The sequence below is a fragment of the Edaphobacter aggregans DSM 19364 genome (assembly GCF_000745965.1).
GTDB lineage: Bacteria > Acidobacteriota > Terriglobia > Terriglobales > Acidobacteriaceae > Edaphobacter > Edaphobacter aggregans.
Genome location: NZ_JQKI01000033.1, coordinates 1 through 57,671, shown reverse-complemented (window position 1 = coordinate 57,671; position 57,671 = coordinate 1). Strand labels below are relative to the sequence as shown.

Here is a 57,671-nt window from a genome sequence, read left to right as displayed (position 1 = left end):
AGTTTCGTTCGTCCGCTGGGCTCCTATTCCGTTGCGCCTCATCGTTGGGTACGGGTTCATGGCACATGGTTTTGCCAAGTTGAATAAGGGACCAGACGCTTTCGCAAGTATCCTCCACGCGATCGGCGTGCCCGGGCCCCATCTGATGGCTTGGTTGACCATCCTCGTCGAGATCTTCGGAGGTCTCGCTGTTATCCTGGGCGCATTCGTGGCGCTTGCCAGTCTGCCAATGGCCGCGGTCTTATTCGTAGCGATGATCACCGTGCATCTGCCCTATGGATTCAGCTCGATCAAGATTATGAGTGTGACCAACGGCCGCGCGCAGTTTGGACCGCCGGGCTATGAATGTGACCTTCTGTACATTGCCTGCCTCGCTGCCTTGGTCTTAGGTGGCTCTGGTCCATTCTCGCTGGATGGGTATATCAAAGACAGGAAAAACAGTGGGCAGAAGTAACGGCGGTGCGTTCAGAAGGCTAGCCAAAGAAACGAGAAAATCCATGCAAGAAACGAGAAAATCCATCCATAGAAGGCACGGGCTCACGCTCAAGCGGGCCCTCATTGTGTTGTTCCTGATCACCGGCGCAACTCTTTCCGCTGCATCACAAACGTATTCGAGCTCCGCAGATTACACGACCACATGGACGGGCGAAGACACCGATGGAGCTTCCCCGGGCTCAGGCCCTGTTTCAGGTGGCGTCCCACGGTATGGCCGGAACACTGGCAATGGCTATCCCGCTTTTGAGAATCGCTGGAGCCATGTTGCGTTTGAAGCGGGCGGAGGCTTCACCGCACCAATTGGCAACGATCACCCCTTCGTGACCTACGGCTACAATCTCACCGTTGGCGGTGGCTGGAACTTCACCAAGAAGTTTGCGACTCTGATTGAGTACCAATTCAACCGCAATAAGATTCCTGGGGCAACCCTGGCCGTCGTGGGCGCCGTCGGCGGCAATGTGAATACATGGTCGTTCACAGTTGATCCCATCTATCACTATGGGCATCTGGGAAAATGGGGCGGGTACGTGACCGGCGGCGGTGGTTTCTATCGGAAGGTGACGAACTTTACAGATCCACAAGCATTCCAATACTCCGGCTACTACTACTACGGTTATGGTGGTTATCAATACCAAAATGTGACCGTCGGCCACTTCTCCAGCAACCAGGGCGGACTGAATATCGGCACGGGTATGACTTGGCAGGTGTTTGGTCCTGATAGTCGGGCGAAGTTATACGGCGAAGCACGATACGTTTGGGTTGATTCACCCAGGGCAAGTACCACTCGGCAAGGAACGGGCACCCAGGAGCTCATTCCTGTGACCTTTGGCATCCGGTTCTAACCGGTTCGAGCTAGTTCCGGTTCAGAACCTCCGGCACAACCTCTTTTCTGATGGGTGGGGTTAAGTGAAATATGCTATCTGCCTCGGCTTGCTTGTATGTTTGCTCGTGGCCGGTTGCGGAGCACATGATACAAACGGAAACGCGACCACGCCGCAACAGCCTCCGCCAACTCAACCACCACCGGCTGCGGGACAAAGCGGGAACGTCACAATTGCTCCTCGGTACGCGGCGGTTGCGCCGGGTCAAACGCAACACTTTCAGGGAGCAGTGCAAAGCGGCGGACAACTTGAATGGCTGGTGAATGGAGTTCCGGGTGGAAATGCAAGCATCGGTACGATAGATACGAGCGGCACCTACTCGGCTCCATCGAAACTGGCCCTCGGCATGAATGTCACGGTGACCGCCGCGGCCGCTGACTCTCCACAGTCCGACTACGCAACCGCCGTTGCTTCCATCATCAGTCCTGCAGTCGTCACCGCGACCTCGAATCCTCAGGTGGCGGCGTACTCCATTTATCTTCCGGCACCAGGGAAGGTAAACATTAACTTCGGCGTTGACGCTGATTATGGCTTGACTACATGGGTGCAAGATACACCTTCCCCAAACGGTGGAGAGGTGATCATCTATGTGGCCGGCATGCGCGCGCAGACGCCTTACCACATGCGAGCTCAAGTTGAATTGGATGACGGCGCCTCATTTGCCGATCGTGATCACGTTTTTACTACCGGTACTCCACCCACAACTGCACCTGTCTCCACGTCAGCATCGAATGCGCAAATTCCGCAAGCAGGCATTGAAATGTTTGACACGCTCATCCCACAGGAGGGTGCGCAGGCTTTCGCAACCGACTTACAAGGAAATGTGATTTGGACCTATCGCTACACGGACGGCACAAAGATGGACTCGATCCAGTCGATCAAACTGCTTCCCAATGGTCATCTTTTAATCTTGATCTCCTATGCGTCGTCCATCGCTTTGAAAGGCTCACAGATTCCGCCGAATACTGTGGATGCAGTGCGCGAGGTGGATCTCGCAGGAAACACGATACGTGAGGTGACTCAGAGTGAGCTAGCTGCAGCGCTGTCAGCCAAAGGATACAACTTCAATCTCAGCAGCTTGCACCATGACGTCCTGGCTCTGCAGAATGGACATTGGGTCCTACTCGCATCGGTGAGTCAATCCTTCAATGACCTGTCCGGATACCCGGGTACAACAGACGTGCTGGGGGATCTCGTCATCGATTTAGATAACAATAATCAGCCGGTGTGGGTTTGGAACTCCTTCGATCATCTTGACGTCAATCGGCATCCGTATCTCTTTCCGGACTGGACTCACAGCAACGCGTTGCTCTACTCAACCGACGACCATAGCTTGCTTCTCTCCATGCGCCACCAAAACTGGATCATCAAGATCGACTACGCAGACGGTCAGGGATCAGGCAAGGTATTGTGGCGGCTGGGCGAGGGCGGAGACTTCAAGATAATTGGAGGGACTGATCCCAAGGATTGGTTTTATGCGCAGCATGGTCCCGATTTCTTCAGCCCAAACAACTCCGGATTCTTTCGTCTCGGCGTGATGGACAACGGGGACGATCGAAAATTTCCTGGCGGGATTGTCTGCGGAGCCACCGGCTCGCCACCTTGTTACTCCGCCGCGTCGGTCTACCAGATAGACGAAACGGCAATGACGGCGACTCTGGTCTTGAGCTATACATTGCCAAATAACTTGTACAGTTATTTTGGGGGAAATGTTCAAAGTCTTGCAAATGGAGACCTGAAGGCAGATTTCTCCGCGGTCACCGGCGGCTCGCAGATCCAAGAATTAAATTTGAATGGCCCCACTCCAGAGTTGGTTTGGCAGGCGCAGTCCCAGGGCACGGTGCAATTCCGTAGCGAGCGACTGGCCAGCCTCTATCCAGGAGTGCAGTGGTGACGCACTCAACCTTTGTTCGGCCAATCGATTGCCAATCAGGCACGGAAAAGGCTTGCCTCGCTGCGCTCGTGATCGGTGGTGCGAGACCGATGGCGATCGATGGCTATCTGAGGAGGAAGGGCTACGGCTTAAGACTTGTCAACACAACCATCAAGCATCTCGGTGCTGATCGCCCAACTCGTGAAGCCGCACAATCGCGGCCAACGAGGGACTTAGATTTCGCGGACGTGGGTTCGATTCCCGCCGCGCCCACTAACCAGCACAGGGGCTTACCGAGCCAGGGATGGTTCGGCAGGAAACTCGGAACCCTGTCCTTTCACCCTGTGCTGGTTAGTGGGCGCGAACTGGATTCGACGGGGAAAGAGCAGTGAACCGTTCGTGCCGGATTCGCACCGCCTCTTCAGAAGCCGTGCCGCATGAGCCGTCGAAGGCTGTTCATCGCGAAACCTTTCGGGCCAGGCGTGTCACGAAGCGGACGAGATCGCCCCGGTAGTACAGCTTCTCGTAATCGACCGGCTGATTGCCTGTCGAGTACGAGGTTCGTTCAATGCGGAAGATCGGGCTACCTTGCTTCACGCGTAGCGCCGCCGCGACCTCGGCCTCGGCTGCCACGGCATCCAACTTATACTCGGCCTCGATCAGCGGAACATCATATTTGCGTTCCAGGAGCGAAAAGATAGGCTCGACCTTCAAGTTGTTGGTGATGATCTTCTTGCCAATCTCAAGGGGAAGGTAAGTCTCATCGAAAGAGAGGGGGACGCCATCCGCCAGACGCACGCGACGAATTCTGACGACGCGCTCGCCCTTTGTCAGCGCAAGCTGACCCGCCACAGATGTATCGGCTGTCACGATCTCTTTACTGATCACGCGGGCGGTCGGCTTGCGGCCAACTGCGTGCATATCTTCCACAAATCCGCTCAGCTCTGTAAGCTCCTGCGTGATTCTGGGTGCAGCGACGAACGTGCCTTTGCCGCGGCGAATCTCGACGAGGCCCCGGCTCACGAGATTCTGAATAGCGCGGCGAACGGTAATGCGGCTGACCTCGAATCGTGCAATGAGGCTGTCTTCGGTCGGCAGCTGGTCGCCCACCTTGAGGACTCTATCATTGATCTCGGAGGCGAGGACCGTTTCGACGCGTGAATAGAGAAGAGAATCCTGTGTGACCGCCATGAAGATATCATAACGTCGTATTGTCAAAAACTGAGACATCGTTCCCATGGACGATTTGGAATTTGTGAAATTATCAGTCGTTGGGAACAGATGAGATGATAAGAACTGGTCTCCAGCGGGATGCGTTAGGCTCCTAAGTTATCGACGGGCTCGAGGCGCAAGCCGCTTCTGGAGGCCAAACGCCTTTGCGCCCGCGAAAAATCTTGGGCTTTGAAACTCCGGCGAGTAAACTCCAAGCCAGTGTTGCATCGACCGGTTGAGCCCGCCAGACTTTTCAAGCAGTTCGGTTTCACCTTTCCGAGAAGCCGGTTATAAGGCCAAGTGGATAACTTCTGGATAGCCCGTCGTCCGGAGCAACCCGGGAGAGCTACGGTGTAAGACCGCAAATGACTGCACGTCGAAGCGGCACGAAAATCCCTCCACTAGTTCATCGACGTGTCTTTGGTGCGTTTCCTCCGTTGGTAGGCGGCAACTTTGAGCTTGTTGCCGCAGATGTTCATGCTGCACCAGCGGCGTGAGCCCTTTTTGCTTGTGTCGAAGAAGTGAACGACACACGATTCGCACTTGCGAATACGCGACGACTCTGTCTCTGCCAGAAGATCTGCCGTGGCATCCACAATCGGCGCCCAAAGGTCGGTGGGCTTACGAAGCTCGAATGTCGTCTCCCGAATGACCTTCCCGTCTCGCTTGTGGAGCAAAGCAGGAAAAGGATACCGAAGGCACAGCGAGTTGACTTCGGTAATGAAAGCGTCTGACGGCGTCGATCCACTCTCTATCCGAAGAACGGCCTCCCGCAATTTCTCCCTGAACGCGATGAGCTGTTCCAGGAAGGCAGCAGCTTCGGTTGAATTGCGCCAGCTTCGAACTGTGGCTTTAGCCTTCGCCGAAGTCACCGTACCCGAAGCGATCAACCATCTTTCGAGAGCGCGAACATCCGGAAGGAGTTCCGTGGGACCATCTGCGAGGACAGGTTTTGTATTCAAAAGGTCCAGAATTGGCTTGTTCGCCACGAATAGGAATCCATCAATCCATTCGTTAACCTCTTGAGAAACTTGCATGAATCCTCTCCGCAAAAATATCTGAAATAATTATAACACTGTTAATGCAACTTTTATAGGTGTCATGTAATCTTAGTTCTTGTAAGCGGGACCTCGCGTCACCGGGAAAGGAAATCACCATGACAACGTTTCAACACGCGACCGTTCGCGGTCTCAGGATCTTCTATCGCGAGGCAGGCTCAAAGGCTTCTCCAACCATCGTTCTGCTGCATGGCTTCCCGAGTTCGTCGCATATGTTCCGCGATCTGATCCCGCAGCTGGCGGACAAATTTCACGTAATTGCTCCGGATTACGTTGGCTTTGGCTACAGCGATGCCCCGGACGCAGGAAAGTTCGACTACACCTTCGACAATCTGGCCGCCCATATCGAGGAACTGCTCTTCGGTGTCCTCGGCCTGAAGAAGTTCAGCATCTATGTGCAGGATTACGGCGCACCCGTGGGCTATCGCATTGCCTCCAAACATCAGGATGCAATCGAAGGGATCATGGTGCAGAACGGGAACGCCTATGCCGAGGGCATCGGCGCCGCCTTCGATCCAATGAAGCCGTTCTGGGCAAACCGCAATTCGGAGACAGAGAAGCCGGTGCGAGAGCTGCTAAAGAAAGAAACCACCATCTTCCAGTACACGCACGGGGTCAAAGACGTTTCCCGGATCAGCCCAGACTCGTACACCCTCGACCAGCTCTTCCTTGATCGGCCCGGCAACGACGCCATCCAACTCAACCTGCTTCACAACTACCAATCGAATCTCGCGCTCTACGACGGCTGGCATGAATTCTTTCGAAAAAAGCAGCCGAAGACGCTGATCGTGTGGGGAAAGAACGACCCCTTCTTCACCGTCGAGGGCGCGCAAGCCTATCTGCGAGATATCCCAAAAGCGGAGCTACACCTGCTCGAGACGGGCCACTTTGCGCTTGAGGATTCATGCGAGTTCATTGCGCAGCAAATCTCACGATTCTTTGCTTGACGGCAGAGACCATTCTCTTCGTATCTTCACTTTGAACTATCCGAAAGGACGAGCATGATGAAGTTTTCAGAGAACGCTACAGTAGTGGTGGTCCACGGAGCGTGGGCTGATGGTTCGAGCTGGCAGGCAATCATACGCCCGCTCGAGGATCGCGGCTTGAACGTGATTGCCGCGCCAATTCCCCTTACATCCCTGAGCGACGACGCAGCCGCTCTGAAGCGCACGATCGCACGAACTCAAGGCCCGGTGATCGTTGCCGGGCACGCGTATGCGGGCGCAGTCATCGCCACCGCTCATGACGAGCGCGTGAAGGCTTTGGTTTATGTCGCAGCGTTGGCGCCGGACGAAGGAGAGACGGTTGCCCAGGTCTTTTACAAAGATGAGACTCATCCACAGGCGCCGCAACTCGCGCCGGATCCAGACGGCTTTATCTGGATGCCAGACGAAGGGTTCGCAAACGCCTTCGCCCAGAACGCCACCGACGAGCAGATTGCGCTATCAAAAGCTGTGCAGCGTCCGATCTCAGTTAAGAGCATTCAGGAACCAGCACCAGCAACGACCTGGAAGTCAAAGCCAACATGGTACCTGCTTGCAGAAGAGGACCGAATGATCAATCCAAAAACGCAGCGCTTCATGGCAGACCGTATGAATGCGACAGTGAGGTCTTTCGCAGTCGATCACACTCCGTTGCTCACGGCGCCGGACAAGGTTGTAGACATCATCCTTGAAGCGGCCAAGGCGACGCTCTCTTAAGACGGGATGTGAAGTCTTGAAACTATCAAGCGCAATCGGGAGGAGCCATGTCGAACAAGAAGACCACGCCAGAACGTCTGGCAACATTCTCCGATGTGGTGTTTGCCGTCTGTACGCCTAACAATCATGGAGGAACATTGTGAAGAATTCTGTTGAGATCGTGACTGGAGCCAGCCAGGGTATCGGACGTTCCACCGCTATCTGTTTGGCCCGCGACTCCTCTGCGGTTGTACTCGCCGCTCGGAATGCAGAGGCGCTCGACGAAGTCGCCGCTGCGGTCAAGGCGGCGGGAACCGAACCGCTTCCTCTTGCGGTCGACCTGAGCCAGGTCGAAGCATCTGAGATTGTGGTCAAAGCACACTTGAGCGTTTCGGGCGAATCGACGGTCAGAAAATTTACTTCCTGAGCCTGGACGCGGAGGGATCAAGCATTTGGGAAGTTCCGGTCAATCAGAGCGGATCGGCGGCGGGAACGGCAGTGAGGGTCTATAGCGCCGGTTTGGGCACTATCCACTACTTAACAAGTTCGGGACCGAATCTGGCCTTTAGCGTCGTGAATACACAGGACAATCTCTATTCTGTCCACCTCTCAGCAAATGGGCAATCAGGAACTCCACTTGCTCTTACGCATGATACTCGGCTACGCAAAACACGCCCTGTCTTCTCTTCCGACAGCTCGATGATTGCCTTTCAGGCACACTTATGGCGATGGAATGCCCGCACCAGAGGACTAGAGGATGTCTTCCATACGAACGAGAGAATGAGTGCAATCCAATTGTCTCCGGATGGACAACTCGCTGCATATCACCGAACTGACAACGGGCAAGTGAATGTATGGACGCTCTCTTTATCCGATGGTCAAACCAGGCAGCTAACCTTTCAAGAGCACATTAAAGGTTTCCCCGCCTGGTCACATGATGGCAAATTCCTCGCCATTGAAGTTGCCGATGGAGTAAACACTCAGATTGCCGTCATACCCCGGACTGGAGGACCACTCGTTCCCCTGACACACGACACAGGACAGAATTGGTACTGGTTTATCGTGGACGGCCAGACACAGCTCGATCCGTTGAATGGGTTCGTCGTCCCAAACTACGCCTATCTCAACAGTGATGTAGTGGTGCCTGGTTCTGTCCCGCAGCTCTGGGAGGCTACCGATGTGCCTCATGGTGAGTTGCATCATCATTTCTACAAATCAAGCATTGCAAGCGGCCTGCCGGGAGAGCAACGCGATTACTACGTCTACACGCCGCCTGGTTACGACCCTAAAGGCAGCCGCACATATCCGGTCCTCTACCTCCTACATGGTTATGCCCAAACCGCTGCCGACTGGACAGTACCAGGTGGAGCGAACTTCATTCTGGATAACCTCATTGCGCAGGGCAAAGCAAAATCAATGATCCTGGTGATGCCACTTGGTTATGGGAGTGTGGACATTGTTTCGCAAACGTTGCTGGCCGAAGTGCTTCCTGAGGTGGAATCTGAGTATCGGGTTTCGAAGAATCGCAATGACCGTGCGATTGCCGGGCTCTCGCTCGGGGCTATGGAAAGTTTGAATATCTCCTTCCATAACCCGCAACTCTTTGCGTGGGTTGGGAGCTTCAGCGCAGGTGATATGCTCCACTCGACCCATCCCCTACCGATGAATCTGAAGCAAACACAATTCCGGTTGCTCTGGATCTCCTGTGGCTCCGATGACGCTTTATTTGAGACGAACCGCCAACTTATTGCCCTGCTTGCGGAGAAGAAATTCCCAGTGACCGCTGTGCAGATCACAGGAGCACACACCTGGATGGTGTGGCACGACAACCTGATTCATTTTGCGCCACTGCTGTTCCAAGGCAAGTAGTTCCCGAGAGAAGTCACGGAGCGGGAGAGGAGACTTCCTCCCTTGTCTTATCGAGAATGCAGTACGTTTCACAATCAGCTATCCAAGACACCAAGACGCTGATAAATCATAATTGCCTGTCGGGCGGGTAGGAGAAGCCCCGGCGCACGGCGCCGGCACGCTTAGGGATGGGAAGACGGGCGAAAAAAGGCGTCCGGCCATGCCGGACGCCTATCCAGAGACACAGTGTTTATGCCGCTTTCGCGGGCTTCGCTGCTTTTGTGGAAGCGGCTTTCTTCTGCTTCGCCGCTGCTTTCGTTTGCTTGGCGGAAACCTCCGCTTCGACAGTGGTACGCACCTTTGCCACATCCACGCGATGCCGCTTGGCGGTCGCAGTGAGCACATCGGTTTCATCCTGCGAGGCCGAGTCCACGCTGCCAAGCAAGACCATCTCGACGATCAGCTTCGACAGGCCGGATTCATCCAACTGCCGCACGAGCCGCTGGAGTCCCTTCTGTACCTGCGGATAGGTCACTTCGCTGCTGGAGCCGTCCACCATCTTGTGTCGCCGCGCCAGTGCCTCCCGGCGTAACGGCTCCGTCTTTTCGAGCATGGCATTGGCGATAAGAACAAGGTCGGCACGATCAAGCGGTGCACCTACCTTCCTGAGCACTTCGGCGAGGATGCGATGCCGCACGGTGCTTTCGAGTTTGCGTTTCTCAAGCTCCTTGCGGCGCTGCTCCCGCTCTCTCGCCAGTTGCGCCTCATTCGTTGCCTTAATGTTTCGGCCTGGGAAGTGAACTGTACAACTCGGCTCTGTGCAGACTTTGGCGGTGTGGCCGCGCTCCAATCCCTCCACCACGATAGCCTCTGCCATGTGTTTGCATGGTTTCTCATTGGGAGACAGGGGTTGCTTGCCCTTCGACTTGGCGAAATGCAATGCGATGTAGCGGCTTCGTGGCAATACAGAACCTTCAACACGCCCACCATGAGCGGTGCTGATCTGTACCAGCTTGGGTTTTGCCTCAAGTTGCCCCGCCACATAGCGGCCCACCTTATTATTCAGGCAGGCCGCGTCCGTGCATTGGTCGCGGTGGCTCATCTCTCCGAAGAGTAGCGTGTTGAAGCCTGTCCTCTTGGGGCACTCTACGCAGCTTCCCGCCTCCGGCACAAGCGTTGCATCGGCCTTATCGAAGGGCACGGAATCGAGCGAGAGCAAGATGTTCTGCTCAATCCATGCGGTGAAGTCGCGTAGCGGGAGGATGACGCGAGACTGTATTGCGCCATTCCAGACCATGCGAAAAGCAGCGTCAAATGCTTTCTGCTGCTGATCCTGTGGCAACTTGGCGATTTCGAGCGCATGACCGACGCCGATCTGATCGGCCAGAAATGCGTCTGCAATAGAGGGCAAAAGCTCTACCAGCTTCAATCGAGTTGCGATGAAAGACGGACTCTTGGCCGCCTTTACCGCGAGACTGTTGATGTCGTACTGCAAACCCTCGGTATGCAGCAAGGCATGAAAGGCGAATGCTTCCTCAAGTGGATGCACCCCTTCCCTCTGGATGTTCTCGACCAGTTGAGCTTCGACACAGGCGGCATCGGAGAGGGAGACGACCCGCACAGGAACCTGATCCAATGCGGCCAGCTTCGCGGCACGGTAACGCCGTGCTCCCGCGACGATCTCATACAGGTGGGTGTCGATGGCGCGGACAAGCAAGGGCTGTAAAACGCCCTGCGCTTTGAAGCTCAACGCCAGTTCGTTCAGGCTGTGCTCATCGAAACGGCGGCGTGGATTGGTGGGTGACTCCTGCAACTGTGCCAGTGGCAGGTTACGGTATTCGCTGATGGCGGTAACGGCTTTCGACATGACAAGGCTCCTTTCGAGCGGTTGAAGGTGAAAGAAAGCGGAGCGGAGACACGCTGGCCATATCCGCTCCACAGGTGGAGCGGACTAGCCACGAACGCACTTGTCCGTGAACGCTTCCAAAAAGCCCTGGGCGCGGAGGTTTCTGTCCCACAAGGCAGCGAACTTCTGGTGTTGTTCGTAGAGGTTGGGAACGAAGACGTAATTTGCTCCATCGATATAGCGGGAATACTGCTCCACACCCATGTAGTCGTTGCGCCAGTAGTACGCCACAAGTTCCAAGCTGCACAGCGGCGGCTTGCTCAACTCGAAACACATCTCCGGGTCGCGCATGAGGTTGCCGATCTGTTCGCCGTAGTGGGCTATGGAAATAGCAGTCAATCCAATCGGCCCCGGCTCCGGTGTAGCCTCGATCACCAGCGCCATATAGGGCGGGTTTTCTATCTTGAGGTAGAGCGTGGGCCGGTAGCCTCCGGCCTGCTCAAGGATGCGAAGAATGGTCTTCATTACGCCACCTCCGCGAATGCGTCGGTGGCATGTTCTGTCGTCTCAGTCGTTACCTCGAAGGTGTCGCCGAGAATACAATCCGCCGCTCGTTGTGCGTTGGCGGCAGCATGAATGACAAGCCGGTTATCCGCTTCCAGCTTGGCAATCCAGTTCTGGATGTATGCGGTTGTGTTGCGGTCGGTATGCTCGTTGGCGATGCCCGCGATTGCGCAGAGAAAGACTGCTCCCATCTCGGCTACCAGTTCCTCCTTGCTGTAAAGCTCATCTCCGAAGTGGTCGCCAAAGGTGCGATTGAGACGGTTTTCGTGCCCTGTGCTGTGGACCAGTTCGTGAAACAGGGTGCTGTAATAGTGGGGTGCATCCACAAAGCGGCAACGGGCGGGCATGTGAACGGAATCCGTGCTGGGCCGGTAGTAAGCCCGGTACTCGGTGGTGCTGGTCAGATGCAGCGCGGGACGGTTCTCCCATCCGCTCACGATGCTTTCGCAGATTTCGTCCTCGTCGATCTCTGGCGCGTTCGTGGGCTGCTCGATCTCAGGCAGAGTGAGGCCGTCGCACTGCTCCACATTGAAGACGGTGTAGTGGCAGAGAACGAAGGGGACGCGCTCGTCTTCGCCGGTGCTTTCGTCGCCTTTCCTTGCGTGTTCGGGAAGCTGCTTGAAGAAGACAATCGGGGTTCCCCGTTCCCCTTTGCGAACGCTGCCCTTTAGCTCCTGCGCCTGTCTGAACGTAAGCCAGAATGGAGAACTGTACTGACTAGACCAAAGCAAGAGAACATTGATGCCCCGGTAAGGTTTGCCGGTGTGAAAGTTGCGCGGGAACGGCCCGCCTGCGACGCGTGGAGCCTTCCACGGTTTTTCCCACGGAATGACGCCAGCCTTGAGGCTGGAGAGAATGCGGTCGGTAACGGTCTGGTAGATGTTCGGTCTGCTGCTGGTGCTTGGCTTCTTCATCGCTTGCTTCCTCCCTCGCGGTTGCTGTTGCTGTTGCACGTCTGCGTTGAAACGCGGCATGTACATGCCGAACGCCTCCTGGCGAAGGTGGGGGGTAGCAACTGCAAGGAGAGGGGGATCACCCACCCTTGGAACGTGAGCGGTAGCGGCAAGTGGAAAGGGCGAAGCGCAGCGGAGGGCTGCACAGAGCGCAGCGGCGGAAGCCTGGGGAGACTCCTTGCGGGCGCGAGGGGCGAAGCTCCCCTTAGCAGGCTTTTGTTGTTGTTCGTCGCGGTGGGGCGTTGCGGGGAGGGTGGACCTCCCCGCTGAGGGGGGTGGCGGAAGACGCTATGCGGCTGGAGACAGGGGAGGAACCCTCCTCCCCACTAGAATGGAAGGAACGACCGAGATGTCATCCTTTACCTATCAAGACCTCGAACGATTCGGTGCCGACATCAACACTGCGATGGATGCGCGAAATCGCACCCAGCTTGAGGCGTTGGATGTGAAAGCGGCAGAGTATTGCGAGGATCAAGGCTCGGACTACGCGGCGTACATTTGGTATTTTCGCAGCAATATTCAAGCGGCTTTACAGGACCTCTCTGATCCATGCAGTTGGGAATGGCGTCAACCGCACCGAGAACGACAAATCCTTTACCTGCGCCGTGCAGCAAGTCATCCAAGCTTCATCCGTCTGGCACCCACATCGCAGGCTTCGATCTTGACGAATTTGGCCAATAGCCTGAGTTCGCTGGGAAGAGGACTTGAGGCAATCGAACTCTATGACGCTGCCTTGGAGCGTGTTCCCCAGTTTGCGATGGCCCTTGGCAATCGGGGCAGTGCTATGCACGCCTTGCTGCCCGCCGTCCCCGATAGAGGACACGTCCGGCTTATCGCGGCATACGCTCACGCAAGATTGAAGGCGGCCTTGGAACCCGGCGTTACCTGGGAAAGCGGTGATCCATCTGCCGCCGACTACTTCGCAAAGATCGCTGTCCATATTGAAGGCAAGATCGATCCCGCGAAGACGATTGCCAAAAACTCATTGGACTCGTTTTCACAGGGGCGCTCGAAAGACGAGCAACACTACCGACGCTGGTCATTGAACCACAATCTCTTTTTGAATCCGCTTCAAATGATTGGTCCCCATCCAATCGCTGCTACCGATCGCATGAATCTTCCGTCTCATGCTGCTTCTTTGGGTGATCCGCCGGAGTTCATCGCATGGTTCAACCAGATGAAACAGGAGTATGTGGGAGCGCGCTGGTTTTTATACGAAGGCACCAAGCCGATGCGGAAACACTTCGCCGACAAAGACGTTTCCCTTGTTAACACCCTGGACTATCCGGCGTTCGGCATTCAGGTTGAGAAATTGCGCACCGCTTTTCGGACAGCATTTAGTCTTTTAGACAAAATAGCCGGATTCATTAACGCCTATTACAAGCTGGGTATGGACCCGAAAAGGGTGGACATCCGCAACATCTGGCATACCAAAAAAGGTGATCTCCGACCGGAATTCCTTCAAAAGAAAAATGTGCCCCTGCGCGGTCTTTACTGGTTGGCGTTGGACATTGTTGGCGAGGAACCCGCGGATCAGGATTCCATTGCGCCACAGGCAGCTGAACTCAAACGCCTCCGAAATCTGTTAGAGCATCGTAGCCTCGTCCTTCGCGAGATGAATGGAAATGACCCAATGGGCGTCGTCGAGACCTTGACGTTGGCTGACTTCGAGAACCATGCTCTATACATTCTCAAACTAGCTCGCTCCGCGCTTATGTACCTTGCTTTCTCGATGCAACAAGAAGAAGTAGACAGGGATTCAAAGCGCGATGGCATTGTTCCCGGTATCGAGCTTCCCATCCTCAAGTAACGGTTTCATATTGAATCGCCGAAGGCTACTCGTAGTGCGTCGCCAAAACGATTCGCTAGTAGATGCTCAGAAAGACCAGCGTGAGCCCGAGTAAAACTGAGGCCCGCATAAACCGCAGTAGCCGACATAGAAAGCGCTTGGGTTGCAGCTTGTATATCAGCAGGCGAAGGCTCCCGTGGAGACACAATTGGAGTTCTTTGAGGACCGATTCCTTTAGGTGATACGTGCACAAAACCATTTCCGATCTTCACCGTCAGACGACAGAGAAGCTGAAAGGTGTCGCGCTCAAGTTTGAGCACATCGTCTACAACCTTGGCACGTTGTTCCAAGGTTTTCTTACTCCAACTGTTGCCACAGCCTTTATATAACTGGCTCTTTTCGAGCGTGCACCTCTGTTCGCGTTGCCACTCCAGCTCTCTTTGATTCAGCTCCGCTTCGAATTCAGGCACCGATGATGCCAGATTGGACACTAATCTTTCGTCAGTCCAGATGTCGTAATTCGACCAACGCTGGAATTCACTTTCAGGCGCAACTTGCAAGTAGCTGGAGTTGATCATGAGTTCGCAGATGATCCGGCAGAGCACCCACATATCCTGATATCGGTAGTGGGTCGCTAATAGATCAACGGAAGCAAGGGTTTGGCCTCCTCGAAGGAGACTCCGGCACAAGAAACTCTTCTTCCGAGGCGAAAATGTGGGGTGTTCGTCGATCGAAGCAGCGGTTTCTTCGACCATAAGAATGGTTGGAGCAACGCTGCTCTTTGCACTTTTGAAGGCAGATTCGAGATTCAAACGATGGCTCCGAAGATGTCCTGCGAATACGACGTATTCTATTCCTACGATAGCGAATACTTCGAGCTCCACACGTCAAGGCTCCAAATACAGGCGTGGCGCACTGTGCTAGAGCTTCGCGAAGGTGAAGGTTATGCCACTTAATGCAGAATTCAAAAAACATCTGCACTCACTCATGGTCGAAGTGTATGAGAAAACCATTGATGAGATCGAGCAGCACAAACGTGAAATTCTATACAAGGCGCGTTCTACACACAACGCCGCGGCCACAACCATTGCCTACAAGGATGCAGCATTATATTCGATGAAGTTTCGTCTCAGCAGGACAATTGAGAAATACATCGAATCCGTAGTCATCTGGGATTACTCAATTGATACGGCCTTTGAAGCGGACATGATTAAAGAGTTTTGGAGTCTCACGGCTGGTCCCAATCAACTGCAATTTCCGCCGGCGATTAAAGGGCATCAGGTCCAAGCCGTTCAAGGTGCGTACGCAAGAGAGCGTCAACGGCTCGCGGCGCAGCTTGTGAGAGAAGGCACTAATAGACTTCGGGAGTTGAAGATGAAAACAATCCAAGCAAAGCGCACTGCTGGAGGAAATACAACAAACAATATTTTCAATGGTTCGGTTGGCAACGCATATATCAACTCAACTGTTCAGACAACCAACAACATCACTACACAGCTTCTTCACGATATTGACCGAATCTCTGAAGGAAACTCTGAATTGCAGACCGCTGCGCTAGAGCTACGTAATGCACATGCTCGAGGTGCGAATTCTGTAGACAAGTTGCAGAAATGGGCAACGCTGATGAATACAGCGGGTGATCTAGCAGAGAAGATCCATCAACAATACCCGCATGTGGCGAGTCTCATTTCCCGCTGGATCAAATGATGCTCCGAAGTTATGGCCTGCCCAAGCGCCGTGATGCTCATTCAGGCTGCGGTTGCATTATTCCTGACAAACGCCCAAGTCGATCAGAAGCGCAATTTCAGACTAAACACTCCTCGTACCATTCGACGGGATAAGATCTTGAATTGGAGAATGCTATGGCGATTGATGATCCGGTTGGCGTTGTGATCCAGCGAGCCAAGGAAGACAAGGAAGCGGAATCCTATCTGCCTGACCGATTAGCCCGATTGGGATTGTCTGCTGGCGTCGCGGCGGCATTTGCACAAATGCCATTTGTCGCCCAGATGTTAACGAGCCTCCTGAGTAACAGTCCCGCTCGCTTTGAGGAACGCTTCCTTCAAGTAGCTACCGAACTTCACGCTCAACAGAAGCGAATCGAGGACCGGATTCCCGACATGAATTATTACGAATCCGAAGAGTTTCATTCCTTGTTGACGCTGATTCTCGAAAGACTTCACGCGACCCATCAGAAAGAGAAATTGAAGATGTTTGGGGACGCTCTTGCCAACAGCGGGAGCAGCGATTTCAAGGAGGACGATACGGAGCAGTACGTTAGGACGCTCCGCGATCTCAGTCTGGAAGATCTGAAACTTCTCAAAGCGATCTCGGCGGCCAAAAAATTGCCTGAACCTTATCGCAGTCTTTCATTTAAAGAAATCGCGAAACCTAGCGTTGCTCGGCTGGTGGGATTCGGCCTGATCCGTGAAGTGCATGGGCTTAGGAAATTTGATCTGAGTGTTCCCGTTACTCCAACGTCATCCCAGTCACCGGAGCGTTATGCGCGGGGGCTTGCTGACGCGTTTTCGAAGTATTTTGAGAAAGCTCCATTCACGACACGGAGCATATCGGATTTTGGAGAACGGTTCCTAGACTTCATCTCCGCTGACGAAAGTGGCGATACGGTGTCTGCCTCATAAGACAACGGGGTTAGCTGGAACGGTGCCGTGAATAGAGTTTTATAGCAGTCTCGAACATGCCCGCTGAACTGGGAGCGGAGACCGTGCAGGGGTCGCAGCGCGGAGGAAAACCTCCTCCCTCCACCACGGCGTAGGATATAGGAATCATTGCAGACATCTATGCCTTCTTCGGAATGCCTGTCGAGTAAGTTTTGGAGGCACACGTGGCTTTTCGTGCTATTGGTTCTATGTGGGGAAAGTGGGACTTGCACTTTCATACCCCAGCATCTTACGACTACGACAACAAAAGTCTCACGAATCAGCAAATTGTCGACGGACTCCTCGCTACGGGCGTGGAAGTGGTAGCGATCACGGATCACCACACGATAGATGTGGATCGCATTAAGGAACTGCAAAAGCTGGGCGGCGACAAACTCACCGTGCTTCCGGGGATTGAGTTTCGTTCCGAACTCGGTGGCAAGGAGACGGTTCACTACATCGGGATCTTCCCAGAGGACGCCAACCTAGCGGACCTCTGGACAAAGCTGAGTGGCAAGCTCGAACTGACGACAGAGGACATTCAGAAAAAGGGCGGCGACGAAAAAATCTATGTGCCGTTCACTGACGGCGCGGAGAAGATTCACGAATTGGGTGGGATCGTTACGGTTCATGCCGGCAAGAAGACCAATTCCATCGAAAACGTCGGAAACACAAAATTCAAAATGGAGTTTAAGGCCGATCTGGCACGCACCCACATCGACATCCTAGAGCTTGGACAAGTGGGCGATCGGGAAATATACGAGAAGACGGTATTTCCCAGCATCAAGCACCGGCTCCCTCTCATCATGGGTTCGGATAACCACAATATCTCCTCCTATCTGCCAAAGGCGTATTGCTGGATTAAGGGAGACCCCAGTTTTCGTACATTCCAGCAGCTCAAGAGTGATCCGCACCGCGCGTATATTGGGGATGAGCCGCCAGAGATGACTCGGATCGATGCCAACCCAACGAAGTATATCCAGAGCATCAGCTTCGAAAAAGTGGCGAATTCCAAGCTGAACGAAGAGTGGTTCGATGGCCTTGTGCCGATCAATCCCGGGCTGGTTGCGATCATCGGCAATAAGGGTAGCGGCAAAACGGCGCTTGCTGAAGCCATTGGCCTGTTGGGTAACTGCGAGTCCGCGGAATCGTTCTCCTTTTTGAGCGATCGCAAATTTCGACAGGCCAAGAACAACAAGGCACGTGAGTTTGAGGCGACGCTAATCTGGCGGAACGGGCACTCGGTGATACGAAAACTCTCGGAGCCGACAGACGCTGACATGCCGCGCGATGTCTCCTACATCCCGCAGAGCTATCTCGAAGAAATCTGCAACGAAGTGAACAATACGCCGGGCAGCCAGTTCGATGCAGAACTGAAATCGGTCATTTTCTCGCACGTCGCGGAACACAAGAAGCTGAACGCAGAATCGCTGGATGATCTGATTCGCTTCCAGACCGAGCCCATTGAAGAACGGATCACGACACTGCGTACCGAGCTGCACGAGATCAATGTGCGGATTTTGGAACTCGAAGGTCGCTCATCAGCCGCGAACCGGCAACTTTTGCTCAATTTGAAAGCGAGCAAAGAGCGCGAACTCAAAGCGCACGACGATCTGAAGCCAGCGGAGGTGTTGAAACCGGAGACTGACCCCGCCCAGCAGGCGGCAATGGAGGCCATCAGTCAGCAGATCGCGGAGGCCAACCAAAAACGCGACGCTTTTCAGGCGACAATCCGTGCATCGGACGGCGTGAAGAAGACGGCCGCGACCCAGGTCGCCAGCGCAGCACGGGTCATCCAGTTGTTGCAGAACTTCACGTCTACGTACCAGGCGTTGTTGCGGAACTTGGAGAATGATTGCAAGGTTCTAGGTATCGATCCGGCGTCGCTGGTGACAGTGACGCAAAATCAGTCAGCGGTGACGGTCGCGAACGATGGGGCAAATAAACTGCTTGAAGAGGAAGACGAAAAGATCACGGCGGCGAACACAGAACTGCAAACGCTGAAGAACATAATCGATTCATTGACGGAACAACTTGACGCGCCGAACAGCGCGTATCAGAAGTACGGTGAGGCATTGCGCGTGTGGACGGACCGCCGGGCCGAGATCGTTGGTGAAGCTACCGCGCGAGATACTCTCGCTTACGTCGAAACACAGATTCAGGAATTAAACGATGTTCCAAATCAACTGGCTGCAGCGCGGACGGCTCGTACAGAAAAGGTGAAGGAGATCTTCACGCAGATTGAGGCCACGGTCGGCATTTATCGGGCGCTCTATCATCCTGTGCAGATATTCATCATGAGTCATCAAGTGGCGAAGAGTCAGTTCCAGATGGAGTTCGATGCCAGCATCATCGCTTCTCGCTGGGAAGAGATCATTCTAGCGAAGGTGAATCAGGGACGAAAAGGAACGTTTTGCGGGGTTGATGATGGCAAGCGTGTTCTCAAGGAATTAATTGAACAAGCCGATCTCCAAACCTCGGCAGGTGTCACGAAGTTCAGTTCTGACCTGATGAGTCGTTTCGAGATCGACTTTCGCTCTACACCGCACAGTTCGTACCCGCTGATTGAACAGCTCCGGCAGGGTATTGACCCGGTTGCACTCCTCGATGCGATTTTCGACCTGTCGTACCTCGTGCCGAAGTATCAACTCAAATGGGCCGGGAAGAACATTGATGAGCTGTCGCCGGGCGAACGCGGAACTCTGCTGCTAATTTTCTATTTGCTGATAGACCGCCGGGACATTCCGCTCATCATCGACCAGCCGGAAGACAATCTTGATAATCAGACGGTCTACGACATGTTGGTTGCTTGCCTGCGTGAGGCACGGAATCGCCGTCAAGTTATTGTCGTCACTCATAATCCGAACTTGGCGGTCGTGTGCGACGCCGACCAGATCATTCACTCGCAGATCGACAAACAGAACAATCGCAACAAGGTGACCTACACTTCTGGCTCGATCGAGAACCCGACAACGAACCTTCTTAGTATTACGGTGCTAGAAGGTACACGACCGGCGTTCGTGCATCGCGATCAGAAATACCAAAGTGAAACGTAGAGCCGTGTCATTGGCTGTCAAACAAGCTCACCTGTTCATTGGTGATGGCGGATTTGTTGATTAGCGTTGCTCTCACCTCGTCGGCAGACAGAATGCGAAGTAGATGAAGAGGCGGCCTCTCGGTGCTCCCTAGATATTCTGCGTAATCGCGCGGCTCCAAAAAGGTCGTCATGCGGTCGTGAATGGGAGCCATCAATTCATTCGGCTCTCCAGTGATAACGGCGAATGTGCGCTCCCACTGATCGGTCTTCGGGTTCTTCCAGAGTTTCCAGACACCCGCCATGCCAAAGGGCTCCGCCCTGTGAGCGTGAATTCGTAATTCGGCTTTTTCTGGCCCTTTGGCACCTCCTTCCATTCGAAGATCGAGTCCGCAGGAACGATGACGCGGCCTTTGAGAAAAGCATCCTTCCAGAACTTCGAGGTCTCGATGCCTTCTGAGCGGGCGTTGAAGAGAAGGCGGTCGGGCAGCTTGAATCCCCAGCGCATGAGTTCGAGCTGGCGCTCGCCGTCCTGATTGACGGAGACGACGGGCTGGACGGAGCCAGGCGCAATATCGTCGTCCGGAACTGAGGTCGAGCTCGTCGAGACCGGCAGTTGCCTCGAAGGCGTCGGCGATGCGCTGCTTGTCGGATTTGCGGCGGTAGCGGCCACACATGAGCTAAGTGTAAGTCTTCCAAAGAGAAAATCTTACAGTCAACAAACACATTGTCAACAAGCGGTTAGCCGGATTCTGCACAAGAAGAGGTTCAGATGCCGTTTGACAGCGACCCGCAGCGTCAGGCGAACATAAAGCGAATATACCGATATGTCCGCCTCCGCAGCAATCCGCCTTCAGGTCGAAACCGCACTCGAAAAACGGGTGCCCGCAGCGCTGACGCTCAAGATAAAGCAGGCCCCGGAAGGTCTGAAGTTCTGGCCTATCGACGGATTGCGGCAGGCGACCGGCGATTCCATTGTTGCAGTCGCTCGCATGACTTTCATTAAGACCCGCAGCGCAGGAATATGCCCGCTGAAGATGGGCGGCGGAAGACGCCAGTGGCATCGACGACTGCAAGCAGGGAGAAACCTTCCTCCCCTCCCCTGAAAATGAAAGGATGGATGGTATCGAATGAGGACAAGACGATGAGTTGGGAGATCATGCGGACCGAAACCGCCCCCTGCGAATGTGGTGAAGGGACAGAGACATTTACGTTCGAGATGGACGACTGGAATCGAACCCAGAGTTCAACTGAGATCCACTGTCCTAAATGCCAACAGAAAAAGCAACGGGAAATCGAAGTAGAACAGGCGCGCGAGAAGAAAAGGGACGAGCTTTTGCAGCGAGCACAGCAACTGACGACAGAACGCTATCTTCTCCAATGGCTGGCACTCTTTGCTGGCATGACCAAGAAAGCCGCTTGGGAACGGTATACCGGAGGGTCAGGCTATCCGGCGCTAGGGACGTTCTACCTACACGTCAAACATTCCGGCAGCCTTGGCAAATATATGGAGTGGTGTCTGACGAACGATCTGGAGCGGTCGTTGGGGGTCCTTGAGGTTAAAGACAAGGAAATTGACGCCCTGCTCCAAGAACGTGCACAGCTTTGGAGGCCCAGCAGCGTTCCCTTGTAAGAAAAGATAAGGAATTTGCTCCTGCGTTCTATGATGAGGAGTCGCAGATTACCCCTTTCAAGGTGCATGAACAGAGCAAATTCCTATGCCCGAAGCCCGTACAGACAGAAAACAGGTAGGAACAGTCGATCTAGCGCAGGCAGAATTGGTGCGGCGGGGGTTGGAGAACATCCGCCGGCGTCTTCTCGACCTTACCAATCGAAACAAGTTGATTAGCTTTCGGCATGCGAGGTCGTCACTCAGAACTGTTGATGTCGATCTTGACTCCGTGTACCAGAGCCTTTTAGACGATAAAAGGTTTCCGTTTGTCCCGGTCCCGGAGCCGAGCAAAGAGCACATTGCGGAGTTGGGCGAGAAGCCTGCGGCAAAGGACTTTGCCGAAGCAATTGGATGGTCAACCTCCTACGATCTGGTGAAAGGCACCGGACAAACGGCATGTCTGCCTGTTCTGTACTACCAGGAAGATTTTGAAACCATCATCCGTAAGATTGGAACCAGTGCCAGGACCGCCATCGAAGAATCGGGTGCAAACATTCTGCATCTGGTTTTCGGTTTTCTAGAATGGCGCGAGTCGGATGACTCGACACAGATACGCCAAGCTCCCCTTCTCGTTATCCCTGTCTCCCTGATTACTCCGAAGTCCAAAGAAGAGGACCGTTCGATTCGCCTACAGTACACCGGCGAGGATCTGACTACGAATCTTTCCCTTGTCGAGAAGCTGCGGCGCGATTTCGGGCTGGAGATGCCATATATCGAGGAAGGGGAAACGCCAGAGCAGTATTTCGAGCGTTTCGCTCCAATCCTGAAGCAGAAACGCGACTGGCGAATTTGCCGGCAGGTTTCCCTCGCGCTTCTGAGCTTCGGCAAACTTCTGATGTACTTGGACCTGGACGCGGAGCGCTGGCCGTCCGATGTGCCTTTAGACAGGCATCCCCGACTGGTCGATATGTTTTCTGGCAGCACTGCCGAAGGTCTATCTTTCGCAACGGAATTTGATATTGACGAAGAAGCCATCAAAGGCGACGTGCCCGCTATCGTTTGCGACGCCGACAGCTCGCAACATAGCGCACTGATTGATGCAGCGCGAGGAAAGAATCTGGTAATCGAAGGCCCTCCGGGTACAGGTAAATCGCAAACGATCACAAACCTGATTGCAGCGTCGATTGGCAACGGAAAGCGTGTTCTGTTTGTGGCGGAGAAGATGGCGGCGCTGAATGTCGTAAAACGCCGTCTCGATAACTGTGGCCTGGGAGATTTCTGTCTCGAACTGCACAGCCACAAGACAAGTAAGGTGAGCCTGCTGAAATCACTCGAAGATCGGATTCAAGCATCCACCCGGTTTTCAGCGCCCACCACGCTTGCCCACAAACAAGGACTCCTGAACTATAAGCGCGACGAACTTACTAAATATGTTTCGCTGCTGAATACACCCTACGGGGCCATCGGAAGGACGCCGTTCGAGCTGATCTGGCAGCGCGACGCACTACGGGAAGGGATACCAGAGACCCTACGAGACATCAGTACCGCTTCTTTTCCCGAGGCATATACCTGGGACTATCGGGCGCTGCACGAACGCAAAGACATGGTACTGACGTATGCCGCCCATCTGCGTCGGATGTCTGAGGCTGGGGGAGCTGTCGAGAAGAAAGAGAACCCGTGGGGCTGGCTTCCCAATATAGAGCTAAGTCTTGCTGACCAAGAACGGTTATTGGCTGCTCTGCCCGCGCTAAGCAGTCAATGTACCCGGCGCATCGCTCTCATCGAAGCCCTGAACCGCACGTTCTTGCACGCATCTGTGGATGTCACCGAGTGGCTGGGAACCGTAAATCAGTGGTTCGGCACACAGGCCGCTGCAGTCGAATTAAAGGTGGATGTTGGCGACTGGCTCACCGGCGTCGATCAATGGATAGCGAATATTCCCAATGGAGACAAGGATTGCCACTATGACCTTCTCGGCACCTTGTCCGAACAGAACCGGTTTGCGGCGACAGAACACTTTCTAGGTGCCTGCGAACGGTATACCGCCCTGCTCTCTTCTCTGCCAGGCGGCGATGCGCTGTTGGATAGTAATATCCCGGCCCGATTTCAGAAACAAGACGAGAAGCTACGTGACCTTGGCCTATCCGACTATTCGATGGATAGCCTGCGGGCCTTAGCAAAGTCTCTTTCTGATTCGGAAAAACACGTCGCCCGCGCCAACAGCGCAACCAGTGATTTGAGTCAGGCTTTAGGGGTGCGCTCGTCCTTTACGTTAAGGTGCGTTACCGACTTAGTTGCTGCGCGGCAACTATTGACCACGGCTCCACTCCATCTCGCACATTTGCGCGGTCCAGACTTTGCAAGAGACGGCCTGGCTCATCTTCTGGAACTCGGACAAAAAGAATGTACCGCCCTCCTGACGGAGAGAGACAGCCTCTCGGAGCATTTCGTAGTCGATAGCGAAGCCACCTCTGCCGAACAGCTGGAAGCTGCGGCAACGCTGGACAACACCCCCTGGTACGGCAGGCTCAGTAAGGCGTATCGCCATGCGGGAACGGTCTACAAGACTCACTGCCATTCGAGCGCAAAGCGAACGCGCAGCCAAAAGGCAGCCTGCTTGCGACTGCTTGCACATAGCCGGGCAAAGATAGACGCCTTTTCGAGCAAGGCCGAGTACCCACGCAACTGGGAGAACATTTCACCGGATTGACGACCTCCTGGGATGATCTCATCGTGGTGACGAAATGGCATGAAGAGGTCTTTGTTCGCCTGCCTGAGCACCAGGTCTTTGCCTCCGAAGTTCGATCCTCACTGCTGACGTTGCCGGCAACACGGCTGAGAAGCATCCTCGGCGTCGCAAGCGGAAGTTTGCCGCTCCCGGAAGAACTAGAGGATGCGCTGCATCTGCTCACAGATTTACATTCTCGTGTTCCCAATCTCAAGTTCGAGCACGTAGACGCAGAAGTAGACGTGTTCTTAGAAGAAGTGCGGTCCATCGTGTCGGTGTCCGCGGAGCTGCTGGAGATTCTGCGGCCGATCCAGCTTCCAGAATCGGCGACCAAAACCCACGTCCTGGAGCTGTTCGATTCCATTGCCACGGCTCGCGCCCTGCGTGATTCGCTCAATAACAATCACGAAGCAAGGAGCATTTTGGGGGATCACTATAAAGGGGTTGCAACCTCACCCACTCCGATTGCTCGTGCACTCTCTATCGTTCGCGCCATTGGTGTATCCAATCTTCCCTTGGAAGTCCGTAGTTGGCTGTCATCGAGTGAATTTCTCGTAAGACTTCAATGGCTTCGAGAGTGGATCAAGGATTTTAGCGACAACGGCAATGCTTTGGCAGTCTCGGAGCGGGATGTCATCGGCGCGCTTCATTCTGAGATTCCTTTCGCCAAGCGCACATCGGTAGTTGCTTTGCAAAAGGCGGTCGCCTCAATTGAACGGTGTCGAGAGTCGCAAACGTTACTTCCGATCTGGATTGATGCGCAGCGTTCCGCGAAGCAGTTGGGCACCGGAGGACTCGACTATCTTGTTACTTTGTGCCTGAACGGGTCACTTCAGCATGATGCGCTGGTGAGTTCGTTTGAATATCTGTTCTGTGACACGCTTCTGCGGCGGCTGTTCAATGAGCATCCTGACCTGTGGCGTCTTAGCGGAGTTACGCATGAGGAAGTTCGCTCTCAGTTCGCATCTCTCGATCAATCTGTCATAAGTCTCAGCCAACTTGATATAGCTCATCGTGCGAGTCGTCGTCCCATCCCGTCAGGTATTCGCGGTTCCGTCGTCAAGGACACTACGGACCTTGCGCTGGTCCAACACGAGATTGCAAAACAGCGCGCTCACATTCCCATCCGACAATTGATGCTTCGGGCCGCACGAGCCGTTCAAGGGTTGAAACCTTGCTTCATGATGAGTCCGATGTCTGTAGCTCAGTTTCTGGCTCCGGGGCAGTTATCGTTTGATCTTATTGTCATGGATGAGGCATCGCAGCTACGCCCCGAAGATGCGTTGGGGGCAGTGGCGCGAGGCGCGCAACTGGTCATCGTCGGCGATCCAAAGCAACTTCCTCCCACGTCCTATTTCCAGAGAACCATAGATGATGAAGCAGAAGAGGCGGATGAGAAATCCGCAGTGGCGGAAGGCGAGAGCATACTGGACATCGCACTGAGCCGCTATCAGCCGGTTCGCAGACTACGCTGGCACTACAGATCGCAGCATCACAGCCTGATTGCGTTTTCCAATTCCGAGTTTTACGACGATCATCTGATTGTCTTCCCTTCCGCCTATCACGAACACACCGACCTCGGCGTCAAATACGTCAATGCCAAGGGGATTTACGAGAACCGCAGAAATCCTTTGGAGGCCGAGCGCGTCGTCGATGCCATCCTGGAACACATCATGCTTTTTCCCTCGGAGTCATTGGGTGTCGTGACCATGAACTTCGAGCAGCGGGAGCTGATTGAAGAGTTATTGGACATAAAGTTGAAGCAGGACTCGTTCTCCAATGGTTGGATGGAAACCAAAGAAAACACTCCTGAGCCGTTCTTTATCAAGAATCTGGAGAATGTCCAAGGGGATGAGAGGGACGTTATCTTTATCTCCGTAACCTATGGGCCGGACTCTCAGAATAATTATTTCCAGCGATTTTCCGGCATTAATAATCAGACCGGCCAGCGCCGCCTGAATGTCCTGATTACGCGAGCGAAGAAACGGACCGTGGTATTCAGTTCGCTTGATCCAGACATGATCCGCTCAGAGCCGAGTACCCCCTGGGGCGTGCGTGCCCTGAAGGGCTATATGCAATTTGCAAAAAATGGAATCTCCGCTAGGCCGGCAGTCTCTCCTGGTGCGGAGCCATCGAATGAGCACGAGGCCGCGGTAGGGGCAGTGCTGAAAGCACAAGGATATGACGTTGTACCGCAAGTGGGTGTCAGCGGGTACTATATCGACTTGGCAGTGCGGCATCCCAAGAAGCCGGGAGCGTTCTTGCTCGGGATTGAGTTCGATGGGAAGAGCTATCATTCGGGACGATCGGCCCGCGATCGAGACAGGCTCCGTCAGATGACTCTTGAGAATCAAGGCTGGAAGATACACCGGATTTGGTCCACGGATTGGTTCAAGAACCGTAACGCAGAAGTTGAACGGTTGCTGCATCGCGTGCGGGCGTTGGAGGTGCAGTAAGAGGTCTGGCATTGAGCCGCGGATTGCAGATATTGGTTGTAGGCAAATGCTCAGGGGACGGACTGGCGGTCTTCGGAGTAGTGGACGTGGACCAGCCGCCACTTCCCAGATTCTCTGCGGTAGACCTGGGTTTCGACGCCATGGGTGGTCACAGCCGATCCGTCTTTCCGCATCGTCGCATGAAAAGTCCAGTGGAATTCCGACCATCCGGCATTGCCGTTCACATGAATCGCTATACCGCGCGTCTCCAGATCGCGTGCCGAGAACATGCCGCCCATTATGTTCTGAAAGACCTGTTGCTCGATAGCATCGAAGCCGTGCTCCTCGCCGAGTGGATAGATGAACGAGACCTCGGGCGAGTGAGACCAGATTTGCGAGAGTAGGTTCAGATCAACAGTATCCACAGCTTTGGCGTACTGCTCGATGAGGTGGTGGATTGCCTCGATGTCACGCCCAGGGCCGGTGTCGGTCTGGGCGGCGGCGAACGCGGGCATGAGACAGAGAATAGCGGCGAGCAGAATGCGGGTGACCATAGCGCGCTCCCAGTCTATCCCAACGGTTTCGCAATGAGCCGATAAACCCCTCCTCGACTCGGCAAGCGGGGATCGTCCTTCCGGATTCCCTAGAAGGACCCGAATTGCAGTGGCTTCCTATCAGGACAGGAATAAAATAGACAAATAGTGTGGGCTGCTAGTCGCTGGAGGAAACCATGCTGATACTCGTTCCGTGGAAGCCGGTTGCCATCTTTGTCCTGGTGATGGCTTCGTTCATTATGTTCGGCTACATCGCATCCTCTTTCATGCAGGGTAAGAACCCTTTTCTTGAAGACTGGAATAACGCGAAGCAGATTGCGGCGGGGCATTCGGTCACACACACAACTTCCACGCACAAGACAGAACGAACTGCGCGACACACGGCGCAATAGCGTGTAAGTCTGCGGCACCGGCTGCTTCGCTACAGCGATAGCCCCAAGCCTTCCATGTTCTGCACTTTCTGTTGCCCGATACTCTGTTCCGCCGCATTGCTTTTCGCTTTTGTGAAGTCCAGAGCGGCGCTCTTACTCACGTCGCGGCTAAGATCGCTTCCGAGAGACGCAGCATTGTTCGTATAGATATGCGCCTCATGCGAGGCCCGCGAAATGGAGACATAGGCAAATCGCGAATTGATTAGCTCCGGGTGAACATCAGTGTCGATGTTGACCAGGACACGCTCCGCAGTGAGTCCCTGCGAGCTGTGCGAGGTGACAGCATAGCCGTGGTCGAAGTGCCGCATCCGCTCTCCATCGAAGGAAACTGTCTTACCGTTGTCCATGCGAACGGCGAGTTGTCCATTTTTGCCGATCTGCTCGATAGTGCCGAGGTCGCGATTGGCAACGCGCAACTCCCGATTCGGCGTGGTAAATTGCAGCCGGTCGCCTACGGAAAACTCGCGCTCGATCTCGCGGTAGGCGCTGATGCCACGCAGACGCGATGGGTCATAACTTACCTGTTCTCCATTTTGTTTTTGCACGGTAACGAGATTTTCTTTCGGATGAGTGGCGACGACCGTTGCATAGCTGCGCTGTTCGATGCCGATGTCTTTGCTGCCACGCTGGTAATGCAGTATGTCGTCCACCTGATAGCGTGCGGCCCATGCACGGTCGGCTCCGGTCATATCGGAGCGCGCCGAAAGCACGCGCATCGTGTAATCGGCGGACTGAACCATCCCTAGCGCCTGCAACTCTGCGCGGACGGCCTGATTGATTTCGCGGCGCGAAGCATTGTCGGGCGAGACGATAATCGTGTTTTCAGGATGGGCCGCGTAACTCTTCGCAATGGCTTCGATGCGCTGTTGCGAATCTGCAATTTCGGTGATGTGGCCCTGCTGTTGCAACAGAACAATGCCGGGAGCGATTTCACCTTTGGACAGATGTTCGACGGCTCTCAACAATTCCAGGTCTTTCTGGCGCACGATCTGGTCAAGCTGCGCGGTGTGCATTCCGGCTTGCACAAGCTGCTCGAACGGCTTTCCGGCATCGACGCCCTGGTGCTGGCGGGTGTCGCCGATGAGCAGTACGCGGTCCTGAGAGCCGATCCTTTCTAAGAAGTCGCGCATCTGCTTGGTACTGGCAAGGCTTGACTCATCGACCATATAGAGGTGCCGGGTGCCGGGGTCGCCTCCAGGTTGATGGCTACCACGGGCCAGAAAGCCTTGCAGGGTGTCGGCGGCAATCCCTGCATCGCGGAGCTGGTGCGCGGCGCGAGAGGTTGGGGCGAAACCTTCCACGATATAGCCCTGCTGCTCCGCGCCTTCGCGGACAGCAATCAGGGCGGTGGTCTTGCCCACGCCCGCGTTGCCTTGCAATCCCTGTATCGCATCGTGCGAGGTTAATATCTGCTCGATTGCGTGGCGCTGTGCGGCATTGAGTTTCGGACGCGAGTCGGTGAGAGCAACGGCATCCTGAATGGACATGATCTGCGGAGCCTGATTCTGTCCTTGCTCCATGCGGCGGACTACATACCGCTCGGCCCGAATGGTCTCATGCGTGGTGAACTGCCGTCCTGTTTCGTGCTTCTGTCCCGACACTTCCTGAAACTCGCCGGAGGCAATTAGCGCCTCGAAGCTGGCGCGGACCTCTGGGTAGGTGATTTCTCCCATGCCGCGCCGCAAGGCATCGCGGAAGATGTCGCGCTCATCGGTGACGGCCTCGCGCTCAAAGCTGCGGTCGCGGGCATACGTGACAGCCTCGCGTGCCCGTAGCTGCGAAGCCTCCGGCGTCCGTTCTTCGCCATGTCCGCGCTGCCGTGCCTCTGCTACCACGCGGTCAGCTTGGTTGCCGAACTCAGCGGCGACCTGCCGGTGTGCCGCCAGCACTTCGGCGGGCGAGTGAATCTCTTTCTTATCGCGGGTGGAGTGCGCGGCGATCTGCGCGGCCTCCGGGCCTTGATAGCCGGTTCGCTCAAGGTAATCCCGTATCTGCTGGCTGCGTGGACTGGAGGCATCAAGGTACTCGTGCGAATAGCCTTTGATTTCAGGAGCGCCACTTCGCCCGGCTTCTATTTCGTAGCCGAGATTGCGAAGCCGGTGCATCAGCTCCGATTGATAGACGGCGGTAGCGAACTGCTGGCTATCGAATAATCCCTGCGGCTGGAGAGCGCGAAAACTTCCGTCCTCACGCTCGGTCATATTGAAAATGACCGCATGCGTATGGAGCTGCGGAGCGGCGTAACCGTCTACGGGGCGGGCGGTGTCATGCTCAAACTTCGCCGCAACAAACTGCCCGGTGGTTTCGGCGGTGTGGTTGCCGCCGATGCGGGCCTGCACGTACTTTTCTAATTCGTTCAGAGCGATATTGACGGCCTCGCGGTGAGCCTCGCGCACGCGGTCATCGCCGCCGACAAGAGCGGTTAGCGAGACGGACTTTGGAGCCGAAAAGGTGGCGTCCCAACCAGCACGGTGCTCAACAGATGTAACGGTCTTCCCGTCCGCTGTCTGATACTCATGCCGCTGGCGGTGCTGGACAAGCTGATCGCCGGTGGTGGGATGCTCGCCTTCACTCAGACGCGCAAATTCCTCTGCGCCGATGACCCCGGCGAGGCCGAACTTTCCAGCGAGCCTGCCATGCCACTCGCCTAAGATCGTATCGCCCTGCTTCCAGTAATTTTGCTCCGCGGCCGTGAACTCTTTTTCGTGATAAGTCTGCGCCTGCGATGCCGAGAGCGGTTTCGAGATATTCAGCATGGCTACTCGTTTCCGAGGGAGAACCGGCCCTGCGCCTGTGCCTGGGGGTCATCCTCTGCGTCTTCTTCCGGAGGAATGTCTGCTTCCTCGGCGTCCTGCTCTACGGATTCCGCTCTGCGTGACTGGAGTGTTGTGGGGTCGAACGAAAGCTCATCATCCTCCAGCGTGCGAGGCTCAAAGGCAGGCTGCGTCTTGGGCAGGTCGCTATAGGAAAACGAAAAGCGGGCAACGTAATTTCCCAGCTTTAAGAATGCGTGCATCGGGTCCAATCCCGATATTTCCGAGTCCATGACAAGCGGCTCGGCCTGACGATCCAGACTGAAGTTCTTGCCCGCGCGGGAGCCGTCGAAATGTGTTTCGCGCATCCGCTCGATCTCGACTTTGCCGATAGCGGCGCTCACCCACTCAGCGGCCTTCGGCTCCGTGGTCTTGAGGAAGATTTTGGTGGCTGGCTGCGACAGCATCACCTCGGCAATATGGCCGTAGATGACTTCAAGCTGGGCCTTTCCCTGAAAGCCAAGCAGCAGCGGATTTTTCGATTTCCTGTTCTCCGTAATGGCGGTATGCAACTGCGGTAAGCGTTGCAAACTTGCAAGCTCGTCCAGCACAAACCATACCGGACGCTGGTTCTCTGTCGGCGCATTCAGCAGCCGCAATACCAGCAAATCAATCCAGAGGCTATTGAGCGGACGGAGCGCCTCGCGCTCACTCGGCTGCGAGGTAATGAAGATCCATCCCTGCCGCTCTTTTGCCCATTCGGTCGCGCTCCATGTGCGCTTCGCGTGCTCCTTTTTGGGAAGCATCCGCAAGCTGTCGGCAATCAATCCAAGCGAGGCGAGGACACCATTGCGCTGCTGTTGTGCGCCTTTGGCAATCATCATCGCCATCTCGGTCCCTTGCACCCTGCGGTCAATCTCATCGGGGTTCGCCATCCACTGCACAAGCTCCTGCGGCGATGGCCCGAAGGTGAGCAAGTGGGCAAATATCTTTTGCGGCGTCTCGACGAAAAACTCACCCTTTTTATCGGTCGTCGGTTGGTATAGGGATGCGGCGATGGCCTTTGCCTCGGCCTTGCGGCGTAATTCCTCCGCTATTCCCCAATAGGGGCAACGCCGGTCCAGTGGATTGAGAATGATGTCGTGGCGGTCGGGGTCGTAGAACCGCTGCACGAACTCACAGGCCGGGTCGTACACGATGGCCGAGTGGCCCCGGCTCTGCACCTGGCGAAGCACCTGCACAATGAGGCTGGTCTTGCCTGAACCTGTATCGCCCATCAACTCGATGTGCTGGTCTTCGACTCGGAGCGGTATCCGCATCATCTTGTCGTAGTCATCCGTTTTGATGCCGATGCCATCGCCTTGTACGGCCTTGTTGAAGCCTTTGGGCGAGACAAGAAACGGGCCTTTCAAGCGCCGTCCATACTTCATCTCCTTGCGGCGGCGAATATCTTTGGCGATAGAAAACGGGAGCTGCAACCCAAGTGCCAGCACGCCGAAAAGGATGGGCATTTTGAAGATGCTCCATAGGGTGTCACCTCCATAAACGGCGCTCTGAAAGTACGCATTCAAAAGCTTGTTCTGGTATGGGATGGACGGCCCTCGGTAGAGCGAGCGGAAGCCAGCGGCGCGGGCGGTTGCCGAGAGTTGGAGGGGGATGCGTTTGCCGTTTGCTTCGGCTGTCGCTCCCGATGTGACATCGGTTTCCGTGACGATGCGGGCATGGTTTTTCTCATCCGCTACGGCGAGCAACTGGTACTTGTCGGTCTTGTGCATTACTCCGGCAACGCTAGTGCGGAGGTAGTACGGAAGATAAAACTGCTGCAAGGGTGCGAGCACGAAGCTGAAGCGCAGGTGTACGAACAAGCCTGCGGCGACAAGGGAAAGGAAGATCGCGCCATAGGTGTAGATGGGGCTGTGTGGTGGGAAGATGACGGTCTCTTTCCGGCCCCATTGTGTCGTCGCCATAATTATTCTCCTGCGCCGCTGCGATAGCTTTCCATGAGGTCAGCGGCTACCCGATGTTTGTTTGATCTCACGTAGCGAAGCATTTCCTTGAACTGCTCAGCACTCCATTTCTCCCCGCGCAAAAGTGGCTCCAGCGAGTTGATGAGGATGAGGCGAAGCCCCTGCATCTCGGCAAACAACGCCGTCGCATCGTTTAGCTGTGGCCCGCGTGCCGCCGCCAGAAGAATCTCCCGCGACCATTCGCGGAGGTTCATGCCCCGCTCGGAGGCGACCCGTAACAGCGTCTTTTCTTCCGCCCTGGTAAAGCGTGTGGCGATGCTCTGGCTGCGGCTTTCGCGGCCTTTCATGCGCTGGAGATGGCTCTCAATTTCCAATCTATCTGTGGGCATTTCTTACCTCCGAATCTGTGTCTGGAGCGCGGTTGCAGATGGAAACGTGAAAATCACGCTGCGTTTGCAACTGCTCCGTTTTCTGCATGGTTCCGAATGGAACCGGAATGGTTCCAAGCGCAACCCTTTCAGGGGTGGAGTCTCAACTTTTACCCGGTGCGCAGCACCGCGCTGGTACCGGGTACGGATTTCGATGGAGGTTCATGCCTTTCGAACCGCCGCAGACTCCTGTGGCTCCACCCCGGATGCTGGCTTCTTCGGAGGCGTCAAATGCTCGGGTACAACCGGAGTCTTCCGAACACGTAGAAGAGATGGGACAGACCGCGCTGCATCCGTCCGCAAGAAGTCCTGGAACTCGCGATCTTTGGAGAAGACATAGCCAAGGGCCTTGTCTACGACATCATCGGGTGATGCCTTGATAAAGGCCGCGTACTGATCGACTTGGGTTGCGGTGGCCTCTTCCAATCGGATTGAGGCACTGATCTGACGGTTGGTGGCTACTTCAATAAGCGGCATGGACGTTCTCCTTTAGGTGATGAAATCAAGCGCTGAAAACGGGTTCGATCTGAAAGCGTTTAGTGTCGCGGTCATAGCCGGAGAGCGCGAGGGCTTCCCGCACGATCCGGCGTCCGGGTTCACGCTCGATGTGGACGACGAAGTCGACCGCATCGGCGATCTCTGCCTCGATGTCGGCAAAGGTTGATTGCGCATGGCTTCGCATCACAAGGTTGGCGAGGCGATGCAGGGCTTTCTCCGCCGTATTGGCGTGGATCGTGGCAAGTGAACCGGAGTGTCCGGTGTTCAGCGAATCAAGCAGTGTGCGAGCCTCCACGCCGCGTACCTCGCCGAGGATGATCCGGTCGGGACGCCACCTTAGAGCCGACTTCAAGAGGTCATCGAAACTGATGACAGACTTGAACGTATCGGTCTGACATTCGACAGCCAGGATGTTCGGCTTCTTGATGGCAAGCTCGACGGTGTCTTCGATCACAACGATGCGCTGATGCGCTGGTATCGCATCCGCCAGGATGCGCAGGAGCGTGGTTTTCCCCGTGCCAGTACCTCCGCTGATGAGCAGCGTCTTTCCGTCAGCGATCTGCGCCGCCAAGTACTCCGCAAGCGGGAGCGTTAGCGTACCGCGAGCGATAAGGTCTTCCAACACAAAATGGCGGCTGTTGAACTTCCGTATCGTCACGGCAGGAGAGGGCTTCACCACGGGTGGAATGACCGCCGCCAGGCGGCTTCCGTCCGGCAGTTGAACGTTCAAGACTGGGCTGTCTTCGTCGAGGCGTTTGCCAAGCTGATTGGCGATGACTTCTAACCCGGTGCGAAGGCTGTCAGAGCGCATGGTGACGGACGGCTCATGCCGGACGACACCTTCACGTTCGGACCACCAGGAACCATCGGGATTGCCCATGATCTCGCTGACGCGATCGTCCATGAGCAACGGTTCAATCGGGCGAAGGAATGGAAGGATCAGTTCAAAGCTCATAGCGGGACCTCACAGCGCTGGAAGGCCGGAGTTAGCCGACCTTCCGAGAAGTAAATGGAAGCGGCCTAGGCGACCACTTCCTCTACAGGTGCGTCTTCGTTCTCCTGCTCTTCCGGGTCGGCCTTGGCTGCCCGATCCAGCTTGATAATCGAGTCCACTCGGATTTCCCAGATGGTCTGCTCCGAGTTGGTCTTCGTGCTGGTGTACTTGCGGCTGCGCAGTTCGCCCTCGACCATGATGTGAGCGCCCTTCTTCAAGCCGCCTGCAAAATCTCCGAGCTTGCCGAAGACGATGCAGCGGTGCCATTCGGTGTGCTCGATGTACTTGCCGTCCTTCTTGTAGGAAGACTTCGTTGCCAGCGAGAGTATGGTGAAGGTGCGGTTGTCGTTGGAGCGAACTTCTGCGTCGTTGCCGAGGAAACCGATGAGGGTGACTTTGTTCGTGTACATGGTGGTGATCTCCGTTTCGTTGAATTTCCCGTATCCTGCTCGGGTCACACTAGGCGAAGCCCAGCGAGTGGGCCCCGCTCCCAAGTGCCAAGGAGTGCTTTCTTGGCGGGGCCCGAAAGAAGTTTGAGCGGCGTTCGTTGCCGCGGCTTTCAAACTTCTTTTGGGAGGAACCGGGACCCTGAAAGGGCGGCGAAGCCGAAGCAGAACGACGCCGTGCCGCAGGGCGCCGGAAAGGCCCCGAAGCGTGACCCCGAGCAGAGGGCGGGATACGAGGAGGATGAACCCCCAATGCACTGGAGTCAGCCTTCGCTTCTCGGCAGCAGAGGTTTGCCCAAGTCGCAGCAGCTAACCGAGCGGTGTTGGAGTCCCAGATGGACGGTTTTGAGCACAGCTCACCGCGCATTTCGCAGCTCGCAACAGGCGGCGTGGGCGCTTTCAGAGGCGAGTTGGGCTGTGCAGCCGATTCGACAGCATGATCGAACATCGTGGAGACCTCGATTCGGGTTCGGTTCTTTAGCTGAAAGCCTGGTCGGCCCGGAAGCGAACGATCGTGAGCCCCAGAGGATTGACCGCCAGTTCATTGTTTTTCACTTCGTTTCGGAATACGTAGGTGACGCTAGCCGTCCATCGCTCCCGCTTTAGCTCCGTATGATCCGCCGGGTTCGTGTACACCTTCTGAAACTCGATCCGCGCTGAATAAGGCGACTGTCGAAGGTCGTCAAGCACGATGTTCTTCACCTCAACATCGACATACGGGAGCGTCGCATCCTTGGTGTAGTTCGGGATGATGTTGTCCTTTCGCTCCTGCTCGATCACCGCGTGCTGAACATCGCCATTCAGGAAGTACAGCGCATTCGTCTGGTCGCGCTCAATGGTGAAGCGATTCCGAGCAAAGTAAAGCTCTGCCCAACGGGAAAGGTAGTACTTGTTCTCAGCTTCCTGGGGGCGGTATTGGAAGTTGCGATAGTCCACGGCTTCGGCACGGCCGACATCATTGATGCGCACGATCATCGGGTGCATCGAAGCAAGAGCCTTCTGACTCTTGTAGGTGAGGCACGCGAGAACGAGGCACACCGCTACGAGGCAAAGGATGGCCACCTTGAGATACGTATTCATCACCAAGGGATCGCCATACTGCTCCAAGTAGCGTTCGGCAGCTCGCGTCAGTTCCTGATTGTGAGTGCTGGTTGCTGACATAACATCCTCCTATTTCGCCAGCATCATAGCGCCGGTAGCGATTGAAAGGCCGCCGTCGTGGCCGCCCGTATGGCCTGAGAAGAGCGATGCCGTCATGGCGGGAATCTTGATGAGAATGAAGCAAGCTACGAACACCAAAACGAGCAGACCTGGCATTAGATAAATAAGCTTTGCCGGTGAATCGACATTCATGGCTCCACTGGTCAGGTAGGTAATCAAAAGATGACTGATGACGCTTAAGGTGGCAGCTGCAACCACTTTGTAAAACATGAAGCCTAAGTAGGCGCGAAGCCAGCCCCAAAAAAGAAACTCCGTCTTATCGAAGACCATCCATGGGATGAAGATAGGTCCGAGCAAGCCGACGATGGTTGCGGCAATCGCACCGTAAGCGATGATGACGGCGATAACGGCAGTGAGAATCGTAAGGATGATCTGCACTGTAAATGTGCAAAGCAGCGTATACGGCTCGGTAAATGAAGGCGATAGCGTACCAATTTTTGAAAGAGCTTGATGTATTGTGTTCTGCACTTCCTGAGTCTGATCAGTGCCGATGTAGTTGACCAGGCTGCTTGTTCCACCAGACACAAATCCTTTTAGCGAATAGCCGATGCCTGGGATCGATGAGTCGTAGAACTTTACGAAACAGTAGGCGAAGGTAATCAGTATGAAGAAATTGAGGAACTTTCCGATGCTGAAGCCAAGTCCTCCTTGCGATGAGGCGAGGGCTTCCTGAACACCAAACCACACGAGCATGATGGTTGCGAGTGAGATGACCATATGGAGGCCCAGCGAATCTACGGAAGGCCCCATCGTAGCCGTCAGTTTGTCGCATCCGTCTTTGATAATGATGAGGAAGTCCATCGCAGCCTCCGGCTTTAGTAATGAAGTGCCCACTGCGTGCCCGCACTCGAATGCTGTGGAGTGACGGTGTTGAATGTCTGTTGGTAGTCATTCCCGGTCTGGAATAACGACTTCATATTGTCCTGCTGCACCTTTTGACCCACCATCATCTGGAGAGCCTGAGCTTGAATCATTTGGTTCGTCTCCTGTTGCGTTCTTAGTTCAATCAGCAACGCTTGATTCATACGCTGCAACGTGGCCATCTCGGTATGTTGCGCCGGGTCCGCGGAATGGCTGGCTGCCTCAAGCGCGGAAATGTCGTTCTCTCGCTGCGAGGAGTTTGCTCGGATCGTGCCAACCGTCTGAAGATTCGAAGCATTTACGGCGTCCGAAAGGTCCACTGTTGCGCCTTGCGCAGCTATGGTCTGTTTGCCCTGAGTGCTGAGATTCCCATAGCCGTTCATCTGGGAGGTACGCGAAATACTCGCCGTTTGGTTCGCGCTCGTTGCCCCAGTCCCGTATGTTGCGGCGTTCATCCATGGAAGTGAGTTCCCATAAGTGTTCGCAGGCTGCTGAAGTGTAGACCACTGCTGCCGTCCCATGTTGGTGTACGCGAAGTAATAGCTCTGAGGCAATGTGGCCATGCGCTGCGCGAGGTTGTAAGCACCGATGACGTTTCGGCTAGTTTCCGCGGTGGTGCTATACAACTGGTTCGCTTGGAGGATCTGTTGTGCGACATGTGCTGACTGGGTTGGGTCATACACAATGCCGGAGCCGAATTGAGCGTAGGATGCCGGAGCCACGAGAAGGCTCGCGGCCATGGAGCTTAGCCATAGTCTCTTCATATTTTTTCTCCTGGTTGCTACTTGCCGGTAGTTTTTGCCGCCTGCAGTCGTTTGTAGGCTTCGTTCATTTTGGCTTCCTCGTCCTTGCACTTTTGATCAAACTCTGGCTTCGCCTTCATGAACTGATCCCCACAGTCCTTGCCGTATTGCTGGCGGGCTTGGTCGTATTCTTTCTGGAGGCTGTCAACACTCGGCTGCGAATTGCATCCTAAAGTCACAAGTACGGCGAGTCCAAAAATAATTGATCCGCTCCGATGACACATGTTCGGCTCCTAAAATGTTCCTGGAATTGTGTGGTTTTCGTACGAAGGCAGAAGCATGTCTTGTGTGAAATAAACTTTCACGCGGTGTCCCTCCCGAATGGTGATCGTCGGAGGGATCTGCATGAAGCGGTCAAGCACTGTTGTAGCCGATTGCGAAACACTCGCAGAGGCTCCATTCGTAAAGACCTGCGAACCAGAGCCCGCGTAAACACCGCCGCCTTGTGAAATCTGTGCGGCCCCTGCAATCACCCCGAGAGCAATGGAAGCCCCGAAGATTTGCAGATAATGGTTGTTCACTTTATCCTTTTGTCCTTCCTCCCCGATCTGGTCGAGTCCATGAAATTGGTCGAGGTCGACTGAGTAGCCGTCGGGCATGATCATGCGGTGGAAGGCCACTGCCATACGGCGTTGCTGGCCGAAGCCTGAGGAACCAATCTTCCGCGCCTCTCCTAGAACGATCGTTCCCTCAGGAACCAGGACGTGTTGCCGATCATGGGAGTACACCGGGTTCGAAACGAGCACTTTGACTGGCCCGACCGCGTCGCCATCGAGACGGTTCATGAGTACCGCGTCTAACGTTGTGCCCTCATAGAGGACGTAAGGCTGACCGACTGCTGAATCGATATTCACCTCGGGACTGCGTTTGATAGACCCCTGCCCCGCCGGAGCTTCGCCCGCGGCACGCGGTGACACGAGAGTCGAAGGTTGGTCTCCACCTGCCTGGGGAGTACTCGACAGCGGATAGGAAACCGGGACGGCTGAGCCTTGCGTCCCTTGTCCAGAGGATGGAGGGTCGGCAGGTCGTCTGTAGGCAAGGTTCGAAGAGAAGCGTGAGTCGTACGCCCTCTGCCGGTCCTTCGCTTCGATCTGTTGTGACGCCTGCTGCGCAGGAGTCTGCTGTCCAGCACCACCGCCCTGTTGAGAGTAGCCATACGCCGGTGGTTGCATACAAGGCTGACCAGGCACGCAAGGGACGGGCTGGCCCGTTGCGCTATAGGAGGATGCTGCGGACCTTTGCGCGGGCGTAGCGAGCGCAATGGCTGGATCAGTGACGGATTGTTGTGCCGCTTGTTCTGCTTCGCGCTGCCGCTCCGCGGCAAGCTGGTTCTTAAGATCTTGAATGTTGTTGTCCGTGTTGTCCTGTACCATCGGCTGCGGAGGCTGATTCGGAACCGAGGCAGCCTTACCCGTCGCAGGATTGGCGTGAGAGCTGAAGATCGCGGCGATGATGACAAGGAGTGCAACGCCGAGATACATCAAGGGCTTTGCATTCTTCTGAAAAACGCCTTTGGGATCAAATACGTTCCGTTTCAGCTCTGGCTCACCCTGCGGTGGTGGTGAAATCATCTGTTCCGTCATTTGCATCCCCTCCTCGTCTGCCGGACTAGGCCTTTCGGCTGAAGTCCATCCGCTTCTTGCCCAATTCGAGATACCCGCTGTCCATCACCTTCGGAATGACGTAGGTGCCATCCTGGAGCTGATACGAAATGAGGTTGGGTTTGCCATCCTTCATCTCGTAGACCGAAAACTTCTCCGGCGCGTTCGTCTTGATGTACGTGAACTTGTCGTCGTGATAGATCGACTGGATGTCGAAGGGCGCTTCGTTTGCCTTGAAATGGTAGTCGAACTTGAGCTGGGTTTGGTAGTTGCTCTTGTACTCGTCCACCGCTTGGCCCACGTGCGCCTGCAGCGCCGAGAGTTGTTGCATCGACTGCTCCAGCTGAGCCGCGGGTACGAACTGAGCCGGTCCCGCAGCCGCGACGATCGAGGATTGATCGGCTGGCTGAATCAATACCTTGAGATCTGGCTGCTGGGATGTAGTGGATACGTCCTGCAAGGTAAAGCTGTAGATGTTGCCTTTGTCCGTGATGAGGTTCAGGTTGGTGCTGATACCAGCCTTCGCAGGATGAACGAAGCAGAAGTTGTTCACGACATCGACGACCCAGAAGTCCTTGTCACCTGTCGCGGCCTCCATGATCTTCTCCGTGCCGGGAACCTGGATCAGAGTCGTGTACTTCAGTTTGGCGTGGATGGGCACGATGTCCTGCGAGTGATACGCGACAGTTCTCGCCGAAGCATTCTGGGCAACGGCAGAAACCGCGAAAGCAACGGCGAACATGAGGGAGATGAGAATGCGCTGCATGATGCCTCCTTGGTTAGCGGGTTGAGTGGGCCGTAGCGGACACGATGGAGCGCGGATGGAACGGGTGGTCCTGTGCGAGCTTTCGCAAGCCCTCGGCAATGCCGAGGCGAGCAAAGTAGTCGCGCTTGATGAGGTTGTCGCGAGCATTGTTAGTAGCCGTCCAATGCGTGACGGAATCGACATTGAGGTGAACCTTCTTGCTGGATTGCGCCTTACGGATGAGCATTTGGCCGGGAGGAACAAGCCCGGCGATGAGTTCCAACTCCGTGTCGTTGAGGTGGAACGCCTCGCGGTAGAGGTCGCGGTCCATCTCCGGATTGGCGAGGAAGATCTTTGTGAGGCAGCTCTCAGAGACGATCTGGAGCATGCCGGACTCGGAGAGCTCCTTCAGAGACTGGGTCGCAAGCACCATCGCAGCGTTGTTCTTACGCCAGGTCTTCTGCGCCTGCACAATGTAGCTGCGAATGGTTTCGTTTCGAATGAACAGCCATGCCTCATCTAAAAGGAAGAGCTTGAAGGTTGCGAGCCGTGCAGGATCAGTGATTTCGTTCGACGCACGATGAAGTACGTAAAACAGAAGTGGTTCGAGGACATCGGGCGCATCGCCCCAACCGCCAAAGTTGAAGGTCTGAAAGCGGGAGAACGATAGCGTGTCCTCGCCGTTATCGAAGAGGAAGCCATATTGGCCTGCCTTTGTCCATCGATGGAGCCGATCTTTCAGCTCTCCCACGATGTTGGCAAAGTTCGAGAGCGTGCGCTGCTTCGGCTCGAGTTGATAGGTGCGTTCAATCGCGTCCCATAACCGACGTTCCTCTTTGAAATCCAGCCGGTAACGCTGCTCGCTGCCTTCGATCAGAACCCGAAAGTGAGAGAACAAGAACTGAATGTTCTCTTTCGTCGGCTGCAGTGAGAACGGATTGATTGTGAAATCGCGCGAGTCCTGGCCGACATTGAGGTAGCTTCCGCCAAAGATGTGGGTCAGTGATTCAAAGGAACCACCGATGTCGAAGATGTACGTTTGGGGCTGATACTTCTGAGCATTCTGAAGAAGAAAGTTGGCAAGGTAGCTCTTACCGCTGCCGGTCATTCCGAGGATCAGCGTGTGCGCGACCTCGCCGTTATGCAGGTTGAGAAAGTATGGGGTGCTGTTGTCGGTTTCCAGCACGGCAAGGTACTCGGATCTCAGGTGCTCGTTCCGCTTCTCGCCGGGCAGGATCGTGAGGAGGAAACTCAAATCGGCGTAGTTGCTATTAAGCAGGTACAGGCGACGGAGGTTGAGAGCATAGTTTCCCGGTACAGTGCCGAAATAGGCGTTCAGCTGGTTGTAAGTCTCAGCATGCAATGTGCCGTCAGCGTTCGTGAACACCCCTTGGAACTCGCCGGCCTGTCGATCAAGCTCTGCAAGCGAGTCTGCGTGAAGCACGACGGTCAGCGAGAACTCTCCGAGGGACTGGCCCTCTCCAAGAGCTCGCATGCAATCTCCGAGGTTTTCGATATCGGCTTGCTTTGACTCGTCGACCAGAACGTCTCGGGCACTGGTAGTTCCGGCATCACTGTTCATCTGCGATACGAAGCCCGTCTTCGAAATGTTGAAGTGTCTACGTCGCTTTGTGACTTCTTTCCGTGCCTTGTCCTGAGCGATCGGCTGCCATTCCGTGCAGACCATGAAACTGGCCGGGATCTTTAAGAGCGCATCGAGAACTAGTGGTCGGGTTTCGCCAATGACCTCTTTCATTGTGAGGAGGCGCACGAAGTGCGAGCCGACACGTAGGTGATCTCGCTCTGCTTCAATGTTGGTGTTGACTATTTGGTAATCGAGAAACTGTGAGGATTGAGGCCGTCCTGCGATGTGCGAGAGGTCGTAGTTCACAAGCTGCCGAAAGAAAGTGAACTGGTCTTGCTGATCTTGCTGCTGAATGTGGACGAAGTCCGCGAGCTGTTGCGCAAAGGCGTCGACCCGCTGGTTAAGACGCGTGAGACTTGCTTCGATCTGAAAGCGCAACAGCGTTTTCATGCTTCTTTGACTGAACTGACTCTTGAATTCGCCCAGTGCTCCTGAAGGATCGGAGAACAACATTCCAAGGGCGGCACCGAGGCCACGCTTCGTTCGCGAACCCTCAAGGAGAACCACATAGACGATCTGAATCTCAAAGAGGTGATCCCGCTTGGACTCGAAGAATGTGCGTCGCTGATCGACCGCCGTCTCGACAATCGGGTCCTCATAGTGGGCGAATGGCACGTCGGGTCGACTGGTCTTGGTGAGGTATTGGTAGACATGGAAGCCCGGCCCGAATGACTTGAGCGCGGCTTCAAGCCGCCTGACGGCATACTCCTGCTCAGCCTGATCGAGGCTTTCGTAATCGACGCCCCGGACTGCAAGCACCTTCCCGAGGTCACCTGATTTCGTCAGGAAGGTGTGTTCATCCCAGAAGCCGTAAAGGTTAATGTGGTCATTGAGTGCGGCGGCCTCTTTCCAAGGCTTGATGACGTGATCAAGTCGAAGCATTATCGAACCTCCGTTCTAGGAACGGTCTGTTTCGCTGCGTCATATCTGGTCTTGAACTTGTCGGAACGAGCAAGGATGCGAAGAAAAGCGGGATCGCTGTTCGTAACCCATGATCCAAAGGCATAGCCTCCGATGAAAACCGCGATGCCAGCGAGAATCGAATTGAACAGGTTGAAGCAGCCCACCGCAGCAACGCAGACGAAGAAGAAAAGCGTCCGCTCGACCCCAAGATAGGTAAGCGGCTTATGCAGGCTCTTGAAGACCCGGTTTCGCCGCTGCCGGATTGTTGTTTGAATCTGCATAAGCCCTCGTTGAGTGAACCTTGCTGTGGACGTTGACCGTTTCGGGACAGTCCTATTACCCGCCCCAAAGCCAACTCAGGACATTTGTTGCGAGTACAGCGATGCCTGTGCCGGCAGCAACCCCAGCCAGGTTCTTCTTGGCACCGGGCTCGCCATGGGCAAACCCGTAGCCTCCGATCACGATGGCGATCAGGGAAGCTACTTTGGCGATTGTGCCGGTGAAGAGCGTTTGTAGGTTGGTGAAACCGGTGTCGAAGGGTGAACCGGATTGTGCGTGCGCCGCTGCAGGCAGCAGAAGCAGCGCGCAAAGGAAGATAAGACTCGACCGAACAATGCTACGAACGGCCTCGATGGATTGTCTGGGGATTAAGACACGCATACGACGGGACATCGCCACCTCCTGCAACTGTGAATCAGTCGCGGTATGCCGAGACAGTAGGCGGAAAGCTGCCTGTCGTCCAATTCATCTTTTCGATAGCACCATCTCTTCGGAAGATGGTCGACCTTGCATCGTCAACTTGCTTCGAACAACGAAAGTGAATGTTCGCTTTTCCCTCTGATAGATTTCGGCTTTTTCTTACCGTTTGAACTGGCTTGGTATTGCGGGAGTTGTGGAACCCAAATGGATATGAGATCAATTGTCCTCTTTCTAAAGTCTCGAAGCAGCATCGCCAACGCCGGATGTTGTGAAGTCGGCTTCAGGATCAGAGCGGTATCGATCGTCCATTCCGCTCCGTGTATCGGTCGCGTGGTCAACCCAGGCAAGAGTCTTGCCCCTTCCCGAACAAGCGCGTAACCCTGCCTCTCCAGCACAGTCCATTGGATATGCTCTCGATTGGTAGTCGGCTTCGTAGCGCGTGGCTCTATTCCGACCGATTTGAAGAGTTCAAGCAGGCGGGAATATGCGGCACGATGGACTTTTTGATACTGAAATATTCCCAGTTTGCCCGTGAGCAAGTGGGCGGGGATCGCTTCATGTGCCGCCAGAGGGTCATCTGCTCTCATGCAAACTACGAGTGGCACCTTCGCGATAGTGCAGGTCATCAAGTCCGAGTTGTGCTCGATAGGGAGAGTGACAAGAGCGCCGTCCAGTTCACCGTTCCCAACTCGCGCTTCCAAATCCTCAATCTCATCTCCGTCTGCCAGCACTTTGCAGTAAGGGAAGATGCGCCTCGTCGCGGAGATTATCGTTTCCAATGTCTTCTTTTCGACGAGCGCGGAGAACCCGAGTCTTAGAGACGTTATGTCTCCCGTTCTAAGGGCATTCAGCATGTCGATAACGTCTTCACGCCCTTGAAGGAGATCTCGGCCATAAGCTAAGAGGATCTCTCCGTGCGGCGTAAGCGTGACGCCGTCTCGCTCTCTGTGCAGAAGCACAATATCAAACAACTCTTCGAGCTGCTTGATCTGGGTGCTGATTGCGGATTGAGTGATGTGGACTCGGGCTGAAGCTGCGGTGATTGTTCCTTCTTCAGCGATTGCCTGGAGATACTTCAAGTGACGAAATTCCAACTGATCGTAGTCAATCATGGGCCCCCCGGTGCTCTGCGGTGCGGTGGACACTTCCGTTCACGGGTCTTGCCGTAAATCCTGCGTTAATGATTTTCCACAAGAGGTATCAATATCGTCAACCCCGCGCACCGACTGTCATCTTCCCGAGCTATGGCGCTATCTACAAAATGAATTGGACATCGTAGCCAGCTCTCGTCATCATGCGGGCTAGGAGGTGCAATTCCATGCAAGAAGAGTTCGTCTCACAGAGGAAACCACCAGCCAGGGCGATCGTTCCGAACAATCAGCGACTACTCGTCGGGAGAAGAGAGGCCGCGGACTTGCTCTCTATCAGTGCCCGTGCGCTCGACTATCTCGTCGCTAACAAGCAACTCACGACAAGACGAATTGGCTCGCGGGTCCTGATCCCAATTTCCGAACTTCAGCGCTTCGCGCGGGCCGATCACCCGGGGCGTCTAGCCAGCTGAGCAGCGGACGTCGCCAACGCGTGACCGAAGCCCGTTGCCAGATCTTCGTTGCATCCATTCCTATGGCACGCAAGCCCACTATCTGCGTTCATAATAATTGACACTACTCGTTATTACGTTCACAATTATGGACGTAGCCTTGGGTTGATTATTATGGATACCCTACCCATCCCTGTCAAAAACGCGATGCGGAAGTTCGGAAGCGACATCCGGGATGCGCGGCTGCGCCGCCGCATTCCGGTGGCGGTAATGGCACAACGCGCGTTTATCTCACGTACCACTCTCGCAAAGCTAGAAAAAGGCGATCCGGGCGTTGCTATGGGAACCTACGCTGCTGTTCTGTTTGCGCTCGGGATGATCGACAAGCTGCGTGAACTCGCCAGCGCAAGATCGGACGAGATTGGACTCGCACTTGATGAAGAACGCTTGCCGAAACGAATTGAAATTCGTCCCAGGCGTGCGGCCAAAGCCCCAACGAGGAAGTGATGGACCGTCAAATATTTGTCTACGTTGACCTCGACAACACGCCCCACTTGGTTGGGCGTTTATGGCTGCGCGCTCGCAACAGGACTGAAAGCGCTACATTTCAATACGACGAAAGCTGGCTTAAAAATCCAGAGCGATTTGCCTTAGAGCCGGCCCTGCAGATGGATGCCGCTCCGTACCACACGGACACCGGGAAGAGGCTGTTTGGCGCAATTGGAGATTCGGCTCCCGACCGCTGGGGCAGAGCCTTGATGATGCGCGCCGAAGCAAGGCGGGAAAGAAAAGCAGGTGAGCCGCCCCGTACTCTTTGGGAGGCTGACTATCTGCTTCTGGTCGACGATGAAACGCGCCAGGGCGCTCTTCGATTCGCAGAACAGGGGGGCGGTCCATTTTTGCGTCAAGTCGTCGACCATCGAACGCCTCCACTGATTGAGTTGCCTGCGCTCCTCGCTGCGAGCGAGCACGTCTACGACGAAGTGGAAACTGCAGAAGATTTGCGCCTGCTGCTTGCGCCCGGATCGTCTCTCGGCGGCGCACGCCCAAAAGCTTCGGTGAGGGATCGCGATGGAGAGCTTGCGATTGCAAAGTTCCCCCACCACGCCGACCGTATCAGCACTGTTTTGTGGGAGGCTGCGGCCTTACGGTTAGCGTCAGCAGCAGGAATCAATACCGCGACTGGCAGAATTGAAAAAGTCGCTGGCAGGCCAGTCTTTCTCCTGCGGCGCTTCGACCGTCAAGGGACTACACGGCGGCCGTTCCTCTCGGCAATGAGTATGCTTGGGGCCGTGGACCACGAGACACGAAGCTATTTGGAAATAGCGGACGCGATTCAAAGGTATGGTGCGGCTCCCACAGAAGATCTGCATGAGCTTTGGCGGAGAATTGTCTTCTCGGTTCTAATCTCGAATACGGACGATCACCTGCGCAATCATGGCTTCCTCTATGAAGGAAATCGAGGTTGGAGATTGTCACCCGCATACGACCTAAACCCGGTTCCAGTTCAGTTTCGTCCGCGCATCCTGTCCACGCTCATTGATGAGCAGAGCGGGGATGCTTCGCTTGAACTCGCCTTGAGTGTTGCAGAATACTTCCGACTCGATCAGACGCAAGCGCGGCAGACGGCGTATGAAGTGGGCAATGCCGTCTCACGCTGGAGACAGGAAGCAACGGCTCTGGGAATTGCAGCGGCTGAAATCAATCTTGTGGCTTCGGCATTCGACCATGAGGACCTGATCCTGACGCAGAAGCTGAAAGTTATGGGCGACTGAATATACCGGTGGACATTGCTTCAATCGGCTTTTCGCACCTTCCCGCGCCGCAGTCGACCATACTGATAACGCTTCGCGCAGCGCGGGTAGCTTTGCCCTCGCTTCTTCAATCTGTTTTCGATCTAGGACGCGTTCGGTGTCTACCCACCGCAATACTGTGTTCGCCGGCTTGTTGGCACCTGCAGATGCGCTGTCCACATCTCTGCCTGTTGTGATCTTGTTCAGGTTCTCAAGGGAGGCCTCAGCCATCTCGAGATCTCGCGTGAGACGTTCGATCGCATACTCCGCAGCAAACTCGATCTGCTCTTCACCGCTGAGATGACGTACCTTGGGCTCCCTTGGTACGAAGCCTGGCAATCGCTTTCCTTCTCGGAAATGGCCAATCGCCTCGCGCGCCTCTCTGAGTTCTTCTTCAGTATCCTCGTCGACCCGCCCGCGCCGTATCTCGGATAGGATTTCTAAAGCGATCGAATCTGCGCCGGAAGCAATGAGAGCTTCAACGAGCGGAGTGATCCTCGAGTCGATCGTCGCCATTTCTAAGCGTCACCTCTTTCCAGTAGATGATATGTCGAAAACCGGCACTTGGCGTCAGAGAGAGAGAGGCGAAGGGCCATCGAGGGCTTGATCTCAAGCAAGCGCTTCCACGCCATTGATGCCGAGCAGGCATCAGTCCCGATATGTATGGTCCCCCGCAGGACTGCAAGGGGAAGTTTGGTCGAGAAGACAAGTCTGCGCAAATGTATTCGTCAATAAGGGCGAAGGCTGTGTCAAGGACAAAACATCCTGTTCGCTGCTTGAAGCAACGCTCTGAGCCAGGGTTTAGAGACCGGGGCTTGAGCGGAACCTCATAGAATCACTTTCGGTGGAATGTCCTCCACCAACCATCAATACGGCCACGAACTGCGGCCATGATTCCTCTATTCGGACACCCAGCCTATGCTGGGTGCGAGAGCGCCTACTCAGCCTGTCGGTCTGGCTTTCGCTGACCAGAATACATTTCAGGCTACCCTCGATGAGAGAACTTGTGGATACGGTGTCTGGGTGCGAAGCATCCAGTACATTCGTATCGCGAGTTTGCGTGCTGCGGCCACCTTGGCCACGGTGAAGTGTTTCTGATGGCAACGGTGTAGATATTCCTTGCGAAATACAGGATCAAAGCGCACGGCTCTGTTCGCAGCTTCAACCAGAAGGAATCGGAGCAGTCGGTTTCCCTGTTTGCTGATCCCGCCCATCCGCTGCTTGCCTCCAGACGAGTACTCGCGAGGAATCAGGCCCAGGTAACTGGCGACTTGCTTGCCACGCGGGAAGCGGCGAACATCTCCGACGGTCAACACGAAGGCGAGTGCAGTTACGGTGCCGACTCCTGGCTGGCTCATCAGCAGATGCACGTCGGGGTAGTGTCCGGCCACCTGCGTTAGCGCATCGCTCAGCATTTCCAGTTGACCATCCAGCATGGAGAGTAAGTTGAGTAGGTCTTGCCTACGTCGATCTGCCCATGGTTCCAGAGGAAGAGATGCGAGCGCAGCACGGCCTTCCTCACTCCACAGCTTCTGCTTTTTCTGCATTCCCTGGTTCAACATGAGATGTTGGAGTTCGTTCTTAACCCGCGTGCGTATCTGCACCAGCTTATGCCGATGGATGAGTAACTGGCGATGATCCCGCATCTCCGCGCGCCCGGTATCCAGATGCGCGGAAATCTACCATCTATCAACAGTTGCAGAATGTGTTTTGCGTCCCGTCGATCCGTTTTCTGCTTCCGTACATAGCTGGCACGTATCTGCGCGGCATCGCCGATCCACACTTCATGGTCTAGCTTCTGCAGCAAGGACACGAACCACTGATCGTTGCCTACCGCTTCGATACCCACCAAGGCGGGTGAAGCCAATTTTCTGTAGAACCGCTCAGCTTCTCCGGTCGCGTGCATTAGCTTGTGGTCATCGATTCTGCCGGTCTCAGTGTTGAACATGGCGACTTGTTGATAGCTTGGGTGAAAATCACAGCCTATTATGATCATCCGGACTCCCTCCTCCCGCTGACCCTGGTCTCTAAACCAACCACAGTCTACCGGGGTGCGTTGGAGCCTTCGCCCTTATCTAATCAGCCTTTTGAGTGGAGACTAGTTCTCCTGGCCATGATGAGTTGCGCGCGTGTCGGTCCTTCTAAGTCGGTCGGTCGTTTGAAGACCATTTTCGGCCCCGCTATCCTCCAATGGGAGGTGGGCACAAGGGTGACGACGCGCACCAGAGCGCGGCCCGTGATCTGACCATTTGTGCGCACAGAGGTGCACCGACGAGCATCGGAACCGGCCACTAAGTATCCCCAAAGTATCCCCAGGCGGGGACACGGCTATTCTGTTCGTGAGGGCCTCGTTTACAAATAGGCAAGATTTTCAAGGAGTTAGTGGTGGCCCGGGCAGGAGTCCAACCTGCGACCTTCGCGTTAGGAGTGCGCTCCAGGCTTTGCAGCCCACTTCGACGGATTGCAGGTCGATGCGGCTTGGAACCCTATAAACATTGGACGTTGTGATGATTGCGGAGTTTGGAAAGACTTGCAATAGCCTGCATGAAAATTTGGCCGTGGTGTACCAAAGGTGTACCACTTGGCGTATCCTGAAGCGGAGATTTCGGAGGTGGATATGGCTGCCAACACCACAGCAAAGACAATCGACGCAATGCTCGCCCATGAGGATTTTCCTGGGCTGTATGAACGCAAAGGCTACTGGTACGCCCGCTATAAGGTGAAAGGCGTTGGCGTAAAGAAGTCTTTTGGCCCCAACAAGGCCGGCATGAAAAAGGCCATTGCCCATTTGGCCACGATTCAGAAGATCAGGGATGACCGGGAAGGCTATATTCCCAAGACCGCGAAAGAGAAACCTCAGACCGCCAACGATCTAAGAGCCGCTCCGGTCATCACTGGTTCGGTCACAGTCAGCGAGTTGTGTGATGACCTATTGCGTCATATCCAGCGCAATCCGAAAGAGTACAAGGACCAAAGGAATCCGGTCTACCGCATCGGCCTAATCAAGCAGGAGTTCGGAGATCGTGTAGCTGCATCCATCAGGCCACCCGAACTCGCCGATTGGCTTGACTCAGTAAAGAATGACAAGACGGGTAAGCCCTTAGCCCCGGCTTCTCGCAATCGCCTTAAGGTCACGCTCTCTTCTATGTACCGCTACGGCAAGGAAAGGGACAAGGTTCAAGTGAATCCTGCTCGTGATGTCAAACAGAAGAAGATCAGCAACGGCGTGATTCGCTTTCTGCGTGAGGAGGAAGAAGTGAGAATCCGTAAGGTCTTGCAGAATGCCGTAGACGCCTGCCCGACTCTAAACAAGCAGATGCGGAAACGGCTGGAGCATCGCATCCATGAGCTCACCATATCCCTTGGGACCGGTATGCGTAAGGGTGAGCAGTACAGCCTCCAGAGGCCAGATGTGGACCTCGAACGTCGCCGTATTTCAGTCAGTGATACAAAGAACGCTGAAGTCCGTTATATACCTATGAATGATGATGTCTATGAGGCATTTCGGGCGCTTCTTGCCATGCACTTGTCGCGCAAGGATCGCGCTGAAGACAGGCCTAATCAGTCTCCTTCGGATTCCATATTCGGGATCGGCGATAACAAGAAGTGGTGGATTGAAACACTCAAAAAGGCAAAGGTGAAGAACTACCGCTGGCATGATAACAGGCACACATTTTGTTCCCGTTTAGCACAGGCTGGCGTTCCCCTCAAGACGATTCAGGAACTCGCCGGTCATAAGACAATCCAGATGACGGCCCGTTACGCCCACATGGATCAGAGGCATTTAGAGAATGCTGTATCTATTTTGAACAGTAAGAAGGCAGCTTGATTTGCAAAGCCATCGGACTGATCCGGCTTTATCCATACGTGATTGTTCTTCAGAGCCAAAATGAATCGTGCTGGACAGGCTTCAGCCAACGATCCGTTCCGGATGATCGCAGCGAGCATACTTTCGAAGGTCGGCTACCGGAATGAGAACTCGCCCTCCGATTCTCCGGGTCGGCAAGCGTTTCGACGACACAAGGTAGTCGAGTCCACGCTGGCTAATAGAAAGAAGCTGAGCAGCCTCTTCACGACTCACCAGCAGTTTGTCTTCGGGTGCCACAGTGACCCGCTGGGGAGGCTTTTTGCGATCGGCCCTGAATTCTGCCCTTGTGTACTCCCGTTGTGGCGACTTCAATGCGCCTCTCTCGAAATCAATGGCCCGCTCTGCCGACATAGTCCCATCTCCTGTAAAAGATTTTCGTGCGTGTTCTGAACGTCCCTGTCCTCAAGTACGACTTGCTTACCACCATCCCCTCATCTCTTCACGAATGAGGTGTTCAAAGACTCAACCCAAAACCCATCCTTACCTCCTTGTCAGGCGTTGGCATGATCTTCTGCGGCGATAGGGCGATAGCCTGTTCTGGCTTGTAGGCGCTCTGGTGCGAGACATCGTGGCCTAACGCCTGTGGCAGTTTCTCCCGGTTGTCAGTGAAGATTTGAGCGTCCCATTGGCCGCGTGAGAGCGACACATACGCCATACGGTTGTTGAGGAGATCCTTCGCACCAAGTTCGGTGTCTATGTGAACCAACACGCGATCTGCCGTCTGACCCTGGCTGGAATAGCTCGTCAACGCATATCCGTGGTCCAGATGCGGATGGCGTTGCGGATTGATAGCGACGCTGCGCTCGTCGTCCAACCGCAACCGCATCGTTCCATCCGGCGCGATGCTCTCGACGGTTCCCAAGTCGCGATTCGCAATCTTCAACTCCTGGCTGGGTGCGGTGAACTGCATTCGATCACCCACGGAGAATGCTTTCTCCTGTTCTCGGTAGACCGAAACTCCACTCTGGCGACGCGGATCGTAGATTGTCTGCTCCCCACTCGCACGTACAACGGTCAGCGTATTCTCCTGTGCATTCACAGCAAGGACGCGAGTGTAGTCGCCCCTCTTGATTCCGGTCTCTTTCGATGATCGCGAGTAGCGCAGGATGTCATCGACCTGATACTGCTGTGCCCAACTGCGGTCTGCTCCGGTCATCTCCTGACGAGGTACAAGCGTTCGCACGGAATGCTCATGCCTGCTCACAACACCGCGCGATTGCAGTTCATCATGTATCCGCTGATTGATCTCGTTACGCGAACGGTTGTCCGGGGAAACAACGAGTGTTCCGTCAGGAGACTTTGCATACTCTCGCGCAATGGCCACGATCCGCTCATCATGCCCCTTTACCTCATGCACACGGCCCTGCTGGTCGAGGTTCTCTACAGCGGCTCCCACCTGGCCGCGCGCCAACTGCTCGACGACCTGCTTCAACTCGGGGTCGCGCTGTCGAACAATGTCATCCAACGTCACCGTACGCATTCCTGCTTGTTGTAATTGTGCGAACGGACGACCCGCCTCCACGGCTTCATGCTGGCGACTATCTCCTACCAACAACACTCGATCATTGCGATGAAGACGTTCGATGAACTCGTGCATCTGACGGGTCGAGGCTAGCGAAGACTCGTCGAGCACATACAGTCGCTTCTCTCCAGTGTCCGGCTGGGCTCCTCTCGCGAGGTGGTGCTGGAATGTCGAGGTCTCCATGCCGGCCTCCGAGAGCTTATGCGCGGCGCGAGATGTAGGCGCAAACCCCTCGACCCTGTATCCCTGTGCTTCCGCGCCTTCGCGGACGACTGCCAACGTCGTTGTCTTGCCCGCACCCGCGACGCCATCGAGTCCCACGATCTTCTCGCGGCTAAGGAATATCTCATTTACCGCATTGCGTTGCGCCCGGTTCAACTCAGGATGGCGATCTTCTGTCCAAATTCGCAACTGCGGTGAAAGCAACATTGGATCGTCGTAGCCGCGCTGATTGCCACGCTGCATATGCCCAACGATCTCACGTTCCTTGCGCATCATTTCAGCGGTCGTGTACAGCGGTGCGGCTCTGCCATTCGTTCGTGCAATCGCCCGAAACTCACCTCGCATCACCCGCTGCTCAAACTCCTCTCGTACTTGGCCGTAGGTGGCCTGCCCCATGCTGCGATCTATCGCCGCTTGTAGGATCGCGCGCTCATCCTGAACTGCAGAGCGTTCAAAGACATGATTTCTCGAATAGGTCACCGACTGCTGCACCGTTTTCTCCGGCTGCACAACTTGATGCTGTTCGCGTGCCTTTGCGACTACATGATCTGCCTGATGGCCGAACCGTGCAGCCAACTCGCGGTGCCGCTGCAATACCTCATCGGGAGAATGGATCTCCTTGCTGTCGCGTGTACGGTGAGCAGCAACCTGCGCTGCGCCCGCGCCGTCTCTGCCAATTTCTTGCAAGTGTCCTTTGATCTGTACGCGACGCGGACTCGATGCCTCCAGATATTCCTGCGAATAGCCCTTGATCTCAGGTTGACCATGCTTGCCGCGCTCGATCTCATAGCCGAGGTCCTGGAGTCTGCTCGCAAGCTCGGATCGGTATACGCTGGTCGCGTACTGTTGTGACTGAAAGAGACTGCGTTCTTGCAACGCCCGCGTCTGCCCGTTGTCCCGCTCGGTCACATTGAAAATGACCGCGTGAGTGTGAAGCTGCGGCGCAGCATAGCCATCTACCGGACGAGCGGTGTCATGCTCGAAGGTCGCGGCGATGAATTTGCCCGTTGTCTCCGGCGCATGGACGTTGCCGATGCGCGCCTGTGTATACCGCTCCAATTCATGCAACGCCACGCGCACGCTTTCACGGTGCGCCGCACGCACCCGTTCATCGCCGCCCACAAGGGCCGTGAGAGAGACGGACTTCGGTGCGGAGAACGTCGCGTCCCAACCCGCGCGGTGCTCCGTGCTGGTGACCTGCTTACCATACCGATTGTCGTATGTCCTGGCAGGCTGGTGCTTAACCAGTTGCGCATCACTCTCAGGATGCCTGCCTTCGCTCAAACGAGCGAACTCTGCGGCTCCAACATTGCCGTTTAAGCCCCACTCCTGCGGAAGTTTTCCCTCCCACTCGCTGTGGCCTTGCTGGTCACGGCTCCAATAGTTTTGCTTTTCCGAACTGAACTCACGGGAGTGATACGTTCGGGCCTGTCCAGCCGACAACGATTTGGAGATAGTCAACATGCGCTTCAGCTCCACAACGAGCGCGGCAGCATCTCACAACTGCCTTGACGCATAGACTAACGCGAATTGTGGATAAGCAGGTCATAATTCAGAATTATTTTTACTGACGGAATCGCCAAACACCTTATGAACACTGCTGATTTCTATAATTCATGTGTGTTCTCTTGATAGTTATTGAAGGTATATTGAGCATCAATTGCTGGCGCATAATTAGTAGTTTGAGGGTGATATTACGACGCGGAAACGCCTCATAGTCTTAACTGAAGATGGAGTCTTCTTCCTGGATTTCAACGGGCGCATTGTCCTGGCGAATTGGAGTCCGCTTTGTTCTCGAACCGCTCTCCTTTGAGAACATTTAGGTACTTCCACTATTAGTTGGCGCGCCGAGCCGCGAGACGCAGTTGCTTTCGGAGAAGGCTAGAGACAAGAGATCGCCTACGTCAATCAATCCACTCAGATTCTTCCCACGGTTTTGACTCCGAACGAGCGGCGTGCGATGTTGACGATCCGCGGAAGATGGGGCGAGTGTTGGAGAGTGCCTTTGAGGCTTGGCTAGAAAGTGGATTGGGAAGATGCTGTGGGTTTGAACTCTCCTGCTGAACTTCAGTGGAGACTGGTTCATCATCACCGCGAAGACGCTCTATATTGACGGGTTGATTGATGCTGTGATGGCGGCTGATTGCAGCCCTGAAATTGATCCAGTTAAACAGAAACTTTGTCTCGCTATTCCAGCGGACGATGTGCGACCGAATCCGGGCGGTGAGTCCCTCTTGATTTGCGAGTCGATCTCCTCCGGATTCCCATCTCCATTCCGGTTCGGGAACGGCTCGGCGAAGTCGTCTCCATTCGTCGCCTATCTCCTCCTTCATGACGAACACGAGATACACGACAATCACCAAAGTTACGCAGCTATAGAGCAAAGGCTCAGTCGCCATTTGAGGAAGACTCCGGCCATCGTAGAAGTCTTCTCGGAGAAATCCTTCCAACTCGGCAGACCCGATGCTTTGCACTTGACTTGTCTCTATCCCAATCCAGCCCTGCCCAAGTGCAGCGGAAGATAATTCCATGGGCAGACCGCTCTGACTCCCATCCGTAACATCGGAGCTGATCAGCAACTGGTTCTTGCGTCCGGGAGCTGTCTCCGATAGCCATCGGATTTGTGTCTGTGCTCCGGGCTCCTTTGCACCCTCGGTGCTATCCCAATATGCCACCAGATAATACCGTTGGAGCGGCGGAAGTTCCCAAGTAAACCACGCCCAAAACGCCAGCAGAGGGAGACACGGAGTCAGGGCCAGAACCACCGCGATGCGCCACGGAAATGCAGTGCGAATCCGAGACAGTTTCATGACGCATTGTCCGGGGTCTTGGTGCTGTTTCGGCGACGCCTTTGGGCCAGGAAGTCTTCGGCCTTTTGTCCTTTTGTTGAGTCAGAATATGCCGACATCTTCCGCAGATCGTCCACGCTCAGTGGCCCCTGCGACGCCTTGGCAAACAGATTCAGCATCAGGTTGCGCATTCCCATGATTTCCGCCAGAAGGATCGGATCGGTTTGCTCCTCCTGAGCGGCGCGCGCATGAGCGAGTGCCGCTTCGCGCAGCCATTCGGCCACCTTCTTTCTTGCTTTGGCGGCAGCCGCCTCCACTTCGCCGAACTCAGCGTCTGTGAGGCGCGTCGCAATGGATTTCGCGCGGGAGGTTTCATTCGCCGGAGCAGTGGGGGACGAGGGGGAGACTATTTCGTGTGACTTGTCGTAAGAGGAGGCCATTCGGGATGCCCCTGCCTGGAACTTGGGTACTTGAAGCGCTTGGATGCGCCCTCTACCTCGCCGGTTTCTACAAATGCCACTGTCGCAACGCATTTACCGAAGAAAACTCTTCGATGCTGCTCCCAAACGCTCGTGTTTACAGCCGGAAACACGAAAACGTAACCAACTGAAACGAGACATGTTAGCTGTCGCAAACTTGACGCACCTTTGCAGTTACCCTTTGGGGATGACGTGTCACCCCTCAACCCGATGCCGTAGGCAGCGCGCTCCTCCAGACGAAGCAAGACCGCCCCGGAGGGCGGCCTGCTGGCGTGTCTCCGTGGAGAGCCTAACCACTGGCTTTGCTCCGACGCGTCACGACTGCATGCTCGATCACCGCTCCAGTAACGACCCCCACAGCGGTTGCGGGAAGAACATAGATCAGCACGTAGGGCCACAGGTTCCTTGGTATCCCGAACAGCTCCACACAGACAGCCGGGATACCATACCAAAGCGCTGTGGAACCTAGCCGCTGCATGAACGTTCTTCTAGGCTTCGGCGCGGGGGCTTTTTCAGAGACTCCGTTAGTTGTTGTCATACATGAACCCCGCTTTGCACTCGGCAGCTAACGCGGTACCTGTACCGAGGCCATTCATCGCGCCAACGGAACCTTGGATGAAACCGCCTGCGACAGCACCGACCAGTCCCGTAGCGCCTAAACTAACCTCGCCTCCAAACAGCTCTCCCGTTACGAATCCCTTGACCGCTCCCATACCGAACCCAATGGCAAACCCACCTATGACGGATTTGGTCACTCTACCCGCCGGACTCGTCCCGCACATTGCATGTGCGGCTTGTTGCATCCGTGATTGGATTGTCGGCTTGTTCTGGTTCCCACTATTTGGGGCCACTCATAATATGGGAACGACGTTTCTTGGCCTGTTTCTCCGCTTCCGTTGGTCCAAATGGACCTTCAGGGTCAACCGATTGACCTAATCTGATGTATGCCAGCCCGACCACAATAGCCTCTGCCACGCTGCCAACTATGATTGTGAAAGATGAATCAAACGGAAATAGATTCCGAATGGCATAGATACCGCAAAAGTGAACTGCCATGAGCAATATGGCGATCAACATTTGCCTTGCTCTCAGAAGAGTCCTACGCAGTTCGATGAAGAGTAGTGAAAATACGGCGACCGTCCAGATTATTGCCTGGATGATGGCTCGATCCGCTGTCGGTGCTCTTTTGTCGCAATATAAGGCCATTCCTCCTACAATAACCGCCCATATAATGCGTTGGGTTCGTGTTCCGGAAGTACTATTCATGTTTATCTCCCTACACATGAGTGATTGGACATGTATTGGCCCATCTCATAAGCCGTGTTCCCCAAAAGGTATACACCCGCGACAAACGCCCCTGCTTCTGCGACCCCAGATACAAGTGATCCGGCTGCTCCGGCGCCAGCTGCGGTAAAGCCGAGACCTTCCGCCGCTCCAGCTGTCAAGACACCTGCCGCAGGGGCTGCTGATGGGAGTAATTTCATAACGTCTGTCCAACCTACTGTTAGGTTATTGTAAGAGTCGGATACTCCGGCTAATAGGGCGGCTCCGATAAGTGCAGTCTCACAACGCATCTGCGAATCCGGCACTTTCGCAGGCCCATAATTCTTATTGGTTGGCGAGGCTGAACGAACGATTATCCCTGTATTTGGGGCTACAACGGCATCGGGCATGTGGGTATGGGTTCAGCGGTTACAACCTTCATACAATCATAGGCAGGCCACAGACAAAAAAGACAACAACTGCCGCAATTAGGGCCAGCATACCAATCTTTCGATTGCGATCAATCAGGATTGCTATGACAGCGAAGACAATTGACAATATGGTGCCAATAACCCAAGCTCCACTAGCTAGTCGGTACACGAACGCGTTCGGACCCTTGGAGTAAAGAAATGTCGTAGCACCCCACACAATGGCGATTTCCAAGATGGAAAGTGCTAATGAAATCGATGCGATCTTATGGTTGAACCAGAATTTCATAACGGGAGTTATTGGCATTGAGTCCTCCCGGCTGGAAGGTAGTAGCTGCGCTTAAACCGGTAAATTGCATCCGGTAACCCGTCAAATATTAGGTGAAAGGGTAGTGTTGGAATGCTGGGCAACCCTGGTCCAGACGGCATCGCCCCAGTTGGGCTGAAGAGATCTAACCTGCATCATTCGTGAAGCCCGCGGCGAACGGCTATTGTGAGCGCGAGATTGTGGCGAAGCTGCTTTAGGCTCGGTGATATTGGTTAGCGTACGA

Annotated in this window: 51 protein-coding genes and 1 pseudogene (1 of these 52 running past the window's edge); 19 read left to right on the top strand and 33 right to left on the bottom strand. The window is 55.0% G+C overall.

All coding sequences use genetic code 11. From position 1 onward, the window contains the following. The 3 genes from Q363_RS14725 to Q363_RS14715 all read left to right on the top strand — a co-directional run. Window positions 1-454: the 3' portion of a DoxX family protein gene (locus tag Q363_RS14725; protein WP_051978782.1), read on the top strand. It extends 50 nt beyond the left edge of the window; only the last 454 of its 504 coding nucleotides appear in the window; its start codon lies off the left edge, out of view; it ends in the stop codon at window positions 452-454. A 43-nt stretch (window positions 455-497) separates the two neighbouring features. Then, window positions 498-1,337, top strand: a complete 840-nt coding sequence (locus tag Q363_RS14720; RefSeq protein ID WP_035351449.1) for a hypothetical protein — start codon at window positions 498-500, stop codon at window positions 1,335-1,337. Between the two features lie 385 nt (window positions 1,338-1,722). Next, entirely contained in the window at window positions 1,723-3,270 is a 1,548-nt protein-coding gene (locus tag Q363_RS14715; RefSeq protein WP_157466903.1) for an aryl-sulfate sulfotransferase, read from the top strand. A 435-nt stretch (window positions 3,271-3,705) separates the two neighbouring features. Here the strand turns inward: Q363_RS14715 and Q363_RS14705 are convergent, their stop codons facing one another. Beyond that, window positions 3,706-4,440, bottom strand: coding sequence for a GntR family transcriptional regulator (locus Q363_RS14705; protein ID WP_035351446.1), 735 nt, complete (start codon window positions 4,438-4,440; stop codon window positions 3,706-3,708). Between the two features lie 422 nt (window positions 4,441-4,862). Further along, window positions 4,863-5,498, bottom strand: a complete 636-nt coding sequence (locus tag Q363_RS36095; RefSeq protein WP_051978781.1) for a CGNR zinc finger domain-containing protein — start codon at window positions 5,496-5,498, stop codon at window positions 4,863-4,865. Window positions 5,499-5,617: 119 nt separating this feature from the next. On the opposite strand from Q363_RS36095, the gene Q363_RS14695 reads away from it, so the two are divergent. The 4 genes from Q363_RS14695 to Q363_RS14680 all read left to right on the top strand — a co-directional run bounded on the left by Q363_RS14695 (window position 5,618) and on the right by Q363_RS14680 (window position 9,067). Continuing rightward, window positions 5,618-6,466: an alpha/beta fold hydrolase gene (locus tag Q363_RS14695; RefSeq protein WP_035351445.1), complete on the top strand. Its 849-nt coding sequence runs from the start codon at window positions 5,618-5,620 to the stop codon at window positions 6,464-6,466. A gap of 54 nt (window positions 6,467-6,520) precedes the next feature. Next, window positions 6,521-7,219 (top strand): alpha/beta fold hydrolase, encoded by a 699-nt coding sequence (locus Q363_RS14690; protein WP_245632230.1) that lies wholly within the window; start codon window positions 6,521-6,523, stop codon window positions 7,217-7,219. A gap of 139 nt (window positions 7,220-7,358) precedes the next feature. Continuing rightward, window positions 7,359-7,625, top strand: coding sequence for an SDR family NAD(P)-dependent oxidoreductase (locus Q363_RS14685; protein ID WP_035351443.1), 267 nt, complete (start codon window positions 7,359-7,361; stop codon window positions 7,623-7,625). Window positions 7,626-7,978: 353 nt separating this feature from the next. After that, window positions 7,979-9,067 carry an alpha/beta hydrolase-fold protein gene (locus Q363_RS14680; RefSeq protein WP_169746992.1) on the top strand — a complete coding sequence of 363 codons (1,089 nt, stop codon included), beginning with the start codon at window positions 7,979-7,981 and terminating at the stop codon, window positions 9,065-9,067. A 229-nt stretch (window positions 9,068-9,296) separates the two neighbouring features. On the opposite strand, the gene Q363_RS14675 is transcribed toward Q363_RS14680, so the two are convergent. From Q363_RS14675 to Q363_RS14665, 3 genes are all read right to left on the bottom strand, one after another. Beyond that, window positions 9,297-10,913: a ParB/RepB/Spo0J family partition protein gene (locus Q363_RS14675; RefSeq protein ID WP_035351440.1), complete on the bottom strand. Its 1,617-nt coding sequence runs from the start codon at window positions 10,911-10,913 to the stop codon at window positions 9,297-9,299. Window positions 10,914-10,997: 84 nt separating this feature from the next. Continuing rightward, complete coding sequence (locus tag Q363_RS14670; RefSeq protein ID WP_035351438.1) at window positions 10,998-11,417, bottom strand: DUF6908 domain-containing protein; 420 nt, start codon at window positions 11,415-11,417, stop codon at window positions 10,998-11,000. Next, a complete protein-coding gene (locus tag Q363_RS14665) occupies window positions 11,417-12,370 on the bottom strand; it encodes an ArdC family protein (protein ID WP_064742643.1) in 954 nt (317 codons plus the stop codon). The genes Q363_RS14670 and Q363_RS14665 overlap by 1 nt, the downstream gene beginning before the upstream one ends. 388 nt (window positions 12,371-12,758) lie before the next feature. On the opposite strand from Q363_RS14665, the gene Q363_RS14660 reads away from it, so the two are divergent. Then, complete coding sequence (locus Q363_RS14660) at window positions 12,759-14,219, top strand: LA2681 family HEPN domain-containing protein (protein ID WP_157466901.1); 1,461 nt, start codon at window positions 12,759-12,761, stop codon at window positions 14,217-14,219. A gap of 5 nt (window positions 14,220-14,224) precedes the next feature. Here the strand turns inward: Q363_RS14660 and Q363_RS14655 are convergent, their stop codons facing one another. Next, the gene (locus Q363_RS14655; RefSeq protein WP_157466899.1) at window positions 14,225-15,010 is read right to left on the bottom strand and encodes a DUF5677 domain-containing protein; all 786 of its coding nucleotides are present in this window, start codon (window positions 15,008-15,010) and stop codon (window positions 14,225-14,227) included. A 133-nt stretch (window positions 15,011-15,143) separates the two neighbouring features. Here Q363_RS14655 and Q363_RS14650 point away from each other — a divergent pair, with 133 nt between their 5' ends. The 3 genes from Q363_RS14650 (at window position 15,144) to Q363_RS14640 (ending at window position 19,914) form a co-directional block, all read left to right on the top strand. Then, window positions 15,144-15,905: a hypothetical protein gene (locus tag Q363_RS14650; protein ID WP_157466897.1), complete on the top strand. Its 762-nt coding sequence runs from the start codon at window positions 15,144-15,146 to the stop codon at window positions 15,903-15,905. 155 nt (window positions 15,906-16,060) lie between these two features. Next, window positions 16,061-16,840 (top strand): hypothetical protein, encoded by a 780-nt coding sequence (locus Q363_RS14645; protein ID WP_035351429.1) that lies wholly within the window; start codon window positions 16,061-16,063, stop codon window positions 16,838-16,840. 203 nt (window positions 16,841-17,043) lie between these two features. Continuing rightward, complete coding sequence (locus Q363_RS14640; RefSeq protein ID WP_157466895.1) at window positions 17,044-19,914, top strand: TrlF family AAA-like ATPase; 2,871 nt, start codon at window positions 17,044-17,046, stop codon at window positions 19,912-19,914. Between the two features lie 7 nt (window positions 19,915-19,921). Here the strand turns inward: Q363_RS14640 and Q363_RS14635 are convergent. Continuing rightward, a pseudogene (locus Q363_RS14635) lies at window positions 19,922-20,565 on the bottom strand (SOS response-associated peptidase). A gap of 154 nt (window positions 20,566-20,719) precedes the next feature. Between Q363_RS14635 and Q363_RS14630 the strand changes: the two are divergent. From Q363_RS14630 to Q363_RS14615, 4 genes are all read left to right on the top strand, one after another. Next, complete coding sequence (locus tag Q363_RS14630) at window positions 20,720-20,998, top strand: hypothetical protein (protein WP_035351425.1); 279 nt, start codon at window positions 20,720-20,722, stop codon at window positions 20,996-20,998. 38 nt (window positions 20,999-21,036) lie between these two features. Next, entirely contained in the window at window positions 21,037-21,525 is a 489-nt protein-coding gene (locus Q363_RS14625; protein WP_157466893.1) for a hypothetical protein, read from the top strand. 85 nt (window positions 21,526-21,610) lie between these two features. After that, window positions 21,611-24,214, top strand: a complete 2,604-nt coding sequence (locus Q363_RS14620; RefSeq protein WP_035351422.1) for a DUF4011 domain-containing protein — start codon at window positions 21,611-21,613, stop codon at window positions 24,212-24,214. Further along, window positions 24,211-26,688, top strand: coding sequence for an AAA domain-containing protein (locus tag Q363_RS14615; protein ID WP_051978778.1), 2,478 nt, complete (start codon window positions 24,211-24,213; stop codon window positions 26,686-26,688). The genes Q363_RS14620 and Q363_RS14615 overlap by 4 nt, the downstream gene beginning before the upstream one ends. A gap of 50 nt (window positions 26,689-26,738) precedes the next feature. Here Q363_RS14615 and Q363_RS14610 read toward each other — a convergent pair whose 3' ends face one another. Next, on the bottom strand, window positions 26,739-27,221 hold the full coding sequence (locus tag Q363_RS14610) for a YybH family protein (RefSeq protein WP_051978777.1): 483 nt from the start codon (window positions 27,219-27,221) through the stop codon (window positions 26,739-26,741). 176 nt (window positions 27,222-27,397) lie between these two features. Here Q363_RS14610 and Q363_RS14605 point away from each other — a divergent pair, with 176 nt between their 5' ends. Continuing rightward, window positions 27,398-27,613, top strand: coding sequence for a hypothetical protein (locus tag Q363_RS14605; RefSeq protein WP_035351420.1), 216 nt, complete (start codon window positions 27,398-27,400; stop codon window positions 27,611-27,613). Window positions 27,614-27,642: 29 nt separating this feature from the next. Here the strand turns inward: Q363_RS14605 and mobF (Q363_RS14600) are convergent, their stop codons facing one another. The 16 genes from mobF (Q363_RS14600) to Q363_RS14525 form a co-directional block, all read right to left on the bottom strand. After that, complete coding sequence (gene mobF / locus Q363_RS14600; RefSeq protein WP_035351417.1) at window positions 27,643-30,408, bottom strand: MobF family relaxase; 2,766 nt, start codon at window positions 30,406-30,408, stop codon at window positions 27,643-27,645. Window positions 30,409-30,410: 2 nt separating this feature from the next. Continuing rightward, complete coding sequence (locus tag Q363_RS14595) at window positions 30,411-32,372, bottom strand: type IV secretion system DNA-binding domain-containing protein (RefSeq protein WP_035351414.1); 1,962 nt, start codon at window positions 32,370-32,372, stop codon at window positions 30,411-30,413. Window positions 32,373-32,374: 2 nt separating this feature from the next. Next, window positions 32,375-32,761, bottom strand: a complete 387-nt coding sequence (locus tag Q363_RS14590; RefSeq protein WP_035351413.1) for a hypothetical protein — start codon at window positions 32,759-32,761, stop codon at window positions 32,375-32,377. Window positions 32,762-32,962: 201 nt separating this feature from the next. Further along, a complete protein-coding gene (locus Q363_RS14585) occupies window positions 32,963-33,277 on the bottom strand; it encodes a hypothetical protein (protein ID WP_051978776.1) in 315 nt (104 codons plus the stop codon). Between the two features lie 25 nt (window positions 33,278-33,302). Then, window positions 33,303-34,253, bottom strand: a complete 951-nt coding sequence (locus Q363_RS14580; protein ID WP_035351411.1) for a TadA family conjugal transfer-associated ATPase — start codon at window positions 34,251-34,253, stop codon at window positions 33,303-33,305. Between the two features lie 65 nt (window positions 34,254-34,318). Beyond that, on the bottom strand, window positions 34,319-34,702 hold the full coding sequence (locus Q363_RS14575) for a single-stranded DNA-binding protein (RefSeq protein ID WP_035351410.1): 384 nt from the start codon (window positions 34,700-34,702) through the stop codon (window positions 34,319-34,321). A 513-nt stretch (window positions 34,703-35,215) separates the two neighbouring features. Further along, a complete protein-coding gene (locus Q363_RS14570; RefSeq protein WP_035351408.1) occupies window positions 35,216-35,899 on the bottom strand; it encodes a VirB8/TrbF family protein in 684 nt (227 codons plus the stop codon). A 9-nt stretch (window positions 35,900-35,908) separates the two neighbouring features. Next, window positions 35,909-36,760 carry a type IV secretion system protein gene (locus tag Q363_RS14565; RefSeq protein WP_035351406.1) on the bottom strand — a complete coding sequence of 284 codons (852 nt, stop codon included), beginning with the start codon at window positions 36,758-36,760 and terminating at the stop codon, window positions 35,909-35,911. A 14-nt stretch (window positions 36,761-36,774) separates the two neighbouring features. After that, window positions 36,775-37,584 carry a hypothetical protein gene (locus Q363_RS14560; RefSeq protein ID WP_157466891.1) on the bottom strand — a complete coding sequence of 270 codons (810 nt, stop codon included), beginning with the start codon at window positions 37,582-37,584 and terminating at the stop codon, window positions 36,775-36,777. A 17-nt stretch (window positions 37,585-37,601) separates the two neighbouring features. Then, on the bottom strand, window positions 37,602-37,847 hold the full coding sequence (locus tag Q363_RS14555) for a hypothetical protein (protein WP_035351403.1): 246 nt from the start codon (window positions 37,845-37,847) through the stop codon (window positions 37,602-37,604). A 9-nt stretch (window positions 37,848-37,856) separates the two neighbouring features. Further along, the gene (locus Q363_RS36090) at window positions 37,857-39,206 is read right to left on the bottom strand and encodes a TraB/TrbI/VirB10 family type IV secretion system protein (RefSeq protein ID WP_051978775.1); all 1,350 of its coding nucleotides are present in this window, start codon (window positions 39,204-39,206) and stop codon (window positions 37,857-37,859) included. 25 nt (window positions 39,207-39,231) lie between these two features. Continuing rightward, complete coding sequence (locus Q363_RS14545) at window positions 39,232-39,990, bottom strand: TrbG/VirB9 family P-type conjugative transfer protein (protein ID WP_035351402.1); 759 nt, start codon at window positions 39,988-39,990, stop codon at window positions 39,232-39,234. A 13-nt stretch (window positions 39,991-40,003) separates the two neighbouring features. Continuing rightward, window positions 40,004-42,496, bottom strand: coding sequence for a VirB4 family type IV secretion system protein (locus tag Q363_RS14540; RefSeq protein ID WP_035351400.1), 2,493 nt, complete (start codon window positions 42,494-42,496; stop codon window positions 40,004-40,006). Continuing rightward, on the bottom strand, window positions 42,496-42,798 hold the full coding sequence (locus Q363_RS14535) for a VirB3 family type IV secretion system protein (protein WP_035351397.1): 303 nt from the start codon (window positions 42,796-42,798) through the stop codon (window positions 42,496-42,498). The genes Q363_RS14540 and Q363_RS14535 overlap by 1 nt, the downstream gene beginning before the upstream one ends. 55 nt (window positions 42,799-42,853) lie before the next feature. After that, window positions 42,854-43,189: a TrbC/VirB2 family protein gene (locus Q363_RS14530; protein WP_084080363.1), complete on the bottom strand. Its 336-nt coding sequence runs from the start codon at window positions 43,187-43,189 to the stop codon at window positions 42,854-42,856. A 122-nt stretch (window positions 43,190-43,311) separates the two neighbouring features. After that, window positions 43,312-44,328, bottom strand: a complete 1,017-nt coding sequence (locus Q363_RS14525) for a LysR family transcriptional regulator (protein ID WP_035351392.1) — start codon at window positions 44,326-44,328, stop codon at window positions 43,312-43,314. A 602-nt stretch (window positions 44,329-44,930) separates the two neighbouring features. Between Q363_RS14525 and Q363_RS14515 the strand changes: the two genes are divergently transcribed. After that, window positions 44,931-45,263, top strand: a complete 333-nt coding sequence (locus Q363_RS14515; RefSeq protein ID WP_035351391.1) for a helix-turn-helix domain-containing protein — start codon at window positions 44,931-44,933, stop codon at window positions 45,261-45,263. Continuing rightward, a complete protein-coding gene (locus Q363_RS14510; protein WP_035351389.1) occupies window positions 45,263-46,531 on the top strand; it encodes a type II toxin-antitoxin system HipA family toxin in 1,269 nt (422 codons plus the stop codon). The genes Q363_RS14515 and Q363_RS14510 overlap by 1 nt, the downstream gene beginning before the upstream one ends. 998 nt (window positions 46,532-47,529) lie before the next feature. Here the strand turns inward: Q363_RS14510 and Q363_RS14505 are convergent. Then, a complete protein-coding gene (locus Q363_RS14505; RefSeq protein ID WP_084080362.1) occupies window positions 47,530-48,195 on the bottom strand; it encodes an IS110 family RNA-guided transposase in 666 nt (221 codons plus the stop codon). Beyond that, a complete protein-coding gene (locus Q363_RS40515) occupies window positions 48,105-48,545 on the bottom strand; it encodes an IS110 family transposase (protein WP_035351384.1) in 441 nt (146 codons plus the stop codon). Before Q363_RS40515 ends, Q363_RS14505 begins: the two co-directional genes overlap by 91 nt. A gap of 621 nt (window positions 48,546-49,166) precedes the next feature. Here Q363_RS40515 and Q363_RS14495 point away from each other — a divergent pair. Continuing rightward, window positions 49,167-50,378 (top strand): tyrosine-type recombinase/integrase, encoded by a 1,212-nt coding sequence (locus Q363_RS14495; RefSeq protein WP_157466889.1) that lies wholly within the window; start codon window positions 49,167-49,169, stop codon window positions 50,376-50,378. 81 nt (window positions 50,379-50,459) lie between these two features. Here the strand turns inward: Q363_RS14495 and Q363_RS46235 are convergent, their stop codons facing one another. The 7 genes from Q363_RS46235 to Q363_RS14465 all read right to left on the bottom strand — a co-directional run bounded on the left by Q363_RS46235 (window position 50,460) and on the right by Q363_RS14465 (window position 56,695). After that, a complete protein-coding gene (locus tag Q363_RS46235) occupies window positions 50,460-50,768 on the bottom strand; it encodes a helix-turn-helix domain-containing protein (protein WP_035351378.1) in 309 nt (102 codons plus the stop codon). Window positions 50,769-50,871: 103 nt separating this feature from the next. Further along, the gene (mobF, locus tag Q363_RS14485) at window positions 50,872-53,625 is read right to left on the bottom strand and encodes a MobF family relaxase (RefSeq protein WP_035351376.1); all 2,754 of its coding nucleotides are present in this window, start codon (window positions 53,623-53,625) and stop codon (window positions 50,872-50,874) included. A gap of 440 nt (window positions 53,626-54,065) precedes the next feature. Beyond that, a complete protein-coding gene (locus Q363_RS14480) occupies window positions 54,066-54,692 on the bottom strand; it encodes a hypothetical protein (RefSeq protein WP_157466887.1) in 627 nt (208 codons plus the stop codon). A gap of 275 nt (window positions 54,693-54,967) precedes the next feature. Beyond that, window positions 54,968-55,390 carry a plasmid mobilization protein gene (locus Q363_RS14475; protein ID WP_051978773.1) on the bottom strand — a complete coding sequence of 141 codons (423 nt, stop codon included), beginning with the start codon at window positions 55,388-55,390 and terminating at the stop codon, window positions 54,968-54,970. 328 nt (window positions 55,391-55,718) lie between these two features. After that, window positions 55,719-55,907 carry a hypothetical protein gene (locus tag Q363_RS40510; protein ID WP_157466883.1) on the bottom strand — a complete coding sequence of 63 codons (189 nt, stop codon included), beginning with the start codon at window positions 55,905-55,907 and terminating at the stop codon, window positions 55,719-55,721. 46 nt (window positions 55,908-55,953) lie between these two features. Beyond that, window positions 55,954-56,184, bottom strand: a complete 231-nt coding sequence (locus Q363_RS14470) for a hypothetical protein (RefSeq protein ID WP_157466881.1) — start codon at window positions 56,182-56,184, stop codon at window positions 55,954-55,956. An 82-nt stretch (window positions 56,185-56,266) separates the two neighbouring features. Beyond that, window positions 56,267-56,695 carry a hypothetical protein gene (locus tag Q363_RS14465; RefSeq protein ID WP_157466880.1) on the bottom strand — a complete coding sequence of 143 codons (429 nt, stop codon included), beginning with the start codon at window positions 56,693-56,695 and terminating at the stop codon, window positions 56,267-56,269. Window positions 56,696-57,671 lie beyond the last annotated feature (976 nt).

What these genes read in the sequence shown, in the direction of transcription:
- Q363_RS14720 (WP_035351449.1), top strand. Translation starts at nt 498, where the DNA reads ATGCAAGAAACGAGAAAATCCATCCATAGAAGGCACGGGCTCACGCTC.
- Q363_RS14715 (WP_157466903.1), top strand. Translation starts at nt 1,723, where the DNA reads ATGAATGTCACGGTGACCGCCGCGGCCGCTGACTCTCCACAGTCCGAC.
- Q363_RS14705 (WP_035351446.1), bottom strand. Translation starts at nt 4,440, where the DNA reads ATGGCGGTCACACAGGATTCTCTTCTCTATTCACGCGTCGAAACGGTC.
- Q363_RS36095 (WP_051978781.1), bottom strand. Translation starts at nt 5,498, where the DNA reads ATGCAAGTTTCTCAAGAGGTTAACGAATGGATTGATGGATTCCTATTC.
- Q363_RS14695 (WP_035351445.1), top strand. Translation starts at nt 5,618, where the DNA reads ATGACAACGTTTCAACACGCGACCGTTCGCGGTCTCAGGATCTTCTAT.
- Q363_RS14690 (WP_245632230.1), top strand. Translation starts at nt 6,521, where the DNA reads ATGATGAAGTTTTCAGAGAACGCTACAGTAGTGGTGGTCCACGGAGCG.
- Q363_RS14680 (WP_169746992.1), top strand. Translation starts at nt 7,979, where the DNA reads ATGAGTGCAATCCAATTGTCTCCGGATGGACAACTCGCTGCATATCAC.
- Q363_RS14675 (WP_035351440.1), bottom strand. Translation starts at nt 10,913, where the DNA reads ATGTCGAAAGCCGTTACCGCCATCAGCGAATACCGTAACCTGCCACTG.
- Q363_RS14670 (WP_035351438.1), bottom strand. Translation starts at nt 11,417, where the DNA reads ATGAAGACCATTCTTCGCATCCTTGAGCAGGCCGGAGGCTACCGGCCC.
- Q363_RS14665 (WP_064742643.1), bottom strand. Translation starts at nt 12,370, where the DNA reads ATGAAGAAGCCAAGCACCAGCAGCAGACCGAACATCTACCAGACCGTT.
- Q363_RS14660 (WP_157466901.1), top strand. Translation starts at nt 12,759, where the DNA reads ATGTCATCCTTTACCTATCAAGACCTCGAACGATTCGGTGCCGACATC.
- Q363_RS14650 (WP_157466897.1), top strand. Translation starts at nt 15,144, where the DNA reads ATGCCACTTAATGCAGAATTCAAAAAACATCTGCACTCACTCATGGTC.
- Q363_RS14645 (WP_035351429.1), top strand. Translation starts at nt 16,061, where the DNA reads ATGGCGATTGATGATCCGGTTGGCGTTGTGATCCAGCGAGCCAAGGAA.
- Q363_RS14630 (WP_035351425.1), top strand. Translation starts at nt 20,720, where the DNA reads ATGTCCGCCTCCGCAGCAATCCGCCTTCAGGTCGAAACCGCACTCGAA.
- Q363_RS14625 (WP_157466893.1), top strand. Translation starts at nt 21,037, where the DNA reads ATGAGTTGGGAGATCATGCGGACCGAAACCGCCCCCTGCGAATGTGGT.
- Q363_RS14620 (WP_035351422.1), top strand. Translation starts at nt 21,611, where the DNA reads ATGCCCGAAGCCCGTACAGACAGAAAACAGGTAGGAACAGTCGATCTA.
- Q363_RS14610 (WP_051978777.1), bottom strand. Translation starts at nt 27,221, where the DNA reads ATGGTCACCCGCATTCTGCTCGCCGCTATTCTCTGTCTCATGCCCGCG.
- Q363_RS14605 (WP_035351420.1), top strand. Translation starts at nt 27,398, where the DNA reads ATGCTGATACTCGTTCCGTGGAAGCCGGTTGCCATCTTTGTCCTGGTG.
- mobF (WP_035351417.1), bottom strand. Translation starts at nt 30,408, where the DNA reads ATGCTGAATATCTCGAAACCGCTCTCGGCATCGCAGGCGCAGACTTAT.
- Q363_RS14595 (WP_035351414.1), bottom strand. Translation starts at nt 32,372, where the DNA reads ATGGCGACGACACAATGGGGCCGGAAAGAGACCGTCATCTTCCCACCA.
- Q363_RS14590 (WP_035351413.1), bottom strand. Translation starts at nt 32,761, where the DNA reads ATGCCCACAGATAGATTGGAAATTGAGAGCCATCTCCAGCGCATGAAA.
- Q363_RS14585 (WP_051978776.1), bottom strand. Translation starts at nt 33,277, where the DNA reads ATGCCGCTTATTGAAGTAGCCACCAACCGTCAGATCAGTGCCTCAATC.
- Q363_RS14580 (WP_035351411.1), bottom strand. Translation starts at nt 34,253, where the DNA reads ATGAGCTTTGAACTGATCCTTCCATTCCTTCGCCCGATTGAACCGTTG.
- Q363_RS14575 (WP_035351410.1), bottom strand. Translation starts at nt 34,702, where the DNA reads ATGTACACGAACAAAGTCACCCTCATCGGTTTCCTCGGCAACGACGCA.
- Q363_RS14570 (WP_035351408.1), bottom strand. Translation starts at nt 35,899, where the DNA reads ATGTCAGCAACCAGCACTCACAATCAGGAACTGACGCGAGCTGCCGAA.
- Q363_RS14565 (WP_035351406.1), bottom strand. Translation starts at nt 36,760, where the DNA reads ATGGACTTCCTCATCATTATCAAAGACGGATGCGACAAACTGACGGCT.
- Q363_RS14560 (WP_157466891.1), bottom strand. Translation starts at nt 37,584, where the DNA reads ATGAAGAGACTATGGCTAAGCTCCATGGCCGCGAGCCTTCTCGTGGCT.
- Q363_RS14555 (WP_035351403.1), bottom strand. Translation starts at nt 37,847, where the DNA reads ATGTGTCATCGGAGCGGATCAATTATTTTTGGACTCGCCGTACTTGTG.
- Q363_RS36090 (WP_051978775.1), bottom strand. Translation starts at nt 39,206, where the DNA reads ATGACGGAACAGATGATTTCACCACCACCGCAGGGTGAGCCAGAGCTG.
- Q363_RS14545 (WP_035351402.1), bottom strand. Translation starts at nt 39,990, where the DNA reads ATGCAGCGCATTCTCATCTCCCTCATGTTCGCCGTTGCTTTCGCGGTT.
- Q363_RS14540 (WP_035351400.1), bottom strand. Translation starts at nt 42,496, where the DNA reads ATGCTTCGACTTGATCACGTCATCAAGCCTTGGAAAGAGGCCGCCGCA.
- Q363_RS14535 (WP_035351397.1), bottom strand. Translation starts at nt 42,798, where the DNA reads ATGCAGATTCAAACAACAATCCGGCAGCGGCGAAACCGGGTCTTCAAG.
- Q363_RS14530 (WP_084080363.1), bottom strand. Translation starts at nt 43,189, where the DNA reads ATGTCCCGTCGTATGCGTGTCTTAATCCCCAGACAATCCATCGAGGCC.
- Q363_RS14525 (WP_035351392.1), bottom strand. Translation starts at nt 44,328, where the DNA reads ATGATTGACTACGATCAGTTGGAATTTCGTCACTTGAAGTATCTCCAG.
- Q363_RS14515 (WP_035351391.1), top strand. Translation starts at nt 44,931, where the DNA reads ATGGATACCCTACCCATCCCTGTCAAAAACGCGATGCGGAAGTTCGGA.
- Q363_RS14510 (WP_035351389.1), top strand. Translation starts at nt 45,263, where the DNA reads ATGGACCGTCAAATATTTGTCTACGTTGACCTCGACAACACGCCCCAC.
- Q363_RS14505 (WP_084080362.1), bottom strand. Translation starts at nt 48,195, where the DNA reads ATGCGGGATCATCGCCAGTTACTCATCCATCGGCATAAGCTGGTGCAG.
- Q363_RS40515 (WP_035351384.1), bottom strand. Translation starts at nt 48,545, where the DNA reads ATGATCATAATAGGCTGTGATTTTCACCCAAGCTATCAACAAGTCGCC.
- Q363_RS14495 (WP_157466889.1), top strand. Translation starts at nt 49,167, where the DNA reads ATGGCTGCCAACACCACAGCAAAGACAATCGACGCAATGCTCGCCCAT.
- Q363_RS46235 (WP_035351378.1), bottom strand. Translation starts at nt 50,768, where the DNA reads ATGTCGGCAGAGCGGGCCATTGATTTCGAGAGAGGCGCATTGAAGTCG.
- mobF (WP_035351376.1), bottom strand. Translation starts at nt 53,625, where the DNA reads ATGTTGACTATCTCCAAATCGTTGTCGGCTGGACAGGCCCGAACGTAT.
- Q363_RS14480 (WP_157466887.1), bottom strand. Translation starts at nt 54,692, where the DNA reads ATGGAATTATCTTCCGCTGCACTTGGGCAGGGCTGGATTGGGATAGAG.
- Q363_RS14475 (WP_051978773.1), bottom strand. Translation starts at nt 55,390, where the DNA reads ATGGCCTCCTCTTACGACAAGTCACACGAAATAGTCTCCCCCTCGTCC.
- Q363_RS40510 (WP_157466883.1), bottom strand. Translation starts at nt 55,907, where the DNA reads ATGCAGCGGCTAGGTTCCACAGCGCTTTGGTATGGTATCCCGGCTGTC.
- Q363_RS14465 (WP_157466880.1), bottom strand. Translation starts at nt 56,695, where the DNA reads ATGAATAGTACTTCCGGAACACGAACCCAACGCATTATATGGGCGGTT.